Source organism: Rhizobium freirei PRF 81, from assembly GCF_000359745.1.
Taxonomy (GTDB): domain Bacteria; phylum Pseudomonadota; class Alphaproteobacteria; order Rhizobiales; family Rhizobiaceae; genus Rhizobium; species Rhizobium freirei.
In genome coordinates this window covers 1-54276 of record NZ_AQHN01000061.1, presented here as the reverse complement: position 1 = coordinate 54276, position 54276 = coordinate 1, and the positions used below count along the sequence as shown (strand labels likewise).

65 protein-coding genes and 1 tRNA gene (1 of these 66 only partly in view) are annotated in these 54276 nt (G+C 59.9%); 20 read left to right on the top strand and 46 right to left on the bottom strand.

Going from position 1 to position 54276, the window contains the following annotated elements; translation table 11 throughout:
• Positions 1–1136, top strand: partial view of a bifunctional 2',3'-cyclic-nucleotide 2'-phosphodiesterase/3'-nucleotidase gene (locus RHSP_RS14885; protein ID WP_004118522.1) — the 3' portion only. 853 nt of this gene lie to the left of the window's left edge; the window shows 1136 of its 1989 coding nt (coding positions 854–1989); the start codon falls outside the window, past its left edge; the stop codon is at positions 1134–1136.
• Between the two features lie 45 nt (positions 1137–1181).
• Here RHSP_RS14885 and RHSP_RS14880 read toward each other — a convergent pair whose 3' ends face one another.
• On the bottom strand, positions 1182–2150 hold the full coding sequence (locus RHSP_RS14880) for a LysR family transcriptional regulator (protein WP_004118520.1): 969 nt from the start codon (positions 2148–2150) through the stop codon (positions 1182–1184).
• Positions 2151–2287: 137 nt separating this feature from the next.
• Here RHSP_RS14880 and RHSP_RS14875 point away from each other — a divergent pair, with 137 nt between their 5' ends.
• The gene (locus RHSP_RS14875; RefSeq protein WP_004118519.1) at positions 2288–2902 is read left to right on the top strand and encodes an FMN-dependent NADH-azoreductase; all 615 of its coding nucleotides are present in this window, start codon (positions 2288–2290) and stop codon (positions 2900–2902) included.
• 53 nt (positions 2903–2955) lie between these two features.
• On the opposite strand, the gene RHSP_RS14870 is transcribed toward RHSP_RS14875, so the two are convergent.
• On the bottom strand, positions 2956–3537 hold the full coding sequence (locus tag RHSP_RS14870; protein WP_004118516.1) for a TetR/AcrR family transcriptional regulator: 582 nt from the start codon (positions 3535–3537) through the stop codon (positions 2956–2958).
• Positions 3538–3642: 105 nt separating this feature from the next.
• Between RHSP_RS14870 and RHSP_RS14865 the strand changes: the two genes are divergently transcribed.
• On the top strand, positions 3643–4419 hold the full coding sequence (locus tag RHSP_RS14865; protein ID WP_004118514.1) for an SDR family NAD(P)-dependent oxidoreductase: 777 nt from the start codon (positions 3643–3645) through the stop codon (positions 4417–4419).
• Positions 4420–4531: 112 nt separating this feature from the next.
• On the opposite strand, the gene RHSP_RS14860 is transcribed toward RHSP_RS14865, so the two are convergent.
• From RHSP_RS14860 to wrbA, 5 genes are all read right to left on the bottom strand, one after another.
• Positions 4532–4870 (bottom strand): HlyU family transcriptional regulator, encoded by a 339-nt coding sequence (locus tag RHSP_RS14860; RefSeq protein ID WP_004118512.1) that lies wholly within the window; start codon positions 4868–4870, stop codon positions 4532–4534.
• Between the two features lie 37 nt (positions 4871–4907).
• Complete coding sequence (gene ilvA, locus RHSP_RS14855; RefSeq protein ID WP_004118510.1) at positions 4908–6158, bottom strand: threonine ammonia-lyase; 1251 nt, start codon at positions 6156–6158, stop codon at positions 4908–4910.
• Positions 6159–6424: 266 nt separating this feature from the next.
• Complete coding sequence (locus RHSP_RS14850) at positions 6425–6631, bottom strand: hypothetical protein (RefSeq protein ID WP_037152115.1); 207 nt, start codon at positions 6629–6631, stop codon at positions 6425–6427.
• Between the two features lie 77 nt (positions 6632–6708).
• Positions 6709–6794 (bottom strand) — tRNA-Leu (locus RHSP_RS14845).
• Positions 6795–7019: 225 nt separating this feature from the next.
• Positions 7020–7619, bottom strand: coding sequence for an NAD(P)H:quinone oxidoreductase type IV (gene wrbA / locus RHSP_RS14840; protein ID WP_004118508.1), 600 nt, complete (start codon positions 7617–7619; stop codon positions 7020–7022).
• A gap of 241 nt (positions 7620–7860) precedes the next feature.
• On the opposite strand from wrbA, the gene RHSP_RS14835 reads away from it, so the two are divergent.
• The 7 genes from RHSP_RS14835 to RHSP_RS14805 all read left to right on the top strand — a co-directional run bounded on the left by RHSP_RS14835 (position 7861) and on the right by RHSP_RS14805 (position 18823).
• Positions 7861–8634, top strand: coding sequence for a competence/damage-inducible protein A (locus RHSP_RS14835; protein WP_004118507.1), 774 nt, complete (start codon positions 7861–7863; stop codon positions 8632–8634).
• A gap of 115 nt (positions 8635–8749) precedes the next feature.
• The gene (locus tag RHSP_RS14830; RefSeq protein ID WP_004118506.1) at positions 8750–9595 is read left to right on the top strand and encodes a universal stress protein; all 846 of its coding nucleotides are present in this window, start codon (positions 8750–8752) and stop codon (positions 9593–9595) included.
• Positions 9596–9910: 315 nt separating this feature from the next.
• Complete coding sequence (gene gpt, locus RHSP_RS14825; RefSeq protein ID WP_004118505.1) at positions 9911–10408, top strand: xanthine phosphoribosyltransferase; 498 nt, start codon at positions 9911–9913, stop codon at positions 10406–10408.
• A gap of 771 nt (positions 10409–11179) precedes the next feature.
• Complete coding sequence (locus RHSP_RS14820) at positions 11180–14980, top strand: vitamin B12-dependent ribonucleotide reductase (protein WP_037152112.1); 3801 nt, start codon at positions 11180–11182, stop codon at positions 14978–14980.
• A 238-nt stretch (positions 14981–15218) separates the two neighbouring features.
• Entirely contained in the window at positions 15219–15737 is a 519-nt protein-coding gene (locus RHSP_RS14815) for a hypothetical protein (RefSeq protein ID WP_157385351.1), read from the top strand.
• 291 nt (positions 15738–16028) lie between these two features.
• Positions 16029–17027, top strand: coding sequence for an acyltransferase family protein (locus tag RHSP_RS14810; protein WP_240535435.1), 999 nt, complete (start codon positions 16029–16031; stop codon positions 17025–17027).
• Between the two features lie 173 nt (positions 17028–17200).
• Positions 17201–18823: an ABC-F family ATP-binding cassette domain-containing protein gene (locus tag RHSP_RS14805; RefSeq protein WP_004118496.1), complete on the top strand. Its 1623-nt coding sequence runs from the start codon at positions 17201–17203 to the stop codon at positions 18821–18823.
• A gap of 18 nt (positions 18824–18841) precedes the next feature.
• Here RHSP_RS14805 and RHSP_RS14800 read toward each other — a convergent pair whose 3' ends face one another.
• Genes RHSP_RS14800 through RHSP_RS14785 form a run of 4 tightly spaced genes read right to left on the bottom strand, consistent with a single transcriptional unit; the run spans position 18842 to position 23031 of the window.
• Positions 18842–19855: an OmpA family protein gene (locus RHSP_RS14800; protein WP_004118494.1), complete on the bottom strand. Its 1014-nt coding sequence runs from the start codon at positions 19853–19855 to the stop codon at positions 18842–18844.
• Positions 19849–20787 carry a hypothetical protein gene (locus RHSP_RS14795; RefSeq protein WP_004118492.1) on the bottom strand — a complete coding sequence of 313 codons (939 nt, stop codon included), beginning with the start codon at positions 20785–20787 and terminating at the stop codon, positions 19849–19851. The genes RHSP_RS14800 and RHSP_RS14795 overlap by 7 nt, the downstream gene beginning before the upstream one ends.
• Positions 20787–21605 carry a hypothetical protein gene (locus RHSP_RS14790; RefSeq protein ID WP_004118491.1) on the bottom strand — a complete coding sequence of 273 codons (819 nt, stop codon included), beginning with the start codon at positions 21603–21605 and terminating at the stop codon, positions 20787–20789. Before RHSP_RS14790 ends, RHSP_RS14795 begins: the two co-directional genes overlap by 1 nt.
• Positions 21583–23031, bottom strand: coding sequence for a hypothetical protein (locus RHSP_RS14785; RefSeq protein ID WP_004118487.1), 1449 nt, complete (start codon positions 23029–23031; stop codon positions 21583–21585). Before RHSP_RS14785 ends, RHSP_RS14790 begins: the two co-directional genes overlap by 23 nt.
• A 321-nt stretch (positions 23032–23352) precedes the next feature.
• Between RHSP_RS14785 and RHSP_RS14775 the strand changes: the two genes are divergently transcribed.
• The 6 genes from RHSP_RS14775 to RHSP_RS14750 all read left to right on the top strand — a co-directional run bounded on the left by RHSP_RS14775 (position 23353) and on the right by RHSP_RS14750 (position 26799).
• Positions 23353–24366, top strand: a complete 1014-nt coding sequence (locus RHSP_RS14775; protein ID WP_037152101.1) for a ketopantoate reductase family protein — start codon at positions 23353–23355, stop codon at positions 24364–24366.
• A 175-nt stretch (positions 24367–24541) separates the two neighbouring features.
• Positions 24542–24769 (top strand): hypothetical protein, encoded by a 228-nt coding sequence (locus RHSP_RS14770; RefSeq protein WP_037152098.1) that lies wholly within the window; start codon positions 24542–24544, stop codon positions 24767–24769.
• Between the two features lie 12 nt (positions 24770–24781).
• A complete protein-coding gene (gene dapA / locus RHSP_RS14765; protein ID WP_004118479.1) occupies positions 24782–25723 on the top strand; it encodes a 4-hydroxy-tetrahydrodipicolinate synthase in 942 nt (313 codons plus the stop codon).
• A gap of 141 nt (positions 25724–25864) precedes the next feature.
• A complete protein-coding gene (locus RHSP_RS14760) occupies positions 25865–26062 on the top strand; it encodes a hypothetical protein (RefSeq protein WP_037152095.1) in 198 nt (65 codons plus the stop codon).
• Positions 26063–26096: 34 nt separating this feature from the next.
• Entirely contained in the window at positions 26097–26366 is a 270-nt protein-coding gene (locus RHSP_RS14755; RefSeq protein WP_004118477.1) for a hypothetical protein, read from the top strand.
• A gap of 103 nt (positions 26367–26469) precedes the next feature.
• A complete protein-coding gene (locus RHSP_RS14750; RefSeq protein ID WP_004118474.1) occupies positions 26470–26799 on the top strand; it encodes a DUF1883 domain-containing protein in 330 nt (109 codons plus the stop codon).
• Positions 26800–26806: 7 nt separating this feature from the next.
• Here RHSP_RS14750 and RHSP_RS14745 read toward each other — a convergent pair whose 3' ends face one another.
• Together RHSP_RS14745 and RHSP_RS14740 are read right to left on the bottom strand one after the other, a co-directional pair.
• Positions 26807–28123 carry a replication-associated recombination protein A gene (locus RHSP_RS14745; protein WP_004118471.1) on the bottom strand — a complete coding sequence of 439 codons (1317 nt, stop codon included), beginning with the start codon at positions 28121–28123 and terminating at the stop codon, positions 26807–26809.
• Entirely contained in the window at positions 28120–29523 is a 1404-nt protein-coding gene (locus tag RHSP_RS14740; protein ID WP_037152091.1) for a DegQ family serine endoprotease, read from the bottom strand. The genes RHSP_RS14745 and RHSP_RS14740 overlap by 4 nt, the downstream gene beginning before the upstream one ends.
• A gap of 175 nt (positions 29524–29698) precedes the next feature.
• Between RHSP_RS14740 and RHSP_RS14735 the strand changes: the two genes are divergently transcribed.
• Entirely contained in the window at positions 29699–30046 is a 348-nt protein-coding gene (locus RHSP_RS14735) for a lysozyme inhibitor LprI family protein (protein ID WP_037152326.1), read from the top strand.
• A 216-nt stretch (positions 30047–30262) separates the two neighbouring features.
• Here RHSP_RS14735 and ilvD read toward each other — a convergent pair whose 3' ends face one another.
• Positions 30263–32101, bottom strand: a complete 1839-nt coding sequence (gene ilvD / locus RHSP_RS14730) for a dihydroxy-acid dehydratase (protein ID WP_037152088.1) — start codon at positions 32099–32101, stop codon at positions 30263–30265.
• A 339-nt stretch (positions 32102–32440) separates the two neighbouring features.
• Between ilvD and msrP the strand changes: the two genes are divergently transcribed.
• Entirely contained in the window at positions 32441–33391 is a 951-nt protein-coding gene (msrP, locus tag RHSP_RS14725) for a protein-methionine-sulfoxide reductase catalytic subunit MsrP (RefSeq protein ID WP_004118467.1), read from the top strand.
• Positions 33388–34044 (top strand): protein-methionine-sulfoxide reductase heme-binding subunit MsrQ, encoded by a 657-nt coding sequence (msrQ, locus tag RHSP_RS14720; protein ID WP_086005362.1) that lies wholly within the window; start codon positions 33388–33390, stop codon positions 34042–34044. The genes msrP and msrQ overlap by 4 nt, the downstream gene beginning before the upstream one ends.
• A gap of 33 nt (positions 34045–34077) precedes the next feature.
• Here the strand turns inward: msrQ and RHSP_RS14715 are convergent, their stop codons facing one another.
• From RHSP_RS14715 to RHSP_RS14695, 5 genes are all read right to left on the bottom strand, one after another.
• Complete coding sequence (locus tag RHSP_RS14715; protein WP_037152085.1) at positions 34078–34968, bottom strand: efflux RND transporter periplasmic adaptor subunit; 891 nt, start codon at positions 34966–34968, stop codon at positions 34078–34080.
• Positions 34965–35174, bottom strand: coding sequence for a DUF1656 domain-containing protein (locus tag RHSP_RS14710; RefSeq protein WP_037152082.1), 210 nt, complete (start codon positions 35172–35174; stop codon positions 34965–34967). Before RHSP_RS14710 ends, RHSP_RS14715 begins: the two co-directional genes overlap by 4 nt.
• A gap of 4 nt (positions 35175–35178) precedes the next feature.
• Positions 35179–37251 (bottom strand): FUSC family protein, encoded by a 2073-nt coding sequence (locus tag RHSP_RS14705; protein WP_004118460.1) that lies wholly within the window; start codon positions 37249–37251, stop codon positions 35179–35181.
• Positions 37248–37724 carry a MarR family winged helix-turn-helix transcriptional regulator gene (locus RHSP_RS14700; RefSeq protein ID WP_004118438.1) on the bottom strand — a complete coding sequence of 159 codons (477 nt, stop codon included), beginning with the start codon at positions 37722–37724 and terminating at the stop codon, positions 37248–37250. Before RHSP_RS14700 ends, RHSP_RS14705 begins: the two co-directional genes overlap by 4 nt.
• Positions 37725–37863: 139 nt before the next feature.
• The gene (locus tag RHSP_RS14695) at positions 37864–38280 is read right to left on the bottom strand and encodes a ribosomal maturation YjgA family protein (RefSeq protein ID WP_037152079.1); all 417 of its coding nucleotides are present in this window, start codon (positions 38278–38280) and stop codon (positions 37864–37866) included.
• A gap of 158 nt (positions 38281–38438) precedes the next feature.
• Here RHSP_RS14695 and RHSP_RS14690 point away from each other — a divergent pair, with 158 nt between their 5' ends.
• Positions 38439–39308, top strand: coding sequence for a DUF817 domain-containing protein (locus RHSP_RS14690; protein ID WP_004118435.1), 870 nt, complete (start codon positions 38439–38441; stop codon positions 39306–39308).
• A 94-nt stretch (positions 39309–39402) separates the two neighbouring features.
• On the opposite strand, the gene rplQ is transcribed toward RHSP_RS14690, so the two are convergent.
• The 27 genes from rplQ to rpsJ form a co-directional block, all read right to left on the bottom strand.
• The gene (rplQ, locus tag RHSP_RS14685) at positions 39403–39825 is read right to left on the bottom strand and encodes a 50S ribosomal protein L17 (protein WP_004118433.1); all 423 of its coding nucleotides are present in this window, start codon (positions 39823–39825) and stop codon (positions 39403–39405) included.
• Positions 39826–39872: 47 nt separating this feature from the next.
• Complete coding sequence (locus RHSP_RS14680) at positions 39873–40883, bottom strand: DNA-directed RNA polymerase subunit alpha (RefSeq protein WP_037152076.1); 1011 nt, start codon at positions 40881–40883, stop codon at positions 39873–39875.
• A 103-nt stretch (positions 40884–40986) separates the two neighbouring features.
• Entirely contained in the window at positions 40987–41376 is a 390-nt protein-coding gene (gene rpsK / locus RHSP_RS14675; RefSeq protein WP_004118426.1) for a 30S ribosomal protein S11, read from the bottom strand.
• A 131-nt stretch (positions 41377–41507) separates the two neighbouring features.
• Positions 41508–41876, bottom strand: coding sequence for a 30S ribosomal protein S13 (rpsM, locus tag RHSP_RS14670; protein ID WP_004118424.1), 369 nt, complete (start codon positions 41874–41876; stop codon positions 41508–41510).
• Positions 41877–42093: 217 nt separating this feature from the next.
• On the bottom strand, positions 42094–42744 hold the full coding sequence (locus RHSP_RS14665) for an adenylate kinase (RefSeq protein WP_004118422.1): 651 nt from the start codon (positions 42742–42744) through the stop codon (positions 42094–42096).
• The gene (gene secY, locus RHSP_RS14660) at positions 42741–44081 is read right to left on the bottom strand and encodes a preprotein translocase subunit SecY (RefSeq protein WP_004118419.1); all 1341 of its coding nucleotides are present in this window, start codon (positions 44079–44081) and stop codon (positions 42741–42743) included. The genes RHSP_RS14665 and secY overlap by 4 nt, the downstream gene beginning before the upstream one ends.
• A gap of 224 nt (positions 44082–44305) precedes the next feature.
• Positions 44306–44776 (bottom strand): 50S ribosomal protein L15, encoded by a 471-nt coding sequence (gene rplO, locus RHSP_RS14655; protein ID WP_004118417.1) that lies wholly within the window; start codon positions 44774–44776, stop codon positions 44306–44308.
• A 17-nt stretch (positions 44777–44793) separates the two neighbouring features.
• Positions 44794–45006 (bottom strand): 50S ribosomal protein L30, encoded by a 213-nt coding sequence (rpmD, locus tag RHSP_RS14650; RefSeq protein WP_004118415.1) that lies wholly within the window; start codon positions 45004–45006, stop codon positions 44794–44796.
• 13 nt (positions 45007–45019) lie between these two features.
• The gene (gene rpsE / locus RHSP_RS14645) at positions 45020–45589 is read right to left on the bottom strand and encodes a 30S ribosomal protein S5 (RefSeq protein WP_004118414.1); all 570 of its coding nucleotides are present in this window, start codon (positions 45587–45589) and stop codon (positions 45020–45022) included.
• 128 nt (positions 45590–45717) lie between these two features.
• Positions 45718–46080 (bottom strand): 50S ribosomal protein L18, encoded by a 363-nt coding sequence (gene rplR / locus RHSP_RS14640; RefSeq protein ID WP_004118412.1) that lies wholly within the window; start codon positions 46078–46080, stop codon positions 45718–45720.
• Positions 46081–46092: 12 nt separating this feature from the next.
• A complete protein-coding gene (rplF, locus tag RHSP_RS14635) occupies positions 46093–46626 on the bottom strand; it encodes a 50S ribosomal protein L6 (RefSeq protein ID WP_004118410.1) in 534 nt (177 codons plus the stop codon).
• Positions 46627–46667: 41 nt separating this feature from the next.
• Entirely contained in the window at positions 46668–47066 is a 399-nt protein-coding gene (rpsH, locus tag RHSP_RS14630) for a 30S ribosomal protein S8 (protein ID WP_004118408.1), read from the bottom strand.
• 12 nt (positions 47067–47078) lie between these two features.
• Positions 47079–47384 (bottom strand): 30S ribosomal protein S14, encoded by a 306-nt coding sequence (gene rpsN / locus RHSP_RS14625; protein ID WP_004118406.1) that lies wholly within the window; start codon positions 47382–47384, stop codon positions 47079–47081.
• 33 nt (positions 47385–47417) lie between these two features.
• Positions 47418–47975 carry a 50S ribosomal protein L5 gene (gene rplE / locus RHSP_RS14620; protein WP_004118404.1) on the bottom strand — a complete coding sequence of 186 codons (558 nt, stop codon included), beginning with the start codon at positions 47973–47975 and terminating at the stop codon, positions 47418–47420.
• Positions 47968–48276: a 50S ribosomal protein L24 gene (rplX, locus tag RHSP_RS14615; RefSeq protein ID WP_004118401.1), complete on the bottom strand. Its 309-nt coding sequence runs from the start codon at positions 48274–48276 to the stop codon at positions 47968–47970. The genes rplE and rplX overlap by 8 nt, the downstream gene beginning before the upstream one ends.
• An 11-nt stretch (positions 48277–48287) precedes the next feature.
• A complete protein-coding gene (rplN, locus tag RHSP_RS14610; protein WP_003573790.1) occupies positions 48288–48656 on the bottom strand; it encodes a 50S ribosomal protein L14 in 369 nt (122 codons plus the stop codon).
• A 226-nt stretch (positions 48657–48882) separates the two neighbouring features.
• Positions 48883–49122 (bottom strand): 30S ribosomal protein S17, encoded by a 240-nt coding sequence (gene rpsQ, locus RHSP_RS14605; protein WP_004118399.1) that lies wholly within the window; start codon positions 49120–49122, stop codon positions 48883–48885.
• Positions 49123–49134: 12 nt separating this feature from the next.
• Entirely contained in the window at positions 49135–49335 is a 201-nt protein-coding gene (gene rpmC, locus RHSP_RS14600) for a 50S ribosomal protein L29 (protein ID WP_004118398.1), read from the bottom strand.
• A gap of 11 nt (positions 49336–49346) precedes the next feature.
• Positions 49347–49760 (bottom strand): 50S ribosomal protein L16, encoded by a 414-nt coding sequence (rplP, locus tag RHSP_RS14595; protein WP_004118395.1) that lies wholly within the window; start codon positions 49758–49760, stop codon positions 49347–49349.
• Positions 49761–49796: 36 nt separating this feature from the next.
• Entirely contained in the window at positions 49797–50522 is a 726-nt protein-coding gene (gene rpsC / locus RHSP_RS14590) for a 30S ribosomal protein S3 (RefSeq protein ID WP_004118393.1), read from the bottom strand.
• Complete coding sequence (gene rplV, locus RHSP_RS14585; RefSeq protein WP_004118391.1) at positions 50522–50911, bottom strand: 50S ribosomal protein L22; 390 nt, start codon at positions 50909–50911, stop codon at positions 50522–50524. The genes rpsC and rplV overlap by 1 nt, the downstream gene beginning before the upstream one ends.
• A 2-nt stretch (positions 50912–50913) precedes the next feature.
• Complete coding sequence (rpsS, locus tag RHSP_RS14580; protein WP_004118389.1) at positions 50914–51192, bottom strand: 30S ribosomal protein S19; 279 nt, start codon at positions 51190–51192, stop codon at positions 50914–50916.
• Positions 51193–51207: 15 nt separating this feature from the next.
• Complete coding sequence (gene rplB / locus RHSP_RS14575; protein ID WP_037152071.1) at positions 51208–52044, bottom strand: 50S ribosomal protein L2; 837 nt, start codon at positions 52042–52044, stop codon at positions 51208–51210.
• 11 nt (positions 52045–52055) lie between these two features.
• On the bottom strand, positions 52056–52349 hold the full coding sequence (locus tag RHSP_RS14570) for a 50S ribosomal protein L23 (protein WP_007690755.1): 294 nt from the start codon (positions 52347–52349) through the stop codon (positions 52056–52058).
• On the bottom strand, positions 52346–52966 hold the full coding sequence (gene rplD, locus RHSP_RS14565; RefSeq protein WP_004118386.1) for a 50S ribosomal protein L4: 621 nt from the start codon (positions 52964–52966) through the stop codon (positions 52346–52348). The genes RHSP_RS14570 and rplD overlap by 4 nt, the downstream gene beginning before the upstream one ends.
• Before the next feature lie 13 nt (positions 52967–52979).
• Complete coding sequence (rplC, locus tag RHSP_RS14560; protein WP_004118384.1) at positions 52980–53621, bottom strand: 50S ribosomal protein L3; 642 nt, start codon at positions 53619–53621, stop codon at positions 52980–52982.
• A gap of 38 nt (positions 53622–53659) precedes the next feature.
• Entirely contained in the window at positions 53660–53968 is a 309-nt protein-coding gene (gene rpsJ, locus RHSP_RS14555; protein ID WP_003547547.1) for a 30S ribosomal protein S10, read from the bottom strand.
• Between the last annotated feature and the right edge of the window lie 308 nt (positions 53969–54276).

Below are 54276 nucleotides of genomic sequence, written 5' to 3'. Positions count from 1 at the left end.
TCGTCTTCCCCGGCCCGAAGACCTGGGACGGCATCAAGGACGCCGATCCGGTCAAGGGCACGCTGCATGGCAAGCCTGTCGTCATGGCCGGCTTCTGGGGCTCGCATCTCGGCCTCATCGACCTCTTGCTGGAGAAGGACGGCAAGAGCTGGAAGATCGTCGACTTCACCTCCGAAGCACGTCCGATCTACCATCGCGACGACAAGAAGAAGGTCATCGCCGATGTCGCCGACAAGAAGGAAGTGGTCGAAGCCGCCAAGGCCGAGCACGAGGCGACGCTGACCTACGTCCGCACGCCTGTCGGCAAGACCTCCGCGCCGCTCTACTCCTACTTCGCACTGGTCGCCGACGATCCGTCGGTGCAGATCGTCAGCCAGGCGCAGATCTGGTACATCAAGCAGATGCTGAAGGAGACGCAGTATAAGGACCTGCCGGTTCTCTCGGCGGCAGCGCCCTTCAAATGCGGCGGCCGCAACGGCGCCGACTATTATACGGATGTCCCCGCCGGCAACATCGCCATCAAGAACGTCGCCGACCTCTACCTCTATCCCAATACCGTGCAGGCCGTCGTCATCAACGGCGCACAGGTCAAGAACTGGCTGGAAATGTCGGCCGCGATGTTCAATCAGGTCAAGCCCGGCGCCAAGGATGCGGATCTGATCAACAGCGGTTTCCCGTCTTATAACTTCGACGTCATCGACGGAGTCACCTACCAGATCGACGTCTCGCAACCGCGCCGTTTCGGCGACGATGGCAAGCTCCTGAACGCCGATTCGAACCGCATCCAGAACCTGCAGTTCAACGGCAAGCCGATCGATCCTGCACAAAAGTTCGTCGTTGTCACCAACAACTACCGCGCAGGCGGCGGCGGCAACTTCCCGGAAATCGGAGCCGACAAGGTCATCTATCAGGCGCCCGACACCAACCGCGACGTCATCGTGCGTTATGTCCACGATCAGGGCACGATCAATCCGACCGCCGACGGCAACTGGACCTTCAAGCCGCTGCCGGGCACGGCCGTCCTGTTCCAAAGCTCGCCGAAGGCCAAGGATTTCCTCGGTCAGGTGAAGAGCGTGAAGATCGAAGATGCCGGCGACGGCGCGGACGGCTTCCGCAACTACCGGCTCGTCCTGTAGTCACAAGCGCTATGGTCCTCTCCCCGTTCCGGGGAGAGGACCTTGTCATTCTGCGGCGAGACGCTTGTCTCCCGGATGGAACATCTCGATAGCGGATTTGAAATCCGCTTGATTCGGGCATCGCGCCAGGCGCGAGCGGAAAGCCTCGATCATCCAGGCTGCAGCCGGCCCAGGAGGGTTGTCGACCTTGCGGACGGCATAGAGCGGGTATTCGCTCTGGTCATAGGCATCGAGCGCCAAAGGCACCAGCCGCTCCTTCTGCAGATCCTCCATGATAAACGAAGCCGGCAGGCCACCCCAGCCGAGACCGCCACGGATCAGCTGATGCTTGGTAGCAATATCGCTGACGTGCCAGACCTTGTAGGACAGGACGTTGAAATCCCTGCCATTCGTCAGGCTCGAGGCGTCGGTAACGACGAGTTGAACCTCGTCGCGCACATCGGACAGCGCCAAAGGCCTTCCCAGCTTGACAAGCGGATGGGTGGGGGCGGCCACAGGCATCATGAAGGAATGGCCGATGCGCTCGATGACCAACGCATCATCCTGTTTCACCACGGAGCCGCCAATACCGATCGTCGATTTGCCGCTGGAGACAAGCTGCATCATCGTGCCGAGTTCGCCGGTGTCGAGCCGCAGGGAAACAAAGGGGAAGCGATCGCGGAATTCGCGCAGCACGTCGACGGTGGCGTGCACCGGCACCATGACACTTATCGCAACAGCCACCTCGGCCTCGAGCCCGGTCTTCAAGCCTTTCACGCGCGCGCGCATCACCTGAAGATCGGAAAGGATGCGGCGCGCATCCTCCAGCATCACCCTGCCCGCATCCGTCAGCTTCGGCTGGCGCGAGCCCGACCGCTCGAATAGCGGCATCTCCAGCTGAGCCTCCAGATTGGCGATGGTATAGCTGATGACCGATTGCGCACGATTGAGCGCACGGGAGGCTGCGGAAAAGCTGCCGGACTCCGCAACGGTCAGGAACACCTGCAATTGGTCGAGGGTGGGATTGGGAAGCATCTGCCATCCATTCTATCGATAATTACAATCCATATTATCACAGTTTTTCTCGATAGCACTGAGGACTTATCTATTGAACCGAACGAGATCGGACTCTCCCAGCCGATTTTCGCAACCCATTGAAAAGGAAAACGGATATGTCCTCCATTCTGCTTCTGACCTCCAGCCCGCGTCCGGACTCGCTCTCCAGCAAGATCGCCGTCGAGCTTGCAGAGAAGATCAAGGCCAACAATCCCGGCAAGACGCTCGTCAAGCGCGACCTCGCTGCCGACAACCTGCCGCATATCGACGGCCCCTTCACGGTCGCCATCCGCACGCCGGCCGATGCCCGCACGCCCGAGCAGCAGGAGCTGGTCAAGGTCTCCGACGCGCTCGTCGATGAGCTGCTCGCAGCCGACACTGTTGTCATCGGCACCGGCCTCATCAACTTCAACATCTATTCGTCGCTGAAGACCTGGATCGATAACGTCGCTCGCGCCGGCCGCACCTTCACTTACACCGAAACCGGCCCGAAGGGTCTGGCAACCGGCAAGAAGGCCTATATCGTGCTCGCCTCCGGCGGCGTCTATTCCGAAGGCCCGGCCGCTCCGCTGAACCACGCCGTTCCCTACCTGAAGTCTGTTCTCGCCTTCATCGGCATCACCGATGTCGAGACCGTCTATGTGGAAGGCGTCGCCTTTGGTCCGGAAGCTGCCGAGAAGGCTATCGGCGCCGCTCAGGCCCGCGCCTCCGAGCTGGCCCTCGCCGCTTAATCGACAGCAGCATCAAGACATCCGCAGGCGGCCGGCTCCAACCGGCCGCTTTGTTATTTTGCCTGTGGCAGCGCTTTCACGAACTGCTTCACCGTCTCCAGAATTTCAGCCGAAAGAGCCTCGTCGTTCGCGACGCGCGCAAGGCCGAGCGCGCCGGTCATGAGGCAGGAGGCGATGATTGCTTTCCGCCTGGCTTCGACGGTTTCGGGCTGCGGCATACGGGCCGTCATGGCCTCGAAATTCCTCCTCAGGCCGTCCGTGGCGACAGCGCGGACCGCATCGCTGCTGCGCGCCATATCTGCGGTCAATGCCGCATAGGCACAGCCCTCGCCGCAATGATCGCGGTGACGTTCGCTGAGATAATTGTCGATATAGTCGTTCAGCGAGATGCTTGCAGGGTCAATCCCCTGTTCCTCCTGTTGCCGTCGCCATGATCCGATTGCCGATTCCATGGCTTCCGCCACGAGTTCGTCGCGGGAGGCGAAATGCTTGTAGAAGCCGCCGACGGTCAGACCCGCCTCCTTCATCAGATCGGCGACGCCGATCCCTTCCAATCCCTCCTCGCGCAGACGTTTGGCGGCAAGCGTCACGATGCGTTCGTGCGTCTTCTGCTTTTCGAGTTGTGAACGGCCCATCGAAAATCCTTTCATGTCCGGCTTGACAAAATGGATTACGATCATAATCCTTATAGATAACGATCATAATCCAGATCGTGACAAAAGCCAACAGGAGCTACGAACATGCGTCTCAAGAACAAGGTTGCCCTCATCACCGGCGGAAACAGCGGTATCGGCTTCGCCACCGCCCGCCTCTTCCTCGCCGAAGGCGCCAAGGTCGCCATAACAGGCCGCAATGCCAAGACGCTCGCCGCGGCAGCCGAAGCGCTCGGCGGCGACGTGCTGGCATTGCAGGCCGACACGACAGACATCCCGGCCATGGAGAATGCGTTTGCCGAGGCTGCGGAGAAGCTTGGGAAATTCGATATCGTCTTCGCCAATGCCGGAATTGCTGGCGAAACAGCGCTCGGAAAGACCACGCTCGAGCAATTCGAAACCATCGTGCGCATCAATTTCACCGGCGTCTTCTTCACCGTGCAGGCTGCGCTGCCGCATCTGAACGACGGCGGTTCGGTGATCCTCAACGGCTCCGTGCATGCTGTCCTCGGCATTCCCGGCTATTCCGCCTATGCGGGCACGAAAAGCGCCGTTCGCGCCATGACGCGCAATCTTGCCTCTGAACTCGCGCCCCGCGGCATCCGCGTCAACCAGGTGACGCCGGGCGCCACCAAGACACCTATCTGGGGACCGCGTGCCGCCACGCCGGAAGCCATGGATGCGCTGGAAGCCCGCTTTGGCAGCCTTAGCCCGCTCGGCCGCATGAGCGAAGCCGACGAAATCGCCAAGGCCGCGCTCTACTTCGCCTCCGACGATTCCGCCAATGTCACGGCCATCGAAATCACCGTCGACGGCGGCGCCGTCAATGCTCCGTCCGGCGCAAAGCTGTTCCGCACGGCTTGAGCCGAGCGAAAATCCAATCAGCCATCGATTTGAATGAGTGTCATGGGCCGCTCAAAGCCAATGCGGGAGGCGGCCCTGCGATCAGACGGTTATGAAAGAAACCCTCCGACGATCAGACTTGGCGCGTCTTTTCGCCGTCGCCGAAGAGGCCTGCACCGTTCTGATCGATGATCTGCTGCGCCTTGCGGAAGGTCGATTCCACGGCATCGTCCGACGAGGTGAAAACATCGGCGCGAATGAACGTGCGCACCAGCATCTCGCCGTTCACATCCTTCTCGATCCGGCCCATGAGGCGGAACTGATTGCCCTCGCGCTGCGGCGTCGCATAGATCGTGCAGCCGGCGTGCATCTGCGGTTCTGCGCTGACGGCCGGAGCGGCAGATTTTTCATTGCCCGGCTGCGCTGCGCCGCCGGTGAAGATCGAAATGATATTTGAAAAGAACGAAGCCATGGATCGCCTTTAGCATGAAGGTTGCGGGGCCGCAAAGTCAAATGATCAGGTTTGCCAGGATCTCGTTTTCGGTGATGTCTTCGTAACCCATGCCGGAGCTTTCAAAATTGGCGATAAGCTGCTTGAAATTATCCGGATTCTTCGTCTCGATGCCGATCAGGATGGAGCCGAAATTGCGGGCGCTCTTCTTCAGATATTCGAAGCGGGCGATATCGTCTTCCGGCCCGAGCAGATTGAGGAAATCCCGAAGCGCGCCGGGGCGCTGGGCCAGGCGCAGGATGAAATATTTCTTCAGCCCGGCATAGCGCATGGCGCGCTCCTTGACGTCAGGCAGGCGCTCGAAGTCGAAATTGCCGCCGGAGACCACGGCGACGATGGTCTTGCCGCGGATGCTGTCGCGATCGAGCTTTTCGAGCGCCGTGATCGCCAGCGCGCCGGCCGGCTCCAGCACCACGCCCTCGACATTCAGCATATCGGTGATGGTGACGCAGATGGCGTTTTCCTCGATCAGCTTGACCTGTTCGGCCGCAAAGTCCTTCAAGGCTGCGAAATTCAGCTCGCCGATACGACCGACGGCAGCGCCATCGACGAAATTATCGACCTTGGCCAGCGTAATTACCTTCCCCGCCTCGATGCTGCGGCGCAGGCTCGGCGCCCCTGCAGGCTCGGCAAAGGTGAAGGCATCACGGGAAAGCGTGTCGGCGAAATAGCCGGTGATCCCGGCTGCAAGTCCGCCGCCGCCGACGGGAAGAAGGACGTGGTCGGGTATAATACCCTCCGGCAGCTGTTCCGCGATCTCGGCCGCCACGGTCGCCTGCCCCTCGATGATGTCGGCGTGATCGAACGGCGGCACCATGACGCCGTCGATGCGCTCAACATGGTCGCGCGCCGCCTGATAGCATTGGTCGAAGAAATCGCCGAACAGCTTGATGGTGATGAATTCGCCGCCGAAGATGCGCGTCTTGTCGATCTTCTGCTGCGGGGTCGTCATGGGCATGTAGACCACACCGGGCACGCCGAAATGCCGGCAGACGAAGGCAAATCCCTGGGCATGATTGCCGGCGGATGCGCAGACGAAGGTTTTTTCCGTGCCGCCTTCGGCAATCACCTTGCGGAAGAAATTGAAGGCGCCGCGGATCTTGTAGGAACGAACGGGCGTCAGATCCTCGCGCTTCAGCCAGATATCGGCGCCGTAACGGGCGGAAAGATGCTCGTTCAGCTGCAGCGGAGTTGCGGGGAAAAGGCCGCGCATGGCCTCCGTTGCGTCGAGAACAGTCTGTTTGTCCAAGGCTTATCCGTCCTTCTTCAATCCATCCCTGCTATGACACAGGAAAGATGAGCAAAGAAAGCCTGTTTATCGTGCTTTCAGACCTGCCGTCGCGATATCATTGCCGCAAACGCGCAGTTAACCATTTATGCCTCTGACAGAGGAATTCCCAAAATCTGCGAGTTGACAGCAAAGCTCCCCCTGCGTCCAATATGACACAGCCATCATGACGATGGTTAGAGGCCCGCCCAATACCGATCCGTCGGCGCCGGCGGGCTTCGCCTGGGTCACTTCGCATGCGTGCGGTGCTTCCAATCGCCTGATTGCTCCATTTCCGGTGAGTCCGCCGTCTCGAAGTCAGCCTTTAACCGTTGTGCAGCCAGCGTGATGACCTCGTTTTGCGGATATGCGCCTTGCAAGGCCCTGATCAATTCCGGGCGCAAACCGTCGCCACGCTTTGCCGCGATCTCATGCAGATGAAGGAAGATGGACATGGCATACTCCGATCCGGTTGATTGGATCAGACTAGTCATCGGCCAAAGCGGCAGCCACCCGTTTCCTGATAAGCTGATGGTGCGGACGACGGGGGTCGAACCCGTACAGCCAAAGGCCGAGGGATTTTAAGTCCCTTGCGTCTACCAGTTTCGCCACGTCCGCGCTGGGCGATTTCAATATCTTGCGTCGGGTGATTTGGAAAGCGTCGCGTAGTCGTTTTTTGAGTGGCCGAGCAGGTTTCTGAGATATGTGTCTTCCGCTTCATCGACTTGCGGACGAGCACGGGAAGGTTGAGGCGGGCATTCGCTAACAACTAGCCTCCACCACCCAAACGAAAAAGGCGCAGCTTTCGCCGCGCCCTTTCCGCCGAATATCCGTTAGATCTGATCAAGCCGTGAGCTTGGCTGCGATCTTGGCGACGTGGGCGCCCTGATACTTTGCTGCTTCCAGCTCGATTTCGGACGGCTGGCGCGAGCCGTCGCCGTTGGTGATGGTGGAAGCGCCGTAGGGCGAGCCGCCCTTGACTTCTTCCGTGCCCATCTGGCCCTGGAAAGCATAGGGAAGGCCGACGACGGCCATGCCCTGATGCAAAAAGGTTGGGATGAAGCCGAGGATGGTCGATTCCTGACCACCGTGCTGGGTCGCGGACGATGTGAAGACCGAGCCGACCTTGCCGACGAGCTTGCCAGCGAACCAGAGGCCACCCGTCTGATCCCAGAAATTGCGCATCTGCGAGGCGACGGTGCCGAAACGGGTGCCGGAGCCGACGATGATCGCATCGTATTCGGCCAGCTCGTCCGGCGTTGCAATCGGAGCTTCCTGATCGAGCTTGAAGTAAGAGGCTTTCGCAACTTCTTCCGGCACGAGTTCCGGCACGCGCTTGACGGTGACTTCAGCACCAGCGGACTTCGCACCTTCTGCGACGGCATAGGCCATCTTCTCGATGTGACCGTAAGCGGAATAGTAGAGAACCAGAACCTTAGCCATAAGAACGTCTCCTGTTTGCTGGACGCGTTAAGTGTTGCACTCGGTTTTATCAGTGATGCGACAGCGGAGCAGCCCCCATGCCCAGAACGCACTGTTCATCCTGCGTAGACGAAAATTCATTTGCAACATCTTGCGACGGGCGATGGCGATCTGAAAACTGGCGTTTGCATTCGCCGTAAACAGCGCTACCTATTTTGCACCTTTTGCGAACGCGCCGATGCGCATTTTCCTGGATGTCTTCATGTCAAACGAAATCATTGTCACAGCCGCCATGCTGGCCATCGGCGACGAACTGCTTTCCGGCCGCACCAAGGACAAGAATATCGGCCATCTCGCCGATGTGCTGCTGCTTGCCGGCATCGACCTGAAGGAAGTCCGCATCGTTGCCGACGAAGAAGATGCCATCGTGTCGGCTCTGAACGCCTTGCGCGGCCAATACGACTATGTCTTCACGTCTGGCGGCATCGGCCCGACCCATGACGACATTACCGCCGATGCCATCGCCAAGGCTTTCGGCGTGGCCTGCGAGCACGATGCCGAAGCCATGCGGCTGATGGGCGAGATGTATGCCCGGCGCGAGATGGAGTTCACCGAGGCTCGCCAGCGCATGGCGCGCATGCCCGTCGGATCGAAGCATGTCGCCAATCCCGTCTCGACCGCCCCCGGCTTCAACATCGGCAACGTCTATGTCATGGCCGGCGTGCCGCAGGTTTTCCAGGCGATGCTCGACAATGTCATCCCGACGCTTAGGACTGGCGCGCGTGTGCTATCGACCGCCATTTCCTGCCCCTATGGCGAGGGCGAGATCGGCACGCCGCTCGGCCTCATCCAGAAGGCACATCCCGATACCAGCATCGGCTCCTATCCGCGTTATGTCGGTCAATTCTTCTCGACAGAAATCGTCGTCAGGGGCCGCTCGGCCGAGCTGGTTGAAAATGTTGCTGCGGAAGTGCGCGCGATGATCGAAACTATAAGGCAGTCGAAAGCCAAGGAAAATCAGTCGGCTGAAGCGTGACATTCAACGAAGGCGTGCATGTTGGTGGGAACCGGGAACCTATTCTGGGCATTATCTTGTAGCGGAATGCTGATATCATGATCCGATCCAACCCTTCCGCGTGGGAGATCTCTTCATGTCCTACAAAACGATAGTGACCGTTCTCGATAATCCCAACAATACGCGGGTCGCTGCCGAGTTTTCGGCGGCGCTCGCCAAGGAGCATGGCGCCCATGTCGTCGGCCTCCATGCGGAAATCGTCTCGACCGTTCCGCTCGTGGCACCGATGGAGATTCCCGATCCCGTTGCGGTTCAGGCATTGCAGGATGTCGCGCACAATCAGGCGGTCGAAATCGAGCGCCTGTTCCGCAGCAAAATGGAGAGTGCCGGTCTCGGCTACGACTGGTATAGTTTTGCCAGCACCATCGGCTACGGCACCGAACCGCTGGTCGAGACCGCCCGCAGCGCAGATCTGCTGATCGCCGTGCAGCCCGATCCGTCGAAATATGCCGACTCCCAGGTCGACGTCGAAACCTTCCTGTTCGACAGCGGCCGGCCGGTGCTGCTGATCCCCTATATCCTGAAGCAACCGAAGCCTATCCGCCGCGTCCTGATCGCATGGAACGGCTCCAAGGAAGCCGCGCGCGCCACCTTCGATGCGATGCCCTTCCTCAAATCGGCCGATTCCGTCGAAATTCTATCGGTCAGCACGCATGAAAAGGACCCGCATCCGTCCAAGGAAACCGGCACCCAGATTGCGGCCGCGCTGACGCGTCATGGTGTTCGCGCGAGGTTCGAGATGGCAGCTTGCAGCGGCAGGTCGACACCATCGCAAGTCATCGAAAACCGCCTTGCGGATGACAGTATCGACCTGCTGGTCATGGGTGCTTACACCCACTCCTGGCTATGGCAGATGATCTTCGGCGGCACGACGCGCACATTGCTGCAGTCTATGACCGCAATGACGCTGCTGGCGCGCTGATCGGTTCGGAAATCGAAATGGGCGGCCGCCGGTGCGGCTGTGGACCGGTTCGCCGTACTGCAGCTATTGCCTTTTGCCAGTAAATCCAGCAGAAAGCAGCGACCGATGACAGAACTCCCGCCAGGGAACCGATCACGCGGTCGAAGGAGCATGATCCCGAAAGGCCTATCGCTTTTCCCGGATGAGATCCTGTTCAAGTAGACCGTCGGCGATCGCGTTCCGGACTTGGATCAAGGTCCGCGCCCGTCGCGGGGTCTGCTCAGGGTCGCCGGTGCTGCCGGTGCGTCATTATTCCATGCCCCGGAGCCTTCTGCCATGTCCCTGCCCGATAAAGCCTTTCCCGTATCCTGGGATCAGTTCCATCGAGACGCCCGCGCGCTTGCCTGGCGGCTTGCCGGCCTCAACCGCGAGTTCAAGGCGATCGTCTGCATCACCCGCGGTGGGCTCGTGCCGGCCGCCATCATTTCGCGCGAGCTCAATATCCGCCTGATCGATACCGTCTGCATCGCCTCCTACCACGACTATTCCAGCCAGGGCGAAATGAACCTGCTCAAGGGCATCGCCCCGGAATTGTCTGCCAATGGCGGCGAAGGCGTGCTCGTGGTCGACGACCTCACCGATACCGGCAAAACGGCTCTCGAAGTCCGCGCCATGCTGCCGAAGGCGCATTTCGCCTGCGTCTATGCCAAGCCGACAGGGGTGCCGACCATCGACACCTTCATTACAGAAGTGAGCCAGGATACCTGGATCTACTTCCCCTGGGACATGGGCTTCACCTATCAGGAGCCGATCGCCAAGGGTCATCGCGGCTGATCCTAAGGGCCGATTGCGCGAATCAGTTGTGATTCCGTGCGCATTGTCGAACCACGGTTCGATGACGTTAATAGATGTGGGCGCTGCGGCGCCCACTACATTTAGTAGGCCTCACGGCCGCTGGAATGCACGGGATTCAAGGGTTTCCGCGCGAATCATCATGTGCGACAGCATGATTTTGCCGCGCTGCCAATGGCAATGAGGTCACGGTCACAATTTTGTCGTTTTTGACACCGGCGGTGAAATCACATGCCTCGTTCGTGATCGCACGACGGGCGAGCACCCTCCCCCAAGTTCTTGAATCTCTTACCCTCCTGGCGTTTCCCCAGTTTCCACAGGCAAGCCCACAAGATATTGTGGTTAGCAATCCGTTACAAACCACCCCTTGACGGAATCGGGTCTTTCAAAGTTAATGGACGACGTTGCGGCGGCGACTGAACCAGGCGGGTTTACAAGGGCTGGTTCTCAATTCGAAATCGGGTTTGGATTCAAGGCGTTTCACCCTAGCCGGTGACCGCCGTGAGGTTTTTTGTGCCGATGTCGATGCTGCCGAAAAAACAGATGCGGGGACTGGCGGCAATAAGCTGTTAATACTATATTTAGTGTTTGCAGCCACCATCACCACAAGATACAGGATGGCCATCTCCGGATGACACCTCCTGTCAGAGAACGGATTGAAAGCTGGCTGCGCGTTGACATCGCCCTGCCGGAATGAGAATTTTTGCGTCTTGCTTTCATGCGGGCGCGCACCAACGAATGAGGATTGGGACCATGCGCATCGAACGTCGTTTTACGAAGGCCGGTCAGTCACCCTATGCGGAGATCGAATTCCGCAAGGCGACCAGCGAGATCAAGAACCCCGACGGTTCGATTGTGTTCCGCCTCGAAAATATCGACGTTCCCGCGCAGTTTTCCCAGGTTGCCGCCGACATTCTGGCGCAGAAGTATTTCCGCAAGGCAGGCGTGCCCGCCAAGCTCAAGAAGGTTGAGGAAAACGACGTTCCTTCCTTCCTGTGGCGCTCCGTGCCCGACGACGCTGCCATGAAGGACCTGCCCAAGGATCAGCAAAGCGGCTCCGAAACCGATGCACGTCAGGTCTTCGATCGCCTTGCAGGCACCTGGACCTATTGGGGCTGGAAGGGCGGCTACTTCTCGTCGGAAGAAGATGCTTCCGCTTTCTGCGACGAGCTTGCCTATATGCTCGCCACCCAGCGCGTCGCTCCGAACTCGCCGCAGTGGTTCAACACCGGCATGCATTGGGCTTACGGCATCGACGGCCCCGGCCAGGGCCATTTCTATGTCGATCCCTTCACCGGCAAGCTCACCAAGTCCAAGTCGGCCTATGAGCATCCGCAGCCGCATGCCTGCTTCATCCAGTCGGTCGAGGACGACCTCGTCAATGAAGGCGGCATCATGGACCTCTGGGTTCGCGAAGCTCGCCTGTTCAAATATGGCTCCGGCACCGGCTCGAACTTCTCGATGCTGCGCGGCGAAGGCGAAAAGCTTTCCGGCGGCGGCCGTTCCTCTGGCCTGATGAGCTTCCTGAAGATCGGTGACCGCGCTGCCGGCGCCATCAAGTCGGGCGGCACGACGCGCCGCGCCGCCAAGATGGTCGTTGTCGACATCGATCATCCGGATATCGAGGAATACATCAACTGGAAGGTCAAGGAAGAGCAGAAGGTTGCAGCCCTCGTTACCGGCTCGAAGATCGTCGCCAAGCATCTGAAGGCGATTATGAAAGCGACGGTCAATTGCGAAGGCGACAATGACGATTGCTTCGACCCAGCCAAGAACCCTGCCCTGAAGCGCGAAATCCGCGCTGCCAAGAAGGACCAGGTTCCGGAAAACTACGTTCAGCGCGTCATCCAGTTCGCCCGCCAGGGCTACAAGGATCTCGAATTCAAGACCTACGACACGGACTGGGATTCGGAAGCCTATCTCACCGTATCGGGCCAGAACTCGAACAATTCCGTTTCCATCAAGGACGACTTCCTGCGCGCGGTCGAGAATGACGGTGACTGGAACCTGACCGCCCGCAAAGACGGCAAGGTCATCAAGACGCTGAAGGCCCGCGACCTGTGGGAATCCATCTCCTACGCCGCCTGGGCATCGGCCGATCCGGGCCTGCACTTCAACACGACGATGAACGACTGGCACACAAGCCCTGCTGCCGGCCCGATCCGCGCCTCCAACCCGTGCTCGGAATACATGTTCCTCGACGACACGGCCTGCAACCTCGCTTCGCTGAACCTGATGACCTTCAAGGATGCAGCGATGAAGCGCATCAACATTGCCGATTACGAGCACGCCGTCCGCCTCTGGACCGTCGTTCTCGAAGTCTCCGTGATGATGGCGCAGTTCCCCTCGCGCCGCATCGCCGAGCTTTCCTACGAATACCGCACGCTCGGCCTCGGCTACGCCAATATCGGCGGCCTCTTGATGTCGTCGGGCATTCCCTATGACAGCGACGAAGCCCGCGCCATCGCCGGCTCGCTGACTGCGATCATGACCGGCATCGCCTATGCGACTTCGGCCGAGATGGCATCCGAACTCGGAACTTTCCCGATGTTCAAGCCGAACCGCGAAAACATGCTGCGCGTCATCCGCAACCATCGCCGCGCGGCTTACGGCGAAACCTCGGGCTATGAGAGCCTGTCGGTCAGTCCTGTGGCGCTGATCCACTCCGACAATCCGGACCAGGATCTCGTTGCCCATGCCAAGGCTGCCTGGGACCGGGCGCTGGAACTCGGCGAAAAGCATGGCTACCGCAATGCACAGGCAACCGTCATCGCGCCGACCGGCACGATCGGCCTCGTCATGGATTGCGACACGACCGGCATCGAACCGGACTTCGCTCTCGTAAAGTTCAAGAAGCTCGCCGGCGGCGGCTACTTCAAGATCATCAATCGCGCCGTTCCGGAAGCGCTGCGCACGCTCGGCTATTCCGAAAGCCAGATTGCCGAGATCGAGGCTTACGCTGTCGGCCATGGCAACCTGAACCAGGCTCCGGCCATCAACCCATCGACGCTGAAGGCCAAGGGCTTCACTGCCGAGAAGGTCGATGCTGTCAACGCCGCTCTGAAGAGCGCCTTCGACATCAAGTTCGTCTTCAACCAGTGGACGCTCGGTGCCGACTTCCTGAAGGGCACGCTGAAGGTGTCCGACGAGCAGATGGCCGATATGAGCTTCAACCTGCTCGACCATCTCGGCTTCTCCAAGAAGGACATCGAAGCCGCCAACATCCATGTCTGCGGTGCGATGACGCTGGAAGGCGCCCCCTTCCTGAAACAAGAACATCTCGCCGTCTTCGATTGCGCCAACCCCTGCGGCAAGATCGGCAAGCGTTACCTCTCGGTCGAGAGCCACATCCGCATGATGGCGGCAGCCCAGCCCTTCATTTCGGGCGCCATCTCCAAGACGATCAACATGGCGAACGAAGCAACCGTCGAGGACTGCAAGAACGCCTACATGCTCTCGTGGAAGCTCGGCCTCAAGGCCAACGCGCTCTACCGCGACGGCTCCAAGCTTAGCCAGCCGCTGAATGCCTCGCTGATCGAGGACGACAGCGACGAGGACGCGCTGGAGGAATTCCTGCAGGCTCCGGCAGCCGCACAGGCCGTCACCATCACGGAAAAGATCGTCGAGCGCGTGATCGAGAAGGTCATTCGCACGCAGGAAAAGCTGCCGAGCCGCCGCAAGGGGTACACCCAGAAGGCCAAGATCGGTGGACACACGATCTTCCTGCGCACCGGCGAATATGACGATGGCCGTCTCGGCGAAATCTTCCTTGATATGAACAAGGAAGGCTCGGCACTGCGCGCCTTCATCAACAACTTCGCGATCTCCGTTTCGCTCGGCCTGCAGTACGGCGTGCCGCTCGAGGAATATGTCGACGCCTTCACCTTCACCAAGTTCGAGCCGGCCGGCATCGTCACGGGCAATGACGCCATCAAGAATGCCACGTCGATCCTCGACTACGTGTTCCGTGAGCTCGCCATCTCCTATCTCGGTCGCCATGACCTCGCCCACGTCGACACCTCGGACTTCAACAACACGGCGCTCGGCCGCGGCGTTTCCGAAGGCAAGGCCGATGTCGTCTCCAAGGGCCTGACGCGCGGCTACAAGCCAACGCTGGTTCCGACCTCGGGCGATCGTCCGGCAGCAGACGTCAAGGGTTCGGCAACGGCCGCGCCGGCACGCGCCGCTTCGCTTGCAACCGTCACCGCCTTTGCCGGCAACACGGTGCGCAAGCTGGAGCCGACGGGTGCCGTCTCGACCTCCGAAGTCGTCGCCTTCAAGCGCGACTATGAAGAGCGCGCCAAGGAACTGGCCGAAGAGATCGCCGAGGAACTGGCGGATGAAACCGCCACCGGCCTCTTCACCGACAAGGCCGCAAGCGACGCAGCAACTGCCAAGACGGAAGCAAAGAAGCTGGAATCCGAACGCCGCGCCCGCTCGATCATGCAGGGCTACACCGGCAACATGTGCACCGAGTGCCAGAACTTCACGATGGTGCGCAACGGCACCTGCGAGAAGTGCGACACGTGCGGCGCCACGAGCGGCTGCAGCTGATCGGACTAAGGTATTGACCGAACAGCGCTAAAATCGGCCATCGGCCGTTTCAACTAAAACTCTCTTTCCAGGCGTTTCGGCGCCTGGAAAATACCTTTTGGAACAAACAGTGAAACAAATTCACTGATTGAGTGTATCTAAGTTTACAATCCAGAATGGCTTAAGTATAGATATGCCTGCATGCGCTTTGCGCTGCCGACGGATGGTCTGCGGACGCCGACGGTTTGCCACCGGTCCCATGGGCACGGCGGAGCAATCCTATGCGCCAGCTTTATCCCCAAGCCGACAAATAAAATTATTGCGCGAATTTTATATTGACGACTATCTCTATGCGCGCATAGAATTTTGCGGGCACCGAGGGGAAAAACTAATGAACTTCAAATATATGCTGGCTGCCGCCATGGCCGCCGGATTGTCATCGTGCACGACAAATTACGCCTACGAACCTATCATCCCCAACCCGCCAAACATCGAAATGACGCAGGCCCGATGTCAGATGATGGCAAGCAGTGTCGACCAGGGATACTTCGCCTACGGAAGCACGAGCTATGTGGCCGGCGCGGCGATCGGAAACGCGCTTGGCAATGCCATTCGGGAGGATCAGTTCATCCAACAATGCATGACCATGAGCGGGTGGCGACGTGTTCCCGGCCCAGGACAAGGTAAGGCAGCAGCCCGCTCGACAGCTCCGAGATGGACACCGCCCAAGCCAAGACCCGCCGCCTTGGGTGGGAAGTTCCCGTCTGCGCCGAAATAGGCAAAGGCACATCGAAGCTTGTTATTGTCAATCGGCAGATAAGTAGGCTCCCTGCACATGAAGGAGAGCCTTGAATTATCGGCTCGGCAGCAGCACATGCGAAATGCCCGATTTCGGTCATGAAACGGGCGGGAAATCATCCACTTTCAGTGGAATTGTTGCCGCCGTGACATTCGGTCCGCCGTGCCCTCCAAGCCTTTCTGCATGGGTTTCGGCCTTTCGACGCATTCTATCGCTAAACCCGGCCGGCCAAGCGTCGGCGATGGCATTCCAGGCGTGTGAGGCACCGTATTGAAAATCGGCAGCAACATCACGAGCGTTCAATATCTGCGGGCCCTCGCTGCGATCTCCGTTCTCTGCTTCCATGTGAGCGAGACATACGGCCTGGAATTCAAGGTCGGAGCGGCAGGCGTCGATATATTCTTCGTCATCAGCGGCTTCATCATGTGGATCACGACCGATGGAAAGCCAATCGGCCCGCGAGAATTCATGGTGCGTCGGCTCATCAGAATTATGCCGCTCTACTGGATCGCGACGGCAGCGACGTTTGCCGTGGCCGTGTTGAAGCCGCAGTTTTTCTTCAACACGAATTCGAGCATCGGAAATTTGATCGGCTCGCTGTTTTTCGTACCCATCATCAGGAATGAAGAGCTACATCCCGTCGTCGAGCAGGGATGGACCCTATCTTACGAGATGTTCTTTTATCTCATCTTCTCCATCTCATTGACCCTGCCGGAGTTCAGGCGGTTATGGTTCCTCATGACGGCTCTGGCGACTGCCGTCATCGCGCATTACCTCCTGCCCTTCGGCTATGTCCGCGTTTTCACACAGCCGGTCATTCTGGAATTTGCGGCCGGGATCATCATCGGGCGCCTGTGGAAACAGGGTTTTCGTCTGCCGTTTCATACCGCCATCGGCTTGATGATCTTGGGGTTCGTGCTGCTGCTGGCGAGCGACCTCCTCACCCATGTCGACCGGGTAATCTGCTGGGGTATACCGGCAGTGCTGCTATTGTCGGGCGCCGTGTTCGCGGAGCGGGAACGAGCGGCTCCCAAACTGGCCTTCCTGCATTTCCTGGGGGATGCATCCTATTCCATTTATGTCTGGCATGTGCTGACCGGCATTCTGGTCACGGCGCTGCTATTGCGCGTCGGAGTGCCGCACGCGGTACAGCCCGCGTTGATCGTATTGGGTTCTCTCGCCTTTACGATCGTCTGCCATCTGTACATAGAGCGCCCGATACTTCGAAAAATGCAGCCAACACGCCCGCAACCCGCCTATCGTCGCTGATGTACAATCTTGATGGGCGAATGAGTCGCCCCAGACCGCAGACATCTCGAAAATCGCCCCCCTCCGAACACCAGTCCACGGCTGACCTCATTCTTTCACCGGAAAAGCTGCGACAGCGCGCCCGACCCGTGGCATAAGGCCCCCAACAATTTTCACCTAGGCCGCGCGTAACCATGATTCGCATCGAAAATATCAGCAAGCAGAACAGCCACCGCATCCTCTTCATCGAGGCATCCGCTGCGCTCAACAGGGGCGAGAGCGTCGGGCTCGTCGGCCCGAACGGCGCCGGCAAGACGACGCTTTTCCGTATGATCACCGGACGGGAGCAGCCCGACGAGGGCCAGGTTTCCGTCGATAAGGGCGTCACCATCGGTTACTTCAATCAGGATGTCGGCGAGATGGAAGGCCGCAGCGCCGTTGCCGAAGTGATGGAGGGCGCCGGTCCCGTGAGCGCTGTTGCTGCCGAACTGCGCGAGCTGGAAGCCGCGATGATCGATCCGGATCAGGCCGACAGAATGGATGAAATCATCGAGCGTTACGGCGAAGTGCAGGCGCGCTACGAAGAGCTGGACGGCTACGCTCTGGAAGGCCGCGCCCGCGAAGTCCTGGCGGGCTTGAGCTTCAGCCAGGAGATGATGGATGGTGATGTCGGCGCGCTCTCGGGCGGCTGGAAGATGCGCGTGGCGCTGGCCCGCATCCTGCTGATGCGCCCTGATGTGATGCTACTCGACGAGCCGAGCAACCACCTCGACCTCGAAAGCCTGATCTGGCTGGAAGCCTTCCTCAAAAGCTATGAGGGCGCGCTTCTGATGACCTCGCACGACCGCGAGTTCATGAACCGCATCGTCACCAAGATCATCGAAATCGACGGCGGCAACCTGACCAGCTATTCGGGCGACTACGAATTCTACGAGCAGCAGCGCGCCCAGAACGAAAAGCAGCAGCAGGCGCAGTTCGAGCGCCAGCAGGCCATGCTTGCCAAGGAAATCAAGTTCATCGAGCGTTTCAAGGCACGTGCTTCCCATGCTTCGCAGGTGCAGAGCCGCGTGAAGAAGCTCGAAAAGATCGATCGCGTCGAACCACCGAAGCGCCGCCAGACGGTTGCGTTCGAGTTTCAGCCGGCGCCGCGCTCCGGCGAAGACGTGGCGGTTCTGAAGAACGTTTACAAGAAGTATGGCAGCCGCAGCATCTATGAAGGGCTTGATTTCATGGTGCGACGCCGGGAGCGCTGGTGCATCATGGGCATCAACGGCGCGGGCAAATCCACCCTGCTCAAGCTGGTGGCCGGCACGGCAGAGCCAGATGAAGGCAGCGTCGCACTCGGCGCCAGCGTGAAACTGGGATATTTCGCCCAGCACGCCATGGATCTGCTCGACGGAGAGCGTACCGTGTTTCAGCAGCTCGAACACGATTTTCCGCAGGCGGGCCAAGGCCCTCTACGTGCGCTCGCCGGCTGCTTCGGCTTTTCCGGCGACGACGTGGAAAAGAAATGCCGCGTGCTGTCGGGCGGCGAGAAAGCGCGGCTTGTCATGGCGATCATGCTCTTCGATCCGCCGAACCTGCTGGTGCTGGACGAGCCGACCAACCACCTCGATCTCGACACCAAGGAAATGCTCATTCAAGCGCTGTCGCAATACGAGGGCACAATGCTCTTCGTCTCGCACGACCGGCATTTCCTGGCGGCGCTCTCCAATCGCGTTCTGGAGCTGACGCCCGAGGGTATCCACCAATATACCGGCGGCTATACGGAGTATGTCGAGCGGACAGGCTACGAGGCGCCTGGTCTTAGAAGCTGATAGCTTCGCCGACGGACGCTATTGCGTATTCGTTGAGGATGTGGCGCCCGCATTGATCACAGCAACGGGCGCCGTTCTGCCACGCACACGGATTTCGATGCGGCGTCGTGACTCGACGGCGCCGCGCTGGCCCGACGTGATGGTGTCGCCCGGCAGGATCAGCTGGGCGGCAGACATCGGCAAGATCATGGCATCCTTCAGCTTGGGATTGGCCTTGAGCACGTTGGCGACCGCAATGGCGCGGGCAAGCCCAAGCCCTGCATTGTCGGCCGGCTGCAGCGCCGATACCGGCAGCTTGCCTGATATCGCGCTGATCAGCGTATCGTCGAGATTGGATTTTTCACGCGATACCGGCTGCTCGTCGGTATGGCCTATCACTTCGACGATATTAGCGCCATAGAGGCTCAGATTACTCGCAATTTCATCCGTAATGGTGCCGTCGAGCAGTTGCGCGAAGGTGCCGGTGAGCTCGGCGCTTCCGGACTGGAAATAATTCTTCTTGGCGTCATCGAGATTGATGATGGGCGGCCAGTCATGCATGCCGTTCCCGCTGCCATGGCCAGCCAGAAGCCTGTTGACTTCGTCGGGCGCTGACGCCGGGGTGACGCCATGCTCCTTCAGCACGGCAGCAACCTTGGCAAGCGACTGCAGATCGTCCGGCGTCGCGCCCTGCTCTGCCATGCTGTCGAGCGTCTCTTTCGCCAGCACCAGCTCGCGCCACTGCTTGTCTACCGTTGCCTTATCAGCGGCGGAGAGATCACCGGAGACGACCTTGGACTGCAGCAAGACGAGCTCAGCCGCCTGTTCTGCCCGCTTCTTCTCCAGCACGGCAACCTGCTGTTCGGCTTTCTCAAGTTTGCGCTCGACCTCGTAGCGCTTGTTTCTCTCCGCCGAAATCAAGGCGGCGGCTACGAGCAGCAGGCAGAAAACCAGAAGCAGCATGGATTCGGCCATCGTCAGGCCAAGGATCAGGCCACGATTGTAGCCCTTGTGCTCCAGTTTCGGCTGAGTGTCCGAGCCACCTGCTACCATAGGTGCCACCAGCGTTTTCGCGGCACCGTTTCAATATCCGGTGCGGCATCACCGTCAGCGGCGGATCTCGGCAGCGGCGTCTGCCTCATCGCTTCGGCCACGCGACCCAGCGCCATCTCGATATTGCGCAACGGCTGCAGCTGTGCTTCCGACATCTCCTTGATCGCCGCAATCGCCGGGGCCAGTTCGGCCCGCACGACATCCTCCGGCGAACGGATTTCCTCCAGCTTCTTGCCGACATTCTCGACGGCGGCGCCGAAGGTGCCGATGATCTCCGAAAGCTGCGATGTCGTCGTCGTAAGCTGTGCGGCGGCGTCGTTGATCGGGGTCACTGCCTGCTTCGCCAGCATTTCCAGGATCTTGTTGATCTCCTGACCGTTACGCTCGGCCTGGCGCGCGATCTCCTCGAACCCTTCCGACAGCATCTGGTTGCTGACGCGCCGGTAATGGGAGAATTCGCGCGAGGAGGAATCGAGTTCCGTGCGCACGCGCCGCGTCATCTCCGCAAGCTCGTGGCGCACGCTGCGCTCGATGTCGATCGGGTCGCGCCGCATCTGGTTGAAGAGAATGCGCAGCGTCACGCCGGCGATGGTCGAGGTGACGGCGATGCCGAAATTGCGGACGATGGTCTCGATCGATGTTTCGCCGGCGAAGAGATAGAGCGAGACACCGAGGCTCGACAGGGTGAAGAGAAAGCCCATGTAATAGAGGTTGTCGCCCGCCTGCTCGTTGTGCAGCCGGAAACCGGCAAAGGCGAGCGACACGATGAAGTAGATCGCCATCAGCACGAGCGGTATGCCCGTCACGATCGGTAGCGACCACTCCATGAGCTTCGACGACCAGATGAAGACCATGCCGCCGATGGTGATGGAGGCGAAGAGCACCATCGGCCCGTAATCGCGGATGAGGTATCTTGCATCGGTGTCGGCCATCAGCGTATCCCCTCCAGGCGCACGAAGCCGTCGAAATGGCCGTTGTTGTTCTTGATCCACTGCGCCCAGAAGTTTGCGAGATCCTCCATGCTGAACTTCATGTTCGGCCTTTGAAAGGCAAGGATCCTGACCGTGACACCATCCAGTGACGTGCGAAAACGGTCGTTTGCCGGGCTATGCTGGTACTTTTGATAGGATGCGCCGTCGCGGTAATTCGAGAAGGCCGCGGTGTGCTCGATCATGTCGGAGGCAATGAAGAGCCGCTTCGGCAAGCCATGGGGCGTGCTGGCGAAGACCTCCAGATTGATCTTCTGGATGGCCGCCATGATCGGCGATAGCCGGCCGGATTCGCCTTCGGTCAGCTTGCCGGCGATATCAGCGAGCGGCTTCTGGAACCCCTTCTCCCAGCGGGCCTGCGCCAGACGCGGGTTGCTGGTCCATTCATCGACGCTCGCGCCGCTTCCCGGATTGCAGCCGTGGAAGGTCTGGATCAACTCGCCTTCTTTCTCGGTCAGCGCATAGATATCGATGGCGCCACCGATCGGCACGTCCGCGACGATCTTCTGGAACTGGTTGCGCAGGTCGAGCGCCGTTGTATCGGCGATCGGATCGGTGACATCGAGCAGAATAGCGGTCTCAGCCTTCGGGCCGCCCACTGGGCAAAGCGATGCCTGGTCGACGGCGACATTGCCGCTCGCCCTGTAGCGCAGCCAGCCATAGGCGCCGACGATCCCGAGAGACAGGACGGCGAGGCAAACCGTTGCGATGATGAGACCGGCGGAACCGCCACGCCGGCTACGCCGCTTGCGTCGCGCCAAGGATGCTCTCCGGGAAAAGATTGTCGAGCTGATGGTATTTCTCGATGGCGCGCTCGAACTCGTCGCCGATCCGCTTGATCTGCTCCGACAGCTCCGTTTGGGCACCCTGGATGCGCGAGCCCAAGACCTTGTCGTCCCACTCCTCTTCGGTGCGAATGACTGGTGTCAGACGCTCCATCTTGTAGGCCGAATTGAAATAGGATGGTTCGGGCTCGGTGCGTGCGGCCCGATCGGCGTCGCGGTAGGAGGTGAGCAGCACATTGGCGGCGCGCTCGAGATGGTTTTGATGCTCGGCAAAGAGGCCCGCGGTCCTCGCGCGATGGGCGATGATGGCCGATGTCTCCTGCCGGCGTAGCGAGAGGTCGCGGATGATCTCCTCGATCTTGCTGTTATGCTCGTCGCGGATCTCGCGAAGGTCTTCGATCAGGTCCAGCTTGCGGTCGATATAGTTGTCTCTCGCCGCATCGAGACGCTTTTGCACGCCGGCGAAGCCCGGATAGGGATCGGTGAGATAGCAGCCGTCGATGAAGGCGACGAGCGAGAACATCAGGCCGATGGCAAAGAGCATCCATGAATTCAGCTCCGTCAACCCGAGCGGTGCGGCCTTCAGGCGCTGGATCACTTCGGCACCGGCCCCGCTCAAAATCGTCGCCGAGACCTCGCGATAGTGCGCGAGCGCGATGTTGATGCCCAGGGCGACGGCGACATAGGCGACGAGCCCGAGAAGGCCGAGCAGCTTCAGCGCGTAGGACCGATGCACCAGGAAACGAACGCAGAAGAAGGAAAATATCAGCGCCGTGCCGATATTCAGAAAGGCGAAGGCAGCCGCCTCCGTCACGCCGCCGACGAGGCCCTGTTCGCTGCCCTTGGCGAGGAAACTGCCATTCATCACCATTTCGATGAGCACGAGGAAGACGATGAGCGAGACCTTGAAGCCCCAGGCCGCTTTGCTGGAAACCTTGGCGGCGCGCTGCAGCTTGTGCGTAGCCTTGAAGCCCACCATCTCGTCCTCGGCGGTTTTCAGCTTGCGTCGCAGGCCGTGAAGCTCATCGACGCCGCTTGCCACCTCCGCTTTAAAGTCGGAGACGCTGGAGGCATTCGCCTGGCGGATAAGACCGAACTGCCCTTCGAAATCGAGGTTGCCCAACCGGCTGTCGAAGGTCTGAAACTGGTCTTCGAGGATCTGGTAGGAGCTCTTCTTTTCCGCCTCGACCCAGGCGACGATGCGCTGTTCCGTTTCGTCGAAGGATTGCGCGTCCGATGCCGGCCGGTTCTGCCGCCCCGCTGCGGCGCCCTTTTCCTTCAGATCAAGGGTAGAGCCGAGTTTCTCGATATCAACGACCGGAAACACGTCCGTCGAGGCGCGGAAATCATGGCTGGTCTCCCGAACGCTGTCCCAGAGACGGTTGAGGGCTTCAAAACGCAATGATCTTCCCCGATGAATTCATCAACTTAGAAAGGACGAACGACAAACCGATACCGCACTGGTTGTCCCTGGTCCAGAGCGATGTGATCGAGGTTAGGACGCGATTGTGGTAAAGAGTAGCCCGAGCATGCGGCGATTGGAAAACATGCGCTTGAATGAACGAGGCGGCGATGACGAGCATGGTGAAATTTCCATATGGTTGTAGTGTGCGGGAAGGTCCGACGGCTTTCAAATCCGATTGCGGCCGGCCCAAGAAACCTCTCGCCAGATCACCGGCGTGACATAGTTTGCAGCATGCGATCTCAATCGGAGCACCACGCGATGACGTCCTCCCCCTTCAAGAACATTTGCGTTTACGGCGCCGGCGCGCTTGGCGGCGCCATTGCTGCAAAGCTGGCCTCCTCGAGCGAGCAGGCGCAGATTTCCGTCGTCGCGCGCGGGGCGCATTTGGCGGCCATTCGCTCGGGCGGCATACGTCTTTGGGAAGCTGAGGCAGACCGGCCTGTCGTGGCGCGGATGACAGCAACGGACGATGCGGGCGAGCTGCCGCAGCAGGATCTCGTCATCACGGGGCTTAAAGGTCATCAGCTGGCTGCGGCGGTGCCCGGCATCGCCGGGCTCCTGCATGCCGGCACCCGCGTCGTGATGATCCTCAACGGCGTGCCGTGGTGGTACTTCCATCGCGACCGGCAGAGCGGCCACGCGGAACATCGGATGGAGGAACTGGACCCGAATGGCGATCTCTGGCGGCTGATCGGCCCCGAACGCGTTATTGGCTGCGTCGCCTATCAGGGGGCGGAAGTCGTCGGCCCAGGCGAAGTCAGGCTCAGCAACAACGGCCACTTCATTCTCGGCGAGCCGTCCGGCGAAACGACCGCGGATATCGAAGCCATTGCAGCGGTGCTGCAAAGGGCCGGCGTCAAGATCTCCATCTCGGAGCGCATCCGCGACGAGATCTGGAGCAAGCTGATGGGCAATGCTGCCTTCAACCCGATCAGCGCGCTCACGCGGGCACTGATGTCCGATATCATGAACGATCCCGCTCTTTCGGCGATGGTCGGTCAGGTCATGAGCGAGGTGAAGGCGGTTGCCGAGGCTTTGGGGTCGCGCTTGGCCCTCTCCGTGGAGGAACGCCTCGAGCGCTCGCGTCAGATCGGGCCTGTGCGCACCTCGATGCTGCAGGACCTGCTAGCCGGCAAATCGCTTGAGATCACACCGCTCGTCGGCGTCGTCGTTTCGCTTGGCAGGCTGACGGGTGTCGCGACGCCGGTCTCCGCGACGATCCTCGCATTGGTGACGCAGCTCGACAGGAAGAACCTGGAGGCAGCTGGATAACGGCTCGCCACTCGGCCGCGCCCGCCGCCTTCGTCGATCGCGGCGGCGCTCAGCGCGCCCCATTCGCGCTGTCGCCTGGCCCTTTATATCGCACTTACTTCTTCGCATTCCGCCGCGAATGGATTTCCTATGCCACCAGGGATTACGCTTCCATAGAAATATGGAGGTAGATGCCATGCTCGACACGCGCGCACCCAATCTGACGGAATCCATCAGGGTCCTCGTTCACAACAGCGACGAGCGGCACCAGCGCACAATCGCATCGGCTCCAGCGACGAAGACCGAGCCAAAGCGCCAGTCCCGCAATCGCCGGTTTCGCGAGAAACGCACATTCTGGTCGATGCTCGCTTTCGGGCTGCTGCTCGGCGGCCTGGAGCTGTTCATCGTGCTGCATTATCTCTGAGCCGTCACCACCATGGGCAAACCGAGCTTGAAGAGGCGCATCGGCGGTGCAATCACTGCTCTTGTCACGCCATTCCGCGACGGCGCACTCGATTCCGTCGATCTGATGGTGCATGTGGAGCGACAGTTGCTTCATGGTATCGATGGGCTGCTGACCTGTTCGCTGACCGGCGAAGGGCCGACGCTGACCGAGGCCGAACGAACGCGCATCATCGAAATCTGCGTCGAACTTTCCGAAGGCCAAACGCCGGTCATCGTTGCGACAGGTACGAACGACACAGCGACGACAATCGAGGAAACGCTGCAGGCGCAGCGGCTGGGCGCGGATGCCGCGCTTGTGACAGTTCCCTACTATTCGAAGCCGACACAGAAGGGCGTTGTTCACCACTTCGAGCAGATTGCGGCACGGACCGGCACGCCGCTCATCATCCATAACCAGCCTTCGCATACCGCCATCGATCTCGCGCCGGCGACGATCGCACGGCTGGCTGACATTCCCGGCATTGTCGGGATCGTCGACGGCAGCGGCGATCTCTTGCGGATCGATCTCTGGCGTGCGCTGCTGCCGGAATGGTTCGGTCTTTATACCTCAAGCGATGCAAGCGCCCTCGCCTTCACCGCGGCCGGCGGCCATGGCTGTTTTTCCGGTGCAGCCAATGTCGTTCCCCGGCTTTTCCATTCGATGCAACACTCGGCCGCCTGCGGTCACCTTAGCGCCTCCCTTTCGATCGACGAGCGTTTGCGACCTCTGTTCAAAGCGCTCGCCCGTGAAAGCGAGCCCGCCACAGTCAAGCACGCCCTGGCACTGATGAGGCATATGGGACCAGAGGTGCGTCTGCCGCTGGTCGGCGTTACAGCCGAAACCGCGGCGGAGATCGAGTCCGCCATTGCGCCGTTCCAGTTCGACGGCAGCGGCCGCCCGGCATCTCGCCAAGCTTTCAGACTTGGCTTGTAAATCCGACCTATCCCTATGAGATTTTTATATTTTTCCCAATTCTGGCAAATGGAAATCCTAGCAGCTCACCCATAGATTCAACAGCGTAGCACCGGAATGGGTCCATTGGGCCCGCGGTGCGGGTGACGCTGGAAAGGAACTATGATGTCACGCTATTCGCATGCCGGCTCATCCGCCGATCCCCTTCAACGTCCTCGCGCCGCGGCTATTGCCAGGAGCGAGCGGCCTTTCTCTTCAGACGTCGTGCTGCATGGCCTCCGCTCCATCGCTCCCCGTCTCGGGCTTGTCCTCCTCATTGCCGGCGCATTGCAGCTGGCAATGCATCTGGCCGGACATTGAGCGCAGCTGAAGAGATCCAAGAGGAAAAAACAAGATGGCAAACGCACTGCAAATTCAACGCCGCTCGGCCCGCAATCACCTGCCAGCCGCCCCGGCCCGCTTCATTGTCGGCCGTGACCGTTGCGGCAGCTGGATCGTCCAGGACCGCGAGGGGCTAGTGGGCGGCCTCTTCCGCAGCGAGGCCGCTGCCCTGCACTTTGCGGCAGAAGAATGCAACCACAACCCTGCCGATATCTGCCATGCACCGGAGGGCTCCGTTCTCGATCTGGACGGCTTCGCATCCTCCTCGTCCAATCTGCACTAGACCCTGCCGGCGCAGGCTTCGACAGCCCTCCCCCGGCCGAACGCTTCCTTAACCCGGATTCGGGTAGGTTTTCGTACCGGATGTCCCAGAAAACAGAACCACCATGTCGAAGCCTGCCTTCCGCTACAGCCATTACGATCTCAAGGAACAACGCGCCGGCACGGTGATCGAAATCACCCTCTCGGCCATTGCCAATGTCAGGCTGATGAACGGCTCGAATTTCGAGCGGTTCACGGAGACCCTCAAGCATCAATTCCTGGGCGGCGTCGCCAAGAAATCGCCGATCCGGCTCGCGATCCCGGAATCCGGTCACTGGCATGTCGTCGTCGACATGGAGGGCCACAACGGTCTGGCGGAATCGAGCGTGAAGATCGTCGACAATGCAGCTGCGCCGCGCATGCAGAAAGCGCCGCAAGACGTCACCGGCAAGTGAATAAGGGCTAACGCTCGCCGCGCTCCTTGCGCAGCTTGGCCCACCAGTCCAGCCGCTTGCGGATATCGCGCTCGAAGCCGCGTTCCGGCGGATCGTAGAAGGTCTGGCGGCCCATCTTTTCCGGAAAATAGTTCTGGCCCGAAAAAGCATCCGGCTCGTCGTGGTCATAGCGATAGCCGTCGCCATATCCCTCGGTGCGCATCAGCTTCGTCGGCGCATTGAGGATATGTTTGGGCGGCAGCAGAGAGCCGTTCTGCTTGGCCGCCTGCGTCGCCGCCTTGAAAGCCGTATAGACTGCATTCGATTTGGGCGCGGTGGCGAGATAGACACAGGCCTGGGCCAACGCCAACTCCCCCTCCGGCGACCCCAGATAATCATAGGCATCCTTGGCGGCGTTGCAGATCACCAGGGCCTGTGGATCGGCAAGGCCGATATCCTCGACCGCCATGCGCACCAGCCGGCGGCCGAGATAGAGCGGATCCTCGCCGGCATCGAACATGCGGGCGAGATAGTAGAGCGCGGCGTCCGGGTCGGAGCCGCGAACCGATTTGTGCAGCGCCGATATCAGATTGTAGTGCCCATCCTGCGCCTTGTCATAGACCGGCGCGCGGCGCTGGACGATCTTGACCAGCATATCAGGATCGAAGAGCTCATCCTTGCGGGCGGCACGCCAGACCTCTTCGGCCAGCGTCAGCACCGAGCGACCATCGCCATCCGCCATGCGGATCAGGCTGGCGCGGGCATCCTCCGTCAGCGGCAGCGGCTTGCCTTCCACCGCTTCAGCCCGACGCAGCAGTTCCTCCAGGCTTTCCTCGTCATGCGAGCGGAATGTCAGGACACGGGCGCGGGACAGAAGAGCGGCGTTGAGCTCGAAAGACGGGTTCTCCGTCGTTGCTCCCACGAGAATGACGGTGCCGTCTTCCATCACAGGCAGAAAGCTATCCTGCTGAGCGCGATTGAAACGATGGATCTCGTCGACGAAGAGCAGGGTCTGGCGGCCATCCATGCGGCGCAGCCGCGCTGCCTCGAACACCTTCTTCAAGTCAGCGACGCCGGAGAAGATCGCCGAAATCTGCTCGAAAGCGAGCCCCGCCTCGCCCGAGAGCAATCGCGCAACCGTCGTCTTGCCGGTGCCGGGCGGCCCCCAAAAAATCATCGATCCGAGCGAGCCCGCCTCGATCATCCGGCGCAGCACCCCGTCCTCGCCGGTCAAATGCGATTGGCCGGTGACATCAGCCAGTGTTTGCGGCCGCAACCGATCCGCCAGAGGCCGCTTGTTGGCGACCTCCTCCGGTATCCGCGGTGCAAACAGGTCATCGTTCATCGGAAGAACTGCCGGATACGCTGGCCGTCGCGCTCGATCTCCACGCGCCAGAAGCTCGGGTTGGAGGTAACGGTCTTCTGAAGGATCTCCGTGGTGTTGATCGCCACGCCATTGATGGAAATGACGATGTCCCGCACCGCAAATCCCAAACGGTCGGCCGGCGAGTTGGACTTCAGACGTTCAATGACGACGCCGGTCGCGTCGGGCGGCATATGCAGATCGTCGGCAACGCGCGGCGAGAGATTAGCCACCGTCGCGCCGGAGAAGGGATTGTTGCCCTCGATCGCCCGTTCGTCGCGCGGCGTGGATTCAGGCGCCGCGGCAAGCGTCATCGTGGTCTGATGTTCCTTGCCGCTGTCCAGTACCGTCAAAGATACAGTTGCACCGAGGCCGGCCGTGGTCAGGCGATAGCCGAGCGCATCGGGATGCTCGACCGGAATATTGTTGAGAGCGGTGATCACCTCGCCCGGCTTGAGGCCGGCCTTGGCCGCCGGACCGCCATCGACCACCTTGGTGACCAGCGCGCCGCGCACCTTGTCCAGACCAAGCGCTTCGGCAACATCCGAGGTCACCGGTTCGAAGGAGGCGCCGATATAGGGACGCTCGAAGGACTTGTCGCCGCGATCGGCAGCAGCAAGGAAGACCTTGACGAGATTGGCGGGAATGGCAAAGCCGATACCGTTGGAGCCGCCGCCCTGCGAGAAGATGGCCGTGTTGAGCGCAATCAGCTCGCCATTCATATTCACCAGCGCGCCGCCGGAATTGCCGGGGTTGATCGATGCATCTGTCTGGATGAAGAAACCGACTTCGTTCTTCACCTGGTTGCGGGCAAGCGCCGAGACGATACCGCTCGTGACAGTCTGTCCGACGCCGAACGGATTGCCGATCGCCAGCACAAGATCACCGACCTCGACGGCATCGGAATTTGCGATCGGCAGGATCGGGAAGCTCTCGTTCTTTGACTGGATCTTCAAAACAGCCAGATCGACGCGATCGTCCTTCAAGATGACTTTGCAGGGAAATTCGCGGCCGTCCGAAAGGGCGATCTTGATGTCGTCAGCACCGTCGATGACGTGGTTGTTGGTAATGACGGTGCCGTTCGCCTCCACGATGACGCCGGAGCCCAAAGACGATTGCTTCTCGGTGCGATTCGGCATGCGCTGGCCGAAGAACTGCTCGAAGAAGGGGTCGCCAGCAAAGGGAGACTGACGCTGCACCATGCGCTCGGCATAGACGTTCACCACCGCGCCGGCGGTCTGCTTGACCAGCGGCGCAAAGGAAAGCTGCATCTGCACCTGGCTCTGCGGCACCGACTTCGCCGTCTGCGCCTCGGCGGAAAGCGGCATCGCCATGATGAGGGCAATCATCGAAACGGCAGTGCGCTTCAGGAGGACTTGCATGAAAACTTCCTTCTTTAATGCTCTTGAAACAACGTTGTAGCGCCCGACGCTAGAAAGAAAAGAGGGCGGAAGCATGAAGCATAAATGGACGTTTGCGGTGATAAAAAACAGGCTCGATGAACAAAAACATGCTGTCATGCATTTCGCGTTGGGAATCGTCAAAAGGGAGCCAGATATGCGATTGAACCATCTTGCCACCGCCGTCTTCTTCACCCTCTTCGGCATGGCCGGCGCCTCCCACGCGGCCAGCTTCGATTGCGAGGCGCAGAACCTGAAGCCGGACGAAAAGACGATATGCGACGTCAGGGCGCTCAACGATGCCGACGTGAAGATGGTGACGACCTTCGACCTGCTCTCCGGCCTTCTTGCCATGGGCGCGCGCGGCGAGATGCAGGATCATCAGACCGAATGGCTGAAGAAGCGCCAGGCGTGTGGAGCGGATGTCACTTGCCTTACATCTTCGTATCAGGAGCGCCTGAAGGAGCTCAACGAGGCCTATAAGCAGATCAATCGGCCGCTTTAGGATCGTGTCTCCTGCGATGGCTTGGAGACTTCACCGGAGATATCCCCTCTCCCCGCAGGCGGGGAGAGGGTTAGGGTGAGGGGCTACCGCAGGAACAGGCAAGCTCTGCCGTTGCGATAAAGCTCGAAAAAGCCCCTCATCCGTCCTCTCACGGCCGAGCTGCGCTCAGCCGCTCAGGTCCACCTTCTCCCCGCTTCGCGGGGCGAAGGGGCTTAGTTATTTTCCGCCGAGATCACGAACGGCGCCGCGATCAGCACTCGTCGCGAAAGCGGCATAGGCCTTCAACGCGGTGGTGACGTTGCGCTTGCGCGGTTCGGCCGGATGCCAGCCCTTGGCGTTCTGGGCTTCGCGACGGGCGGCAAGTTCCGCCTCATCGACGCGCAGGCTGATGGTGCGGTTCGGAATGTCGATGTCGATCATGTCGCCTTCGCGCACCAGACCGATCGTGCCACCATTAGCAGCCTCGGGCGACGCGTGGCCGATCGACAGGCCCGAAGTGCCGCCGGAGAAGCGGCCGTCGGTGATGAGCGCGCAAGCCTTGCCGAGGCCCTTCGACTTCAGATAGCTCGTCGGATAGAGCATTTCCTGCATGCCGGGGCCGCCCTTCGGGCCTTCGTAGCGGATGACGACGACGTCGCCGGCCTTGACCTCGTTGCTGAGGATGCCCTTGACGGCGGCGTCCTGGCTTTCGAAGACCTTGGCCGGGCCGGAGAACTTCAGGATCGATTCATCGACGCCGGCCGTCTTCACGATGCAGCCGTCGAGCGCCAGATTACCCTTCAAGACGGCAAGACCGCCATCCTTGGAGAAGGGATGCTGGGCATCGCGGATAACGCCCTTTTCACGATCAAGATCAAGCTCTTCCCACCGTGCGCTCTGGCTGAAGGCAATCTGTGTCGGAACACCGCCGGGGGCGGCGCTGAAGAGTTCAAGAGCCGCCTTGTTGTCGGTAACGGCAATATCCCATTGCGCCAGCGCTTCGCCCAGCGTCGGGGCGTGCACGGTCGGCAGATCGGCATTCAATAGTCCGGCACGGTTCAGCTCACCGAGGATCGCCATGATGCCGCCGGCGCGATGCACGTCCTCCATGTGAACGTCGGCCTTGGCCGGCGCCACTTTGGAAAGGCAGGGAACGCGCCGAGACAGGCGATCGATGTCATCCATGGTGAAATCGACTTCACCCTCATGCGCTGCCGCGAGAATATGCAGCACGGTATTGGTCGAGCCGCCCATGGCGATATCGAGCGCCATGGCATTCTCGAACGCACCCTTGCTGGCGATCGTTCGCGGCAGAGCCGTCACATCGTCCTGCTCATAATAGCGCTTTGCCAAAGCGACGACCCGGCGACCCGCTTCAAGGAAGAGTTCCTTGCGGTCCGAATGGGTTGCAAGCGTCGAGCCATTGCCCGGTAGCGACAGGCCGAGCGCCTCGGTCAGGCAGTTCATCGAATTGGCCGTGAACATGCCCGAGCAGGAACCGCAGGTCGGACAGGCGGAGCGCTCGATGACCTGAACGTCTTCATCGCTGATCTTGTCGTCGGCAGCGGCAACCATGGCGTCGACAAGGTCGAGGGCAACCTTCTTGCCATGCAGCACGACCTTGCCTGCTTCCATCGGTCCGCCGGATACGAAGATCGTCGGGATGTTCAGGCGCAGCGACGCCATCAGCATGCCGGGGGTGATCTTGTCGCAGTTGGAGATGCAGACCATGGCGTCGGCGCAATGGGCATTGACCATGTATTCGACGCTATCGGCGATCAGTTCGCGCGACGGCAGCGAATAGAGCATGCCGTCATGGCCCATGGCGATACCGTCGTCGACGGCGATGGTGTTGAACTCCTTGGCGACGCCGCCGGCAGCCTCGATTTCGCGGGCAACGAGCTGGCCGAGATCCTTGAGGTGAACGTGACCCGGCACGAACTGGGTGAAAGAATTGACCACCGCAATAATGGGCTTGCCGAAATCGCTGTCCTTCATACCCGTCGCACGCCAAAGGCCGCGTGCGCCGGCCATGTTGCGGCCGTGGGTCGTGGTTCTGGAACGATAAGCTGGCATGGTGTCTTCCTCGTCATCCTGGAATTTGTACGGCGTCGGCAGGGGCCAAAGGTTTCGGGCCGAAGGGGACGCCGGCAACTCCGCTTTTTGGAATTGTCCTAATCCAATCGTGCAATACTGTCACTATCAACTCAAGCGAATCCGGTACGCTGCGGGGCAAGCGGTGTAGCCTGGCAATCGTGCTATAAGGCCGGAATTGGGAGTGCGACGGCCGGATCACAAGCACACACAAAAAGTTGCTTTCACTTCCAAAGAAATGCCTGCCTAAAAGTGTAACAAAACCAGTGTCCGTTGCGTATCGCTGATATCGAAGCTGCTACCGCATAGAGGAATTTTTCCATGGCCTCCTACCGACCGCCTAAAATCGCATCTTCCGAGATCACGCCCCGCTCGATCTATCTCAAGCGCCGCCAATTCCTGACGGCTGCAGCCGCCGGTGTCGGCATGGCGAGCCTCGCAGGCAAGGCCGCGCTGGCCGAGGCGCTGACGGCGACCAAGAGCAATTATACTGTCAACGAGAAGCTGACGCCGATCAAGGACGTCACCACCTACAACAACTTCTACGAATTCGGCCTCGACAAGGCCGATCCGGCCAATCTCTCCGGCAAGTTCAAGCCGCGGCCCTGGACCATCAAGGTCGACGGCATGGTCAACAAGCCCGGCACCTTCGACATCGATGCGCTGATCAAGGAATTTCCGCCGGAAGAGCGCGTCTATCGCATGCGCTGCGTCGAAGCCTGGTCGATGGTCATTCCCTGGGACGGCTTCCAGCTGTCGGCCCTGCTCGACAAGGTAGAGCCGCAGGGCAGCGCCAAATTCGTGGCTTTCGAGACTGTGGTGCGGCCGGAGGAAATGCCGGGGCAATCCGGCCTGCTGCAATCGCTCGACTGGCCTTATGTCGAAGGCCTGCGTCTGGATGAGGCACGCAACCCGCTGACGCTACTTGCCGTCGGCCTCTATGGCGAGACCCTGCCAAACCAGAACGGTGCGCCGATCCGCCTCGTCGTACCCTGGAAATATGGTTTCAAGGGAATCAAGTCGATCGTGCGGATCACGCTCACCGACAAGCAGCCGATCAATACCTGGCAGGCAACGAACAGCCAGGAATACGGCTTCTATGCCAACGTCAATCCGGCCGTCGATCATCCGCGCTGGAGCCAGGCAACCGAGCGGCGCATCGGCGAAGGCGGCTTCTTCGGCTCCAACCGTCACCCGACGCTCCCCTTCAACGGCTATGCCGATCAGGTCGCCAGCCTCTATAGCGGCATGGACCTCAGGGTGAATTTCTGATGGCTCTTTCCTTCGCTCTCCCCAAGCGCTGGCAATCCACCTCCGTCTGGGCGCTTTACGCCGTCGGACTTTTACCGGCGGCCTGGGAATTCTATCTCGGCGCGACGGATCAGCTCGGCGCCGATGCGGTCAAGACCTTCGAGCTTTTTCTTGGATTATGGGCGATCCGCTTCCTGCTGCTGACGCTTGCGGTCACACCGCTTCGCGATCTCTTCGGCTGGAACTATCTGCGTTATCGCCGTGCGCTCGGTCTGCTCTGCTTCTACTACGTGCTGATGCATCTGACCGTCTACATGGTTCTCGACCAGGCGCTGGACGTGCGGGCCGTAGTCGACGACGTGCTGAAGCGGCCCTTCATCATGTTCGGCATGGCCGGGCTCGTCATGCTGCTGGCGCTTGCCGTGACCTCGAACAATTTCTCAATCAAGCGCCTCGGCAAGAAATGGATCTGGCTGCATCGCCTGGTCTATATCATCGCCGCCTGCGGCGCCCTGCACTTTGCCCTCTCGACCAAGGTGCTGTCGCTTGAGCAGTTCATCTATATCGGCCTGCTGATCGCCATGATCCTCTACCGATCCTACAGGCCGATCATGATGGAGAGACGGCGGGCGGCGCGCAGGCCGGCTATGGCTTCCAACTCCAGAGCGGCCTGACGGCGGCCGCCCCGATCTTTGCAAACTTTCGGGTCAGTCAGCCGCGCTGGCGATTTTCGGCTGGCCCTTCTCCTGCACCTCGGCTGTTACCGTCAGGCCGGCAATCAGCTTCGTGCCGTCAGGCACCTTGTCGAGCGCGATGCGCACCGGTACGCGCTGCGCGAGGCGCACCCAGCTGAATGTCGGCGTGATGTTGGCAAGCAGGCTGCCGGAGGTCCGCTCGCGATCCTCGATGCCGTAAGCGATACTTTCGACATGACCGGTCAGCTTCTCGGCCTGGCCCATGAGGTGAATGGCAACCTCATCGCCGACATGGATGCGCGGCAGCTTGGTTTCCTCGAAATAGCCCTCGACGCGCAGGGAGTCGGTGTCGATCAGCGCCACCTTGGCGGTGCCGGCGGCGACGTAATCGCCCGGACGCAGGCTGAGGTTCGAGATCGTGCCGTTGACGGTGGCGCGGACCTCAGAGCGATCGAGGTTCAGCTGGGCAAGTTCGCGATTGGCGGTCGCCTGGCGAAGAGAGGCGTCCGCCTGCTCCTCGGCCGTCTGCGCCTGTTCCTTCTTCTGCATGGAGGCAGCATCGCCGAGACGGCCTTGCCGGTCGTTTTCGCGACGGGCCTGCTCGAGAGCCGCCTTGCTGCTTGCAAGTGCCGCATCCGCCTGCTCGAGCGCGATGGCGAAGCGATCACGATCGACACGGAAGAGGACATCGCCTTTCTTGAGGGTCTGGTTGTCCTTGACGAGCACGTCGCTGACGAGGCCGGAAACATCGGGCGCGATGCCGACGACATCGGCCCTCAAGCGCGCATCGCGCGTCCAGGGCTCATCCATATAGTGGCCCCATAGCTGGCGGCCGACATAGATGGCAGCAACGACGAAGATGAGAGTGACGGCGACACGGCCGACGAGTTTAAACGCGTTCATGTAAAGTACCAACGAGAGACAGAGGAGACGGCGCCGAGCAGCAGGACATAAAGCGCGAGATCGAAAAGACCGCGATGCCAGACAAGAGTGTAGGCTCCGATCCATGCGAGCAGGCGCCGAACGATGATGACGGCAAACAGCGCCACGAGCATGAGGACGAGAAGGCGTGGAATGTAGACGCCATAAAGATCGAATTCTGCGGGCATGATATTACTCGGCGGCAATGGGAAGTGGTTGAGTGGTATCCGATACGGGCGGTCGCCAGCTCGCCGGCGGCTCGGCATGAGGGAAAAGCGCGCGGCGAAGGCCAACGAGAGCATCGAGGCTTGCCCGGCCTGCATGCCGCTTTTCCTGCGCCACCGCCTCCAGGCTGCGGTCGATCGAGACACGTAGTTCGTCGGACGGGTCGATGGCGCTCTTGGCCTTCAGCCGAGAGCGATAGAAATACGACACGCCGATCAGGACTTCGCTTACCGACGCTGCAGCCGCTGATTTCAACTGGCCACGCTCCTTCTGCAGCATCAGAACGTTGAAGCCGAGGCGGACGTCGGCATAGCCGTCGACTTTCTTCAGCTCGCGGTCCTCGATGCTTGCGAGGCGCGGCACGAGCTGGCCCAGGCGATCGAGGATGCGGCCGGACAGGCGCTCATGATCGGCGCGGCGAATACCGGCGGCGGTGTCGGCAAGATCGGTCCAGCCGGCCCGCACCAGCCGCCAGGCGGCAAGTTCGGCGCCGAACGGACGCGTCAGCAGGGTCCAGACCAGAGCGAAGCCGACGCCGGCCAGTGCTGCGACCGCACTATTGGCGAAAGCGCCGAAATCAGCGGTATAACGATCCTGCAGCGCGATGAAGGTCGCACCGTTCACCGCCAGCAGCATGGCGAGCATATTGGTCTGCGGTCGCGGGATCAACAGGCCCATGACGAGGAAGGGCGGTGCGAAGACCAGCACCAGCATCTCGAAGCCGGAGATCGACGGCAATATGCCGAAGATATAGACGCTGGCGATAACGAGGCTCACTGCGCACCAGACGAACATCGAGGTGATGAAGGGTGCGGGCCGATCAAGTGCTGCGAAAAACGAGCAGGCGACGGCGGCCATGGTGACGAAGCCGGCGCCATCCTGCCATCCGGAATAGATCCAGAAGAAGCAGGCAACGGCGATGCCGACGACAACTGCGCTGGCCGAGAAGGCCAACAGCGCATAGTCATAATGCCTGATATGACCAACGACATTGCGGTGACGGAAAGCGGGGCGCCATGTGCCGACTTGCTGGCCGGAGACGATCTGGTCGCGCAGCGTCAGGCAATCCTGCCAGAGATCGACGATCTCTTTCAGGCGATCCAACGCACTCGACCGGACAAGATCGTCCCAACCGAGATCGATGTCGTTCTGCTGCAATTCCTCGATCTTTTTCGACAGGGTATTGGCGGTATCGTCAGCCTTGCCGCGACCGCCCTGCCCCAACCAATCGGCAACATCGTTCAGGACTGCGGCCAGTTCCTGCGGCAACGGCTTTTCACCGGCCTTCAGCGCATGCAGACGATCGGCGAGAGACGAGAAGAGCGGCAGCAGCATTAAGAGACGGCCGCGCAGCTCGCGGGAATGCCTGACGATATCACGGCTGCCGGCATCATATTTGAGCTGGCTGATGACGAGGTCGAGACCCGTCACGTCGGAAGCCAGCTTCTGCCGTTTCAAGGGAGTGGCCGGGGAAGCGCCCTCGCCGCGCAGGATTTCATCGGCCCAGGTGCCGGCATCGTCGAGCCAGGAACCGATGCGCTGGCCGAGCGTGGTGCCGACGCTGCTCGGAAAGACGATGGCGCTGACAATGCTCGCGCAGACAATACCGATTATGATCTCTTCGGAACGGGAAAGCGCGACATCGAATACGGTTTCCGGCGCACCGACGGTCGGCAACGCGATCAGCGGCAGTGAATAGCCGGCGAGCATGAAGACATAGCTGCGCGAGGTGCGGTCGAGCATCGAGATGAACAGCAAGGTGCCGGTCCAGAGCGCGACGACCACAGAGAGCAATTCCGGCGCATTGACGAAGAGCGGCACGAGGATCACCGATGCGGTGGCGCCGATAAGCGTGCCGAGCGCGCGATAGAGCCCCTTGGAGCTGGTCGCCCCGGCAAGCGGATTCGCAACCACGTAGACGGCAGCCATCGCCCAATAAGGACGCGGCAGGTCCAGCGACAGCGCGATAAACAGCGCCATAATCGCGGCAAGGAAGGCTTTGACCGAAAACAGCCAGTCGCGCCAGGAGGGAAAGCTCATAGGACCTTCTCCGGCTCCTGCTCCGCAGCGACCGCCTTCCAGGTCTCGAATTCCTCGAAGGCCTTCAGGACGCGGACGGCAGCTTCGAGATCGGCCGGGGCCACATTGGCGAGGATGTTTCCGCGCAGCTCGTCGAGGGCATCTTCCATGCGGGCGGCCAGCGCCTCGCCCTCCGGCGTCAGCCACAGGCCCTTCGCACGCCGATCCGTCGGGTCATCCTTGCGGATGACCAGATCCATGTTTTCGAGCTGATCAAGCAGCCGGACCAGAGACGGCCCTTCGATGCCGACATAGGTGGCGAGAACCACCTGCCGCACGCCGCCTCCCAACCGGCCGATCCAAAGCAGCGGCGCAGCCGCGGCTTCCGATATGCCATAGGAGCTCAGTGCGAGATCGACAACCCGGCGCCACTGGCGGCCTGTCGTGAGCAGATTGGCGGTGAATGTGCGTTGCAGGGCGTTTAGCGAGTTCATATAATTCCATTAGCACCAAACTAATTAGTATTCAAATTATTATGATACAAAGTGATATCTGAAATGGGAAATGCAGCCATGCGTAAAATGACCATCATCTTCGATGATCGGCCCGTACCGCCTGAACGAAACGGAAATATCAGCGTGAGAACTTCGTCGCCAAGAGGACGCGATCGAGCAGCAGAGCGGCCGCTATCCCTATGGCATAGGCTACGATGTTCCAGAGTGAGAACACCCTCCCCAACAACAATGCTCCGGCGGTCGTCAGCCGAAACGTGTCCAGCGCCGGCGTGTGCCACAGCCTGAAAAGCTCGACGGCCACAGCGACGGTACACGTAAGGGAAGCGATCCGCAGGTCTCGAATGCCGATGAATATGGCGGCGAAAAGCCAGTAGACCATCGCGCTCCATAGTATCGAACCGCCATATTTGACCACCGCGAAGGGAAGATCGGCCGCATATCCAAATCGCCGCAGCGCAAGCCCGCAGGCTACAGTCAGCAGGAAGGCCGAAAACAGACGAAGCCTTCTCTTTGGATATCGATCTAGAGCTTCCAATTCGTCATGTCCTGCCAGCGCACACGACAAGCAATATCGTTCGCGCGATTCGAACAAGCAAACATCCCGGACAATGCAAGGCTAAGCTGCAATTTTGCCATGCTCCTCGTATCATCACTTGAATTGGAAATCGCCAATGTCGCGGGGGGAAGCATTGCATGGCCAAAGTCGTTTCAGTGGAGGAAGGCCAGCCGCTCCTGGACAGCTATTTCGGCCCGGATCCGCGTCATTCCGACCTCGCCGGCTTTCGCCGATTCGCAATCGAGTTCACCTTTTTCGGTTTGAAGGAGGCTCGTGCCTGTCTCTTTGCAGGATTGTTCTTTCTCGCGGTCTTCGCTGTACCGCGCGCCGGGCTTCTTCACATTCCGCGCTATGATGTGCTGCTGATCATCGCCCTGGGCATCCAGATCTGGATGATCTGGGCAAAGCTGGAAAGCTTCGACGAGCTAAAGGCCGTCTGCCTTTTTCACGTCATCGGCTTTGCGCTCGAAGTCTTCAAGACGTCGGGCAGCATTCAATCCTGGGCATATCCTGACCCTGCCTACACGAAACTGTTCGGTGTGCCGTTGTTTTCCGGCTTCATGTATGCCGCCGTCGGCAGCTATATCATCCAGGCTTGGCGCCTCTTTGATCTTCGCATCAAACATCACCCGCCCTATTGGATGGCGGCTGCTTTGGCGATCGTAATCTACGCAAACTTTTTCGCGCACCACTATATAGGCGACTATCGCTGGTATATCGCAGCTTGCCTCTTGGGCCTCTATGCCCGCTCGACGGTCGTCTTCCGGCCCTACGACCGCGATCGGCGCATGCCGTTGCTTCTATCGTTTGTCCTGATCGGCTTCTTCATCTGGCTGGCCGAGAACATCAGCACCTTTCTCGGGGTCTGGAAGTATCCCAACCAACTCGGCGCCTGGTCGATGGTTCATATCGGCAAATGGAGTTCCTGGTGCCTTCTGGTCATCATGACGTTCACGATCGTCGCTAACCTGAAGCATATCAAACGATATATTCACGTCCCGGAATAAGCTGCTGGAACAAAACAACGAGTCTACCGGCCGTAAATGACAAAAGGCCGGATGATCGCTCATCCGGCCTTCAATTTCTGATCGGAAGCTGGCCTTAAGCGGCTGCAGCTTCCTCTTCAGCGGCGACGCGAGCCTTGTCGGCTGCGCCCTTGGCAGATACATCGCGATCAACGAATTCGACGACTGCGAGAGCGGCATTGTCGCCCTGGCGGAAGCCGGCCTTCATGATGCGCAGGTAGCCGCCGTTGCGGGTGGCGTAGCGCGTTGCGATCGCGTCGAACAGCTTCGAAACGACGGCTGCATCGCGGATCTGCGAGATGGCCTGACGACGAGCGTGCAGGTCGCCGCGCTTGCCGAGGGTCACCAGCTTCTCGACGATCGGACGAATTTCCTTCGCCTTCGGGAGCGTGGTTACGATCTGCTCATGGGTAATGAGCGAAGCCGCCATGTTGGCGAACATCGCCTTACGGTGGCTAGCGGTTCTATTCAGCTTGCGGCCGGCTTTACCGTGGCGCATGGCTATTCTCCTTCACTTGCAGGCATCCGTCGCCTGCAGTTTGTTGGTTAGTATTGGTCTTCGTAGCGCTTGGCGAGATCTTCGATGTTCTCGGGCGGCCATGCCGGCACTTCCATGCCGAGGTGCAGGCCCATGGAAGCGAGAACTTCCTTGATTTCGTTCAGCGACTTGCGACCAAAATTCGGCGTGCGGAGCATTTCTGCTTCGGTCTTCTGAATGAGGTCGCCGATGTAGACGATGTTGTCGTTCTTCAGGCAGTTTGCCGAACGAACGGACAGTTCGAGCTCGTCCACCTTCTTGAGGAGCGCCGGGTTGAAAGCGAGTTCGGTAACTGCTTCCTCTTCGGTTTCCTTCTGCGGCTCGTCGAAGTTGACGAACACGCCAAGCTGATCCTGAAGAATGCGGGCCGCGAAAGCGACTGCATCTTCACCGCTGATCGAACCGTCGGTTTCGATCGACATGCTCAGCTTGTCGTAGTCGAGAACCTGTCCTTCACGGGTATTTTCTACCTTGTAGGACACCTTCTTGACCGGCGAATAGAGGCTGTCGACCGGGATAAGACCGATCGGAGCATCTTCCGCACGATTACGCTCGGCCGGGACATAGCCCTTGCCGTTGTTGACGGTGAATTCCATGCGGATTTCGGCACCCTCGTCGAGCGTGCAGATGACATGCTCGGGGTTGAGGATTTCGATATCGCCGACCGTCTGAATGTCGCCAGCCGTTACAACGCCTGGGCCCTGCTTGCGCACGACCATGCGCTTGCTGTCATCGCCGTCCATCTTGATGGCGATTTCCTTGATGTTCAGCACGATGTCCGTCACGTCTTCCCGGACGCCCGGGATAGAGGAGAACTCATGCAGCACGCCGTCGATCTGCACGGCCGTTACAGCGGCGCCGCGCAGAGAAGACAGCAGAACGCGGCGCAGCGCGTTGCCGAGGGTAAGACCGAAGCCACGCTCCAGCGGTTCGGCCACGAGCGTTGCCTTGGTACGGCCGCTCGAGGTGAACTCGACCTTGTTGGGCTTGATCAGTTCCTGCCAGTTTTTCTGAATCATATTTTTGCCTTCCGTTCGTTGCCACCATCCAATCGTGACAACCGAGCTTGAGTAACACCAAGCCGGGCGCATCTACCCCGGCCGGTGTCGTGAGTGGCGATGATCAGACGCGACGCTTCTTGCGCGGGCGGCAACCATTGTGCGGGATCGGGGTCACGTCGCGGATCGACGTGATCATGAAACCAGCAGCCTGGAGCGCGCGCAGAGCGGATTCACGACCGGAGCCCGGACCGCAAACTTCAACTTCCAGCGACTTCATGCCGTGTTCCTGAGCCTTCTTGGCGCAGTCTTCGGCAGCGATCTGGGCAGCGAACGGCGTCGACTTGCGCGAACCCTTGAAGCCCTTGGCACCAGCGGACGACCAGGCAATGGCGTTGCCCTGTGCGTCGGTGATGGTGATCATCGTGTTGTTGAAGGTCGAGTTGACGTGTGCGACGCCCGACGTGATATTTTTACGCTCGCGACGACGAACGCGTACGGCTTCCTTGGCCATGTTAGTCCTTTCTTGGATCTCTGCACCGCCGTAATGCCAGCGGCTACACCGAAGCGACACTCATTGAGCACCGCTTCAAACTCAAAAGAGGCCGGCGGACCGCCAGCCTCCCACCTCCGGTTTCCCGGAAATTACTTCTTCTTACCAGCGATCGCCTTTGCCGGGCCCTTGCGGGTACGAGCATTGGTATGCGTACGCTGGCCACGAACCGGCAGGCCGCGACGATGACGCAGGCCGCGGTAGGAACCCAGGTCCATCAGACGCTTGATGTTCATCGCGGTTTCGCGACGCAGATCACCTTCGACCTGATAGTCACGGTCGATGGTTTCGCGGATCTGCAGAACTTCAGCATCCGTCAACTGGTTGACGCGACGCTCGGCCGGGATACCGACCTTCTCGCAGATTTCCTGTGCAAACTTCGGTCCGATCCCGTGAATGTAACGAAGCGCAATAACTACGCGCTTTGCAGTCGGGATGTTGACGCCAGCGATACGAGCCACGCCTGTTCTCCTTGCATTCCTTTTGCCTTGGCAAAGGGTCTTGTTATGCAGCCCGGGAGCTGCTTGTTCGATGTGTATCCGCCACATGTCAAAACGACCGTGCTCGGACTTCCCGTTGGAAATCCGCGCCGATCGCATGGCATGTCGCGAGTTGGCGCGGTGTTTAGCGGAATCAGTGCAAAAAAGCAACCGCTCCAGCCAGTTTATTTTAAGCCACTTAAAGCTTAGCCAGGATAGCCTCGATGCTATCGGTCACATGCTCGATATCGGCCATGCCGTCGATGCTCTGCAACTTGCCCTTGGCGTAGTAGTAACCGATCAGCGGCGAGGTCTCCTTGTAGTAGACCTGGAGGCGCGTCGCCATCGTCTCGGCATTGTCATCCGGCCGGCGCTTAAAGTGCGTCGAGCCGCATTTGTCGCAGACACCCGCCGTTGCCGGAACCTTGTCAGTGTCGTGATAGACGCTGCCGCAGTTCGAGCAGGAATAACGGCCGGACACGCGGCGAATCAGTTCCGCATCGTCGACCTTCAGCTCGATGACGACGGAAAGCTCCAGCCCCTTCGCCTTGAGCATCTGCTCGGTGGCATCTGCCTGTACCAAGGTACGCGGGAAGCCGTCGAGGATGAACCCGCTGGCACAATCCGGCTGATCGATACGCTCCGAGACGATGGCATTGACGATCTCGTCGGAGACGAGCTTGCCTGCATCCATGACGGCCTTGGCGCGCTTGCCGACTTCCGTCCCCGCGCTTACCGCGGCTCGCAGCATATCGCCTGTGGAAAGCTGCGGAATGCCGTACTTGTCCACGATACGCTGGGCCTGGGTCCCCTTACCTGCACCCGGTGGCCCTAAAAGTATGAGTCTCATCGCCCCCTCTTTCCTCCACGCAACTTCGATTTCTTGATCAGGCCTTCATATTGCTGTGCGATCAGGTGACCCTGAATCTGCGCCACCGTATCCAGCGTTACGCTAACCACGATCAGAAGCGAAGTACCACCCAGAGACAAGGGAATACCGGTCTGGGACACGAGAATTTCGGGCAGGATGCAGACGAAGACAAGATAGATCGCGCCGATGACCGTAATGCGGGTCAGCACATAATCGATATATTCGGCGGTGCGCTCACCCGGACGGATGCCCGGAATGAAGCCGCCATGCTTCTTCAGATTGTCGGCCGTGTCCTTCGGGTTGAAGACCAGCGCCGTGTAGAAGAAGGCGAAGAAGGCGATCAGGGCGCCGTAAAGCACCATGTAGATGGGCTGTCCGTGGCCGAGTGCGGCAACGATCGACGTGACCCAGGTCGGAAGCGCCGTGTTGTTGCCGAGGCCGGCGGCGGTTGCCGGCAGCAGGAGCAGCGAGGATGCAAAGATTGCCGGAATGACGCCAGAAGTGTTGAGCTTCAGCGGCAGGTGCGAGGTGTCGCCCTGGAACATGCGCGTGCCAACCTGGCGCTTCGGATACTGGATCAGCAGACGACGCTGCGCGCGCTCCACGAAAACGATCAGCGCGATGACCAGAACGGCGACGACGAGAACGGCGAGAATGAGGCCCGTCGAAAGCGCGCCGGTTCGGCCGAGTTCGAGCGTGCCGGCAAGAGCGGTCGGGAGACCGGCGGCAATACCGGCGAAGATGATCAGCGAAATACCGTTGCCGATACCGCGCGAGGTCACCTGCTCGCCGAGCCACATCAGGAACATCGTGCCGCCGAGCAGCGTTATGACGGTAGAGATGCGGAAGAACCAGCCCGGATCGACGACGACGCCATTGCCATGCTCAAGGCCGATCGCGATACCATAGGCCTGCAATGCGCCGAGCAGCACCGTGCCGTAGCGGGTGTACTGGTTGATGATCTTACGGCCCTGCTCGCCTTCCTTCTTCAGGTTTTCGAGCGACGGCACGACCGACGTCATCAGCTGAACGATAATCGAGGCCGAAATATAAGGCATGATACCGAGCGCGAAGATCGCCATGCGCTGTACAGCGCCGCCCGAGAACATGTTGAAGAGGCCGAGAATGCCGCCCGACTGGTTGTGGAAAGCCTGGGCGTAAGCGGCAGGATTCAGACCTGGAAGCGGAATGTGGGTGCCGAGCCGGTAAACGAGGAGAGCGCCGAGCGTAAACCACAGGCGCTTCTTGAGATCCTCGGCCTTGGCAAAGGTCGAAAAATTGAGATTGGACGCCAATTGTTCCGCTGCAGAAGCCATGCAAATCTCCGCATTACCAATTCCGGCATAATCGGCCGGGTCCGGAATCAGTAAATAAATTGTTCAAAAGCCGGGCTTCGGACGGATTGCGGTGCAATCGGACGCCTCACCCTTGGTTCCCGTTATCAACCGGAAGGACACTGCCGCATCTTCCAGGTTCGTGAGGCTCACATATGGGAGCAAAATCGCCCGAAGTGAAGCACCTCGGGCGATTATTGATCATATTATTCTGCGACAGAAGCGAGCAGCTTGACGGAGCCGCCGGCCTTTTCGATCTTTTCAACAGCCGACTTGGATGCGCCTGCAACTTCAAGCGCAACCTTTGCCTTCAGTTCGCCGTCGGAAAGAACGCGAACGCCGTCCTTGACGCGGCGAATCACGCCCGCAGCCTTGAGGGCAGCAGCATCGATCGTGTTCTTGGCATCGAGCTTGCCGGCATCGACGGCAGCCTGGATGCGCTCCAGCGATACGACAACGTAGTCAGCCGCGAAGATGTTGGTGAAGCCGCGCTTCGGCAGGCGACGATAGATGGGCATCTGACCACCTTCGAAGCCGTTGATCGCAACACCCGAACGGGACTTCTGACCCTTCACACCACGGCCACCGGTCTTACCGGAGCCGGAGCCGATGCCGCGGCCGAGGCGCTTGCGGCTGTGGGTCGAGCCTTCGTTATCCTTGATCTCATTCAGTTTCATAGCGAATTACCTCCGGCTCACTTCTCGTCGACGATGCGAACGAGATGCTGGACAGCACGGATCATGCCACGAACAGCCGGAGTATCTTCCAGCGTGCGGCGACGGTGCATCTTGTTCAGTCCGAGACCGATCAGCGTCTTCTGCTGAACATCCGGACGGCGGATCGGGCTGCCAACCTGCTCGACCGTAACGGTCGCCTTAGCTTCAGCCTTCTTGGTCGTCTTGGCCATAGGTCAAACTCCCTTATTCTTCGGAGGCGTTGCCCGAAGCGGCGCGACGAGCCTGCAGGGTAGCATACTTGATGCCACGCTGAGCTGCGATGTCCTTCGGGTGAACCTGGTGCTTCAGGGCGTCGAACGTGGCGCGAACCATGTTGTACGGGTTCGACGAACCGGTCGACTTGGCGACGACGTCATGAACGCCGAGCGTTTCGAAAACGGCGCGCATCGGGCCGCCGGCGATGATACCGGTACCGACCTTAGCGGAGCGCAGCAGAACCTTGCCGGCGCCATGGCGGCCATGGACGTCGTGATGCAGCGTACGGCCGTCGCGCAGCGGTACGAAGATCATGTCGCGCTTGGCGCTTTCGGTTGCCTTGCGGATCGCTTCCGGCACTTCGCGTGCCTTGCCGTGACCGAAGCCAACGCGGCCCTTCTGGTCGCCAACGACGACGAGAGCGGCGAAACCGAAACGGCGGCCACCCTTCACAACCTTGGCGACGCGGTTGATCGCGACCAGCTTGTCGACGAATTCGCTATCGCGCTCTTCACGGCTCTGGCGGTCTTCCCGCGGAGCCCTCTTTTCCTGTGCCATTGTCCTCTTCCTTTTTCTTTTCCGGGTGCAACGGGCAAACAAAACGAAGACCGCATCAACCTCCGAAGGGAGATTTGCGGTCCGGTGAAATCCGGCCGGCGCGTATCGGCTACCGGCCGGAAACTTGATCAGAAGGTCAGGCCGCCTTCGCGAGCCGCTTCGGCGAGAGCCTTGATGCGGCCGTGATAGATGAAGGCGCCGCGATCAAACACGACTTCCTTCACGCCTGCCTTGGAGGCGCGCTCAGCAACGAGCTTGCCAACCAGAGCTGCAGCGGCGGTATCGGCACCGGTCTTCAGAGAACCGCGCAGATCCTTGTCGAGAGTGGAGGCAGCCGCGAGGGTCTTGCCAGCCACGTCATCGATGACCTGGGCGTAGATGTTCTTCGACGAGCGATGAACCGACAGGCGCGGACGGCCATTGGCCACCGACTTGATTTGACGGCGCACGCGGTTGGCGCGACGCGCAAGTGCTTCTTTCCTGCTAGCCATTTCGCGTGATCCTTACTTCTTCTTGCCTTCTTTGCGGATGATCCGCTCTTCGGCATACTTAACACCCTTGCCCTTGTAGGGCTCAGGACCGCGGTATTCGCGGATTTCAGCTGCAACCTGGCCGACCTGCTGCTTGTTGATGCCGGTGACGACGATTTCCGTCGGCTTCGGCACAGCGATCGTGATGCCCTGCGGCGGCTCATAAACCACGTCGTGGCTGAAGCCGAGCGCCAGCTGCAGGTTCTTGCCCTGCATGGACGCACGATAGCCGACGCCGTTGATTTCGAGCTTGCGCTCGTAGCCGTCCTTAACACCCTTCAGGATGTTCTCGATCATCGTGCGGGACATGCCCCACTTTGCGCGAGCGCCCTTGGTGTCGTTAAGCGGCGTTACGACGATTGCATTGTTTTCCAGCTTGAGACCGATTTCGTCGTTAGCGACGAAAAACAGCTCGCCCTTGGGGCCCTTGGCAGTCACTTTTTGGCCATCAACCGTGGCCGTGATCCCTGCAGGTACCTGAACGGGCTTCTTACCGATACGAGACATTTTTCAAACCTGTCTGTTTCGAAGGAGATCCCTGTTCGATCTTAGAAGACCGAGCAGAGAACCTCGCCACCAACATTCTGTTCACGAGCCTGGTGATCAGCCATCACGCCCTTCGGAGTCGAAAGGATGGTGATGCCGAGACCGTTCGCGACCTGCGGAATGGACTTGACCGAGACATAAACCCGGCGGCCCGGCTTGGACACGCGGCCGATCTCACGGATCACCGACGAGCCTTCGTAGTACTTCAGCTCGATGTTGAGCTCAGACTTGCCGTTGCCGAAATCGACGACGGAATAGCCACGGATGTAGCCTTCAGCCTGGAGCACATCGAGAACGCGTGCACGGAGCTTGGACGCAGGCGTCGAAACCGACGACTTGCGGCGCGAAGCGCCATTGCGGATGCGGGTGAGCATATCGCCCAAAGGATCAGTCATAGACATCTAATCTGCTCCTTACCAGCTCGACTTGACGATGCCCGGCACCTTGCCGAGGTTGCCGAGTTCGCGCAGCGCGATACGCGACATACGCAGTTTGCGGTAGTACGCGCGCGGACGGCCAGACACTTCGCAACGGTTGCGAATACGGGTCTTCGATCCATCGCGCGGGAGCGATGCCAGCTTCAGAGTGGCCTTGAACCGGTCTTCGATCGAGAGAGACTGGTTCATGATGATTGCCTTGAGAGCAGCCCGCTTCGCGGCCTGGTTGGCAACCGTATTGCGGCGGCGCTTGTTCTTTTCAACTGCGCTTGTCTTCGCCATATCAGGGTTCCTTTTCTACGCTCGTCGTTACGGTTATTGACGGAACGGGAAGTTGAACTCTTTCAGAAGAGCCCGTGCTTCGTCGTCGGTCGTGGCCGTCGTGCAAACGATGATGTCCATGCCCCACATCTGATCAACCTTGTCGTAGTTGATCTCAGGGAACACAATGTGCTCCTTGATGCCCATGGCAAAATTGCCACGACCGTCAAAGCTCTTCGGGTTCAGGCCGCGGAAGTCGCGAACGCGCGGAAGCGCGATGTTGACCAGGCGATCCAGGAACTCGTACATGCGGGCGCCGCGCAGGGTGACCTTTGCGCCGATCGGCATGTTTTCGCGGACCTTGAAGCCAGCGATGGAGTTGCGTGCGCGCGTGATGACCGGCTTCTGGCCGGCGATCGCTGCGAGATCGGCAGCAGCAACAGTCGGCTTCTTCGAATCAGCCGTTGCTTCGCCGACGCCCATGTTGATCACGATCTTGTCCAGCTTCGGGATCTGCATCTCGTTAGCGTAGGAGAACTTCTCCTGCATGGCCGCGCGGATGCGAGCGACGTATTCCTTCTTGAGCCGCGGCTCGTACTTTGCCTCAGCCATCGATCACTTCTCCAGAGGTCTTGGCCACACGGACCTTCTTGCCATCCACAACCTTGAAACCGACGCGGGTCGGCTTGCCGTCCTTGTCGACGATCGCAATGTTGGACAGGTGAAGCGGGGCTTCCTTGCTGATGATGCCGGCTTCCTGGCTCTGCGTCTGGCGCTGATGGCGCTTTACGACGTTGACGCCACGAACGACCGCACGGTCTTCCTTCGGCAGCACTTGAACAACTTCTCCGGTGCGGCCCTTGTCCTTACCGGTCAATACGACGACCTTGTCGCCTTTACGGATCTTCTGCATCGCTCCGCTCCTTACAGTACTTCTGGAGCCAGCGAGATGATCTTCATGTGGTTCTTGGCGCGAAGTTCGCGCGGAACCGGTCCGAAGATACGGGTGCCGATCGGCTCTTTCTTGTTGTCGATGAGGACTGCTGCGTTGGTATCGAAGCGGATGACGCTGCCATCCGGACGACGGATGTCCTTGGCGGTACGAACGACAACCGCCTTCATCACGTCACCCTTCTTCACACGGCCGCGCGGAATAGCTTCCTTGATCGAGACGACGATAACGTCGCCGATCGAGGCATACTTGCGCTTCGAGCCGCCCAGCACCTTGATGCACATGACACGACGTGCGCCGGAATTATCCGCCACGTCGAGGTTTGTTTGCATCTGAATCATGTCAGGTCGCCTTCTTGTTGTTACCGGAATGGTTGGGTCAGCCGACCCCCTACCCCGGCTTATGAACTAGTCTCTTGTCTGATTTCGCGGCATCCGGGGATCCCTCGGGATCGCCATTGCCAGTCATCAATAAAGCAAAAGAACGCCCGTACTCGAGCGTCCTGCTTCCAAGCTCGTGCTTCATACAGATATTTCGCCCAAGCGCAAGGGCCTGAGCGAAATTCTGCTACTTGGACTGGGCGGAAACGACCGTCCAGGTCTTGTCCTTGGAAATCGGCGCGCATTCCTCGATGGAAACGACGTCGCCGACCTTGTACTGATTGTTCTCGTCGTGAGCCTTGTACTTCTTGGAACGACGAACAGTCTTCTGGAGCAGCGGGTGAGCGAATCGACGCTCTACGCGAACTACTACAGTCTTCTCGTTCTTGTCGCTGACCACGACGCCCTGCAGAATGCGCTTCGGCATGTTATTTTTCCTTTAGGCCTTTGCTTCTGCCGCCTTCTGGCGGGCAATGGTTTTTATGCGAGCGATGTCCTTGCGGACTTCGTTGATGCGCGAGGACTTTTCAAGCTGGCCGGTCGCCTTCTGAAAGCGCAGGTTGAACTGCTCCTTCTTCAGCTTGGCAAGCTCGTCCTTGAGTTGGTCGGCGCTCAGGGCGCGAACATCTGCGGCTTTCATGAGCTTCTTCCTTACTCTGCAATGCGCTGTACGAAGCGCGTCTTGACCGAGAGCTTGGCAGCGCCGAGGCGCAGAGCCTCACGAGCGATTTCTTCGCTCACACCATCGATCTCGAACATCATGCGGCCGGGCTTGACCTTGCATGCCCAGTATTCGACGGAGCCCTTACCTTTACCCATGCGGACTTCGGTCGGCTTTGCGGTTACCGGAACATCCGGGAACACGCGGATCCATACACGGCCGGCGCGCTTCATATAACGCGTGATCGCGCGGCGAGCCGCTTCGATCTCACGAGCGTTAACGCGGTTAGGCTCCTGCGACTTCAGGCCGAATTCGCCGAACGCCAGATCAGAACCACCCTTGGCAACGCCCTTGATGCGGCCCTTGAATTGCTTGCGGTACTTCGTACGCTTTGGCTGCAACATTTTCTTATTCTCCGAACTTATCTGCCACGTACGCTATCAAGCGTTGTCGCGGCGACGGTCTCTATCGCGATCGCGGCTAGCCGGACCCTGGGCGTCACCCTCAAGCGCACGGCGTTCGGAGGCCATCGGATCGTGCTCAAGGATTTCGCCCTTGAAGATCCAAACCTTGATGCCGCAGATGCCGAAAGCGGTTTCTGCTTCAGCTGTACCGTAGTCGATGTCGGCGCGCAGCGTATGCAGCGGCACGCGACCTTCGCGGTACCATTCCGTACGAGCGATTTCCGCGCCGCCGAGACGGCCGGCGCAGGTGATCTTGATGCCTTCGGCGCCAAGACGCATCGCGGACTGAACGGCGCGCTTCATGGCGCGGCGGAAAGCGACACGGCGCTCGAGCTGCTGAGCGATCGACTGGGCAACCAGCGTCGCGTCGATTTCCGGCTTGCGAACTTCAACGATGTTGAGGTGCGTTTCGGAATTCGTCATGTCCGACAGCTTCTTGCGGAGCTTGTCGATGTCAGCGCCCTTCTTGCCGATGATCAGGCCCGGACGAGCCGAGTGGATCGTGACGCGGCACTTCTTGTGCGGACGCTCGATGACCACCTTGGAGATACCAGCCTGCTTCAGTTCGTTCATGACGAACTTGCGCATCTTCAGGTCTTCGTGAAGAAGCTGACCATACTCGGCATTGTCCGCAAACCAGCGGCTATCCCAGGTACGGTTGATGCCAAGACGAAAACCGATTGGATTGATTTTCTGACCCATTATGCGGCCTCCCCTTGAGCTTCAACTTCACGAACGACGATCGTCAGATGCGCGAACGGACGCTCGATGCGAGACGCACGACCGCGGCCACGAGCGTGGAAACGCTTCATGACGATCGACTTGCCGACGTAAGCTTCAGCGACGACCAGCGAGTCAACGTCGAGATCGTGGTTGTTTTCTGCGTTGGCGATCGCGGATTCGAGCGTCTTCTTCACGGCGCCAGCGATGCGCTTGCGCGAGAATTCCAGCTCTGCGAGCGCGCGATCAACCTTCTTGCCGCGGATCGAAGCCGCGACCAGGTTGAGCTTCTGCGGGCTGACACGGAGCGTGCGCGCAACTGCCTGCGCTTCATTGTCCTTCAGCCGGCGTTCGGTTTTTGCCTTGCCCATTGTTACTTCCTCTTCGCCTTCTTGTCCGCACCGTGACCATAATAGGTACGGGTCGGGGCGAACTCGCCGAACTTGTGTCCGACCATGTCTTCATTGACGCTGACCGGAATATGCTTGCTGCCGTTGTAAACACCAAAGGTGAGACCAACGAACTGCGGCATGATGGTGGAGCGACGGCTCCACATCTTGATTACTTCGCTACGTCCGCCTTCGCGCACCTTCTCAGCTTTCTTGAGAAGATAGCCGTCAACAAACGGACCTTTCCATACTGAACGAGCCACTTGAGACTTCCTCTCTTACTTCTTGCGCTGATGGCGCGAGCGCATGATCATCTTGTCGGTCGACTTGTTCGACCGCGTACGCTTGCCCTTGGTCGGCTTGCCCCATGGGGTCACCGGATGGCGACCACCGGAGGTGCGGCCTTCACCACCGCCGTGCGGATGGTCGACCGGGTTCATGACGACGCCGCGGTTATGCGGCTTCTTGCCACGCCAACGCGAACGACCAGCCTTACCGTCGTTGATGTTGGCATGATCCGGGTTGGAAACCGCACCGATCGTTGCGAGGCAACTGCCATGCACGAGGCGCTGTTCGCCGGAGTTCAGGCGAAGGATCGCCATGCCCTGGTCACGACCGACGAGCTGGGCGTAGGAGCCAGCCGAACGAGCGATCTGACCGCCCTTGCCCGGCTTCATTTCCACGTTGTGGATGATCGAGCCGACCGGGATGAACTGAAGTGGCATGGTGTTGCCCGGCTTCACGTCCACGGCCTTTTCCGAAGCGATGACCTTGTCGCCGGCAGCGAGGCGCTGCGGAGCGAGGATGTAGGCCAGCTCGCCGTCCGTGTACTTCACCAGAGCGATGTAAGCGGTACGGTTCGGATCGTATTCGATGCGCTCGACCGATGCTTCGACGTCGAACTTGCGACGCTTGAAGTCTACCAGACGGTAGCTGCGCTTGTGACCGCCACCCTGGAAACGCACGGTGATGCGGCCGGTGTTGTTGCGGCCGCCCTTGGAGGTCAGGCCTTCCGTCAGCGTCTTGACCGGCTTGCCCTTGTAGAGCGAGGAGCGATCGACGATGACCAGCTGACGCTGGCTCGGGGTCGTCGGATTGAATGTTTTCAATGCCATTTTCTTATTCCTCAGAGACCGGTGGAGACGTCGATCGACTGGCCTTCGGCGAGCGTCACGATAGCCTTCTTCACGTCCTTCTGCTTGCCGACGAGACCTTTGAACCGCTTGGTCTTGCCCAGGCGCAGCAGGGTGTTGACGGCCGTAACCTTGACGCCGAACAGCGCTTCGACGGCAGCCTTGATTTCAGGCTTCGTCGCGGTCTTGGCAACGTTGAAAACAACCTGGTTGTTGTCCGAAAGCAGAGTGGACTTTTCGGTGATCGCAGGAGAAACGATCACATCGTAATGGCGAAGATCCGTCACTTGAATCGCTCCTCTAGAGCTTCAACTGCGGCCTTGGACAGGACGAGCTTGCCACGGCGCAGGATGTCGTAAACGTTGATGCCCTGAACCGGCAGAACATCGATGTTCGGGATGTTCTGGGCTGCGAGCTTGAAGTTGTTGTCGAGTTCGGCACCGCCGATGAACAACGCGTTGGTCAGGCCGAGCGTCTCGAAAGTGCTGGCCAGAGCCTTGGTCTTAGCGTCGGCTGCAATCAGGCTGTCGATGACGATAACGTCTTCGGACTTCAGCTTGGCAGACAGAGCGTGACGCAGGCCGAGGGCGCGAACCTTCTTCGGCAGATCATGCTCGTGGCTGCGGGCAACCGGGCCGTGAGCCTTACCACCGCCGCGGAACTGCGGAGCGCGAGCCGAATGGTGACGAGCGCGGCCCGTACCCTTCTGCTTGTACATCTTGGCACCGGTGCGCCAAACGTCGGCGCGGCCCTTTGCCTGATGCGTGCCCTGCTGCTTCTTGGCAAGCTGCCAGCGAATGACGCGGGCGAGAATGTCTTCACGCGGCTCCAGGCCGAAAATCGCGTCAGAAAGGGAAACCTTCCCAGCGTCTTTGCCCTCAAGGGTCTTGACGTTCAATTCCATTGGTTTGGCTCCCTTACTTCGCTGCCGACTTGACGGCATCGCGCACGATGATCCAGGCACCCTTGGAGCCGGGAACCGCGCCCTTGACGAGGATCAGACCGCGATCTTCATCGGTCGATACCACTTCGAGGTTCTGCGTCGTCACGCGCGTCTGGCCCATGTGACCAGCCATCTTCTTGTTCTTGAACACCTTGCCCGGATCCTGGCGCGAGCCGGTCGAACCGTGCGAGCGGTGCGAAACCGACACACCGTGCGTGGCGCGCAGACCGCCGAAGCCGTGACGCTTCATAGCGCCGGCAAAGCCCTTACCGATCGTCGTGCCCGTCACGTCGACGAGCTGGCCCGCCGTGAAGTGAGCAGCCTTAAGCTCGGTGCCGACTTCAAGCAGGTTGTCGTCCGTAACACGGAATTCAACGAGCTTGGCCTTCGGCTCAACGCTTGCGACAGCGAAATGACCGCGCAGGGCCTTCGTCGTGTTCTTAACTTTAGCCTGGCCGGCACCCAGCTGAACTGCGGTGTAGCCATTCTTTTCAACTGTGCGCTGGGCTACGACCTGGCAGCCATCCAAACGCAATACGGTTACCGGGACATGCTCGCCGGCGTCGTTATAGACGCGGGTCATTCCCACCTTCTGTGCAATCACACCTGAACGCATCGGTTCAATCCTTCTCACTCAGCTCGAGAACCTAGGTCTCAGAGCTTGATCTCAACATCGACACCGGCGGCGAGATCGAGCTTCATCAGCGCGTCTACCGTCTGCGGGGTCGGGTCAACGATGTCGAGGAGGCGCTTATGCGTGCGCATCTCGAACTGCTCGCGGCTCTTCTTGTCGATGTGCGGGGACCGGTTTACCGTGAACTTCTCGATACGGGTCGGAAGCGGAACGGGGCCCCGGACGCTAGCACCGGTGCGCTTCGCCGTCGACACGATCTCGCGCGTGGAAGCATCGAGAATCCGGTGATCGAACGCCTTCAGGCGAATGCGGATATTTTGGCCGTTCATTCGACGTTATCCTTGTGTTTTGTTATCTCGCGTGCCGCTCAAAAAGGGCACGGATTGTTCTTTTTCCTAAGGCGGACCACCGGTTTCAAAGATCGAGAGGGACGCCGGCTGCGGCATCCCCATCCACTCTTTAGGCCTTTGGGCCCACCTTATTGTTAATTTCATTGGCTGCTTCGTTAGCCGAAGCAGAGTGCAAATCGCGCTCGCGCGCCATTTGCAACATTTCCATGTCATAAGCAAGCGGCTACTGCCGCTTGCATCATATTATTGTCATCGAATCGGCCACTCGAATGGAGTGGCCGGCTTCG

Bases quoted from the DNA above. Each gene is read 5' to 3' on its own strand.
- RHSP_RS14880 (WP_004118520.1), bottom strand. From the start codon at position 2,150: ATGCTTCCCAATCCCACCCTCGACCAATTGCAGGTGTTCCTGACCGTT.
- RHSP_RS14875 (WP_004118519.1), top strand. From the start codon at position 2,288: ATGTCCTCCATTCTGCTTCTGACCTCCAGCCCGCGTCCGGACTCGCTC.
- RHSP_RS14870 (WP_004118516.1), bottom strand. From the start codon at position 3,537: ATGGGCCGTTCACAACTCGAAAAGCAGAAGACGCACGAACGCATCGTG.
- RHSP_RS14865 (WP_004118514.1), top strand. From the start codon at position 3,643: ATGCGTCTCAAGAACAAGGTTGCCCTCATCACCGGCGGAAACAGCGGT.
- RHSP_RS14860 (WP_004118512.1), bottom strand. From the start codon at position 4,870: ATGGCTTCGTTCTTTTCAAATATCATTTCGATCTTCACCGGCGGCGCA.
- RHSP_RS14850 (WP_037152115.1), bottom strand. From the start codon at position 6,631: ATGTCCATCTTCCTTCATCTGCATGAGATCGCGGCAAAGCGTGGCGAC.
- wrbA (WP_004118508.1), bottom strand. From the start codon at position 7,619: ATGGCTAAGGTTCTGGTTCTCTACTATTCCGCTTACGGTCACATCGAG.
- RHSP_RS14835 (WP_004118507.1), top strand. From the start codon at position 7,861: ATGTCAAACGAAATCATTGTCACAGCCGCCATGCTGGCCATCGGCGAC.
- RHSP_RS14830 (WP_004118506.1), top strand. From the start codon at position 8,750: ATGTCCTACAAAACGATAGTGACCGTTCTCGATAATCCCAACAATACG.
- gpt (WP_004118505.1), top strand. From the start codon at position 9,911: ATGTCCCTGCCCGATAAAGCCTTTCCCGTATCCTGGGATCAGTTCCAT.
- RHSP_RS14820 (WP_037152112.1), top strand. From the start codon at position 11,180: ATGCGCATCGAACGTCGTTTTACGAAGGCCGGTCAGTCACCCTATGCG.
- RHSP_RS14815 (WP_157385351.1), top strand. From the start codon at position 15,219: ATGGGCACGGCGGAGCAATCCTATGCGCCAGCTTTATCCCCAAGCCGA.
- RHSP_RS14805 (WP_004118496.1), top strand. From the start codon at position 17,201: ATGATTCGCATCGAAAATATCAGCAAGCAGAACAGCCACCGCATCCTC.
- RHSP_RS14800 (WP_004118494.1), bottom strand. From the start codon at position 19,855: ATGGTAGCAGGTGGCTCGGACACTCAGCCGAAACTGGAGCACAAGGGC.
- RHSP_RS14795 (WP_004118492.1), bottom strand. From the start codon at position 20,787: ATGGCCGACACCGATGCAAGATACCTCATCCGCGATTACGGGCCGATG.
- RHSP_RS14775 (WP_037152101.1), top strand. From the start codon at position 23,353: ATGACGTCCTCCCCCTTCAAGAACATTTGCGTTTACGGCGCCGGCGCG.
- RHSP_RS14770 (WP_037152098.1), top strand. From the start codon at position 24,542: ATGCTCGACACGCGCGCACCCAATCTGACGGAATCCATCAGGGTCCTC.
- dapA (WP_004118479.1), top strand. From the start codon at position 24,782: ATGGGCAAACCGAGCTTGAAGAGGCGCATCGGCGGTGCAATCACTGCT.
- RHSP_RS14760 (WP_037152095.1), top strand. From the start codon at position 25,865: ATGATGTCACGCTATTCGCATGCCGGCTCATCCGCCGATCCCCTTCAA.
- RHSP_RS14755 (WP_004118477.1), top strand. From the start codon at position 26,097: ATGGCAAACGCACTGCAAATTCAACGCCGCTCGGCCCGCAATCACCTG.
- RHSP_RS14750 (WP_004118474.1), top strand. From the start codon at position 26,470: ATGTCGAAGCCTGCCTTCCGCTACAGCCATTACGATCTCAAGGAACAA.
- RHSP_RS14745 (WP_004118471.1), bottom strand. From the start codon at position 28,123: ATGAACGATGACCTGTTTGCACCGCGGATACCGGAGGAGGTCGCCAAC.
- RHSP_RS14740 (WP_037152091.1), bottom strand. From the start codon at position 29,523: ATGCAAGTCCTCCTGAAGCGCACTGCCGTTTCGATGATTGCCCTCATC.
- RHSP_RS14735 (WP_037152326.1), top strand. From the start codon at position 29,699: ATGCGATTGAACCATCTTGCCACCGCCGTCTTCTTCACCCTCTTCGGC.
- ilvD (WP_037152088.1), bottom strand. From the start codon at position 32,101: ATGCCAGCTTATCGTTCCAGAACCACGACCCACGGCCGCAACATGGCC.
- msrP (WP_004118467.1), top strand. From the start codon at position 32,441: ATGGCCTCCTACCGACCGCCTAAAATCGCATCTTCCGAGATCACGCCC.
- RHSP_RS14715 (WP_037152085.1), bottom strand. From the start codon at position 34,968: ATGAACGCGTTTAAACTCGTCGGCCGTGTCGCCGTCACTCTCATCTTC.
- RHSP_RS14710 (WP_037152082.1), bottom strand. From the start codon at position 35,174: ATGCCCGCAGAATTCGATCTTTATGGCGTCTACATTCCACGCCTTCTC.
- RHSP_RS14705 (WP_004118460.1), bottom strand. From the start codon at position 37,251: ATGAGCTTTCCCTCCTGGCGCGACTGGCTGTTTTCGGTCAAAGCCTTC.
- RHSP_RS14700 (WP_004118438.1), bottom strand. From the start codon at position 37,724: ATGAACTCGCTAAACGCCCTGCAACGCACATTCACCGCCAATCTGCTC.
- RHSP_RS14690 (WP_004118435.1), top strand. From the start codon at position 38,439: ATGGCCAAAGTCGTTTCAGTGGAGGAAGGCCAGCCGCTCCTGGACAGC.
- rplQ (WP_004118433.1), bottom strand. From the start codon at position 39,825: ATGCGCCACGGTAAAGCCGGCCGCAAGCTGAATAGAACCGCTAGCCAC.
- RHSP_RS14680 (WP_037152076.1), bottom strand. From the start codon at position 40,883: ATGATTCAGAAAAACTGGCAGGAACTGATCAAGCCCAACAAGGTCGAG.
- rpsK (WP_004118426.1), bottom strand. From the start codon at position 41,376: ATGGCCAAGGAAGCCGTACGCGTTCGTCGTCGCGAGCGTAAAAATATC.
- RHSP_RS14665 (WP_004118422.1), bottom strand. From the start codon at position 42,744: ATGAGACTCATACTTTTAGGGCCACCGGGTGCAGGTAAGGGGACCCAG.
- secY (WP_004118419.1), bottom strand. From the start codon at position 44,081: ATGGCTTCTGCAGCGGAACAATTGGCGTCCAATCTCAATTTTTCGACC.
- rplO (WP_004118417.1), bottom strand. From the start codon at position 44,776: ATGAAACTGAATGAGATCAAGGATAACGAAGGCTCGACCCACAGCCGC.
- rpmD (WP_004118415.1), bottom strand. From the start codon at position 45,006: ATGGCCAAGACGACCAAGAAGGCTGAAGCTAAGGCGACCGTTACGGTC.
- rpsE (WP_004118414.1), bottom strand. From the start codon at position 45,589: ATGGCACAGGAAAAGAGGGCTCCGCGGGAAGACCGCCAGAGCCGTGAA.
- rplR (WP_004118412.1), bottom strand. From the start codon at position 46,080: ATGGCTAGCAGGAAAGAAGCACTTGCGCGTCGCGCCAACCGCGTGCGC.
- rplF (WP_004118410.1), bottom strand. From the start codon at position 46,626: ATGTCTCGTATCGGTAAGAAGCCCGTTCAGGTACCTGCAGGGATCACG.
- rpsH (WP_004118408.1), bottom strand. From the start codon at position 47,066: ATGTCTATGACTGATCCTTTGGGCGATATGCTCACCCGCATCCGCAAT.
- rpsN (WP_004118406.1), bottom strand. From the start codon at position 47,384: ATGGCGAAGACAAGCGCAGTTGAAAAGAACAAGCGCCGCCGCAATACG.
- rplE (WP_004118404.1), bottom strand. From the start codon at position 47,975: ATGGCTGAGGCAAAGTACGAGCCGCGGCTCAAGAAGGAATACGTCGCT.
- rplX (WP_004118401.1), bottom strand. From the start codon at position 48,276: ATGCAGAAGATCCGTAAAGGCGACAAGGTCGTCGTATTGACCGGTAAG.
- rplN (WP_003573790.1), bottom strand. From the start codon at position 48,656: ATGATTCAGATGCAAACAAACCTCGACGTGGCGGATAATTCCGGCGCA.
- rpsQ (WP_004118399.1), bottom strand. From the start codon at position 49,122: ATGCCGAAGCGCATTCTGCAGGGCGTCGTGGTCAGCGACAAGAACGAG.
- rpmC (WP_004118398.1), bottom strand. From the start codon at position 49,335: ATGAAAGCCGCAGATGTTCGCGCCCTGAGCGCCGACCAACTCAAGGAC.
- rplP (WP_004118395.1), bottom strand. From the start codon at position 49,760: ATGTTGCAGCCAAAGCGTACGAAGTACCGCAAGCAATTCAAGGGCCGC.
- rpsC (WP_004118393.1), bottom strand. From the start codon at position 50,522: ATGGGTCAGAAAATCAATCCAATCGGTTTTCGTCTTGGCATCAACCGT.
- rplV (WP_004118391.1), bottom strand. From the start codon at position 50,911: ATGGGCAAGGCAAAAACCGAACGCCGGCTGAAGGACAATGAAGCGCAG.
- rplB (WP_037152071.1), bottom strand. From the start codon at position 52,044: ATGGCATTGAAAACATTCAATCCGACGACCCCGAGCCAGCGTCAGCTG.
- rplD (WP_004118386.1), bottom strand. From the start codon at position 52,966: ATGGAATTGAACGTCAAGACCCTTGAGGGCAAAGACGCTGGGAAGGTT.
- rplC (WP_004118384.1), bottom strand. From the start codon at position 53,621: ATGCGTTCAGGTGTGATTGCACAGAAGGTGGGAATGACCCGCGTCTAT.
- rpsJ (WP_003547547.1), bottom strand. From the start codon at position 53,968: ATGAACGGCCAAAATATCCGCATTCGCCTGAAGGCGTTCGATCACCGG.